Genomic DNA, 42,638 nt, shown 5'->3' with positions numbered 1-42,638 from the left:
ATCAGACAGATCCCGACGAGGACATCGTTCGAGTCAGTAGTTCTGAGGGTCATGATGATCGATGGGACGGTCAGTTCCTACTCTGCCAGCCAGTCCCAGACCAGCCACCATCAATACTCACAGTAGTCCTGGGAGGTCAGTTGGTCTTCGTGACGGTGACGTCGATCGGGGTCGGGTTGGTGAAGATGTCGAAGACGGGGCAATGAGCGTCCACGGTCTCCTGCAGCTTCTGGTAGTCCTCGTTGCTGTCGGGTCCGGCGATGTTGACGCTCACGCGGACGGACGAGAATCCGGGGCGCACGGTCTCATCGGCGCCGAAGAGTCCCCGCACATCCAGGTCGCCTTCAGCGCTGACATCGAGTTCGTCGATGGTCAGTCCGAGGTTCTGGGCGTAGAGGCGGTAGACGACGACCTGGCAGGAGAGGAGTGCGCCGAGGGCGTATTCGACGGGGTTCGGGGCGGCGTCGTCCCCGGCCAGCGGGGTCGGTTCGTCGACGGTGAAGGTGTGGCGGCCGGCGGTGATCAGTGAGGACACCGAACCGCAGGCGGTGCCCGAGGCCGAGAAAGTCAGCTGCCCGTTCTTCGCCGAGGCGGCCAGTCGTTCGTTCCATGCGTTTCCGGCGGTGGTCAGTCGCGTAGCGCGTTCTTCGTCGCTGATGGCGATGGTGGTGTCGAACTCGGTGGTGGTTGCAGTCATGATGGTGGGCTCCTGATCGAATCGGCGAGCATGCGGTCGAGATCGTGCTGGTCGGTGCTGATCTCAGACTAAGAATGTTCGCCAGGCAGCGCCCTCCGCAGCGTCGATTGCCGTCCTCTGGCGTCATGAGCAGGACTTAGATCGTCATCAGCCGACGCACGGTAGCCTGGAAGGCAGACGAACCCACCGGCTCCCCCACCACGCGGAAGGCGACGATGACGACCTCTGACCGGACAGCCACCGCAGCGAACTCAACTGGCTCCCCGACTTCAATCACCCGCGCGGACTGCGAACAGCGCGATGCGAACGATCCTCTACGTGCTTGCCGCGAGGAGTTTCTGCTCCCGAAAGGCACGATCTACCTCGACGGGAACTCTCTCGGCCCCCGGACTAAGGGCTCGGCCGAACGCGCCCAGGAAGTCATCACCGACGAATGGGGCACCGGCCTCATCGGGTCATGGAACACCGCCGGTTGGTGGGACCTGCCGGCAAAGTTGGGTGAGAAGGTCTCCGGGATAGTCGGCGGCGGGGCCGGGTCCACCGTCGTCACCGACACCACGTCGATCAATCTGTTCAAGGCCGCCTCGGCGGCGCTGAAGATGCAGGCCGAGGACTCTCCGGACCGGCGGGTCCTCCTCACCCAGCGGGAGAACTTTCCCTCCGATATCTACATGCTTCAGGGATTGGCCGAGCAGCTCGGAGACGGCTACGAAGTCCGCCTCGTCGACGATGAGGAAGTCACCGCAGGGTTCCCGACCACGATGTCCGACGAGGTGGCCCTCGTCGTCCTCACCCATGTGAACTACCGGACGGGGAGGCTCTTCGATATGGGCACGACCACCTCGGCGATCCATTCCGGCGGAGCCATGGTCATCTGGGATCTGTGCCATTCGGCCGGTGCTCTGCCCATCGATCTGGCCGGAACCGGTGCGGACATGGCGATCGGCTGCACGTACAAGTTCCTCAATGGCGGACCTGGCTCTCCCGCGTTCATCTGGGTCGCCGAGGCGCTGCAGAACCGGTTCAGCCAGCCTCTGTCGGGGTGGTGGTCGCATGCGCAGCCCTTCGATATGGCCCCGGACTACCGGCCCGCCGAAGGCATCCGCCGCTACCTCACCGGAACGCAGGGAATCCTGTCGATGTCCGTGGCAGAGCTCGGCCTCGACATCCACTCGCGGTCGGACATGGAACAGGTCCGGGAGAAGTCCCTGGCCTTGTCGGACCTATTCATCGACCTCGTCGATGAGCGTCTGGCCGATCACCCGGTCGAGGTCGTCACCCCACGTGAGCACGCCCATCGCGGGTCCCAGGTCTCGATCCGGCATCCGGAGGGGTTTGCGGTGATGAGCGCGCTCTTCGAACGCGGAATCATCGGCGACTACCGTGAGCCGGAGGTGCTGCGGTTCGGATTGACCCCGCTCTACATCGGGTTCACCGAGGTGTGGGACACCGTCGAGGCCCTGCGCGACATCCTCGACAACCGACTTTGGGACACCCCGGCGCACAAGGTCCGCGGCGCCGTCACCTAATTGCTGCCCGACGGCGGCGCAGCAACCTGGCGCCAGGTATCTGGGCCGCCGTCACCTGCGTTGGGACGTGGCCGATCAGGTGTCCGGAGCAGCAGAGGTTTCGATGACCTCGGCATTGACGCCGAAGTACGGTTCACCCGCCTCATTTCGCGGGCGGCTGACTGCAAGCGTCTTGAGCAGATTGCTGCCCCGCTCCCCAGTGATCGGGTCTAGATCGAGGATGGCACACCGCGCAATCGGACTCCCGATCCGCACACGCAGCGCGCCGACGTCCGGCACGTTCACCGTCACGTCCCGGCCTCGCCAGGTCTCTTCGATGAAGGGTTCGTCCGTGTCGAGGACGAGGGTGGCACGAAAGCGGGCGGCCTCATCAAGCAGCTCGTGGTGACCGGACCGGTCGGCGAGTTCCCTCATCGAAGCAGTCGTGACGATCGACAAGCCAGCTCCGTAGACCACATCTCCACGAAGTGCGCGGGCCAGCCGAACCGGCTTTCCCAGAAACTCTGAGGCGAGCGCCGAATGCTGACCGTCAGTGAGTTCGAGGTCGACCGGTCGCTTCCAGTAATAGCAGGTCAGGCGCTCGCCTGAGCCTACTGGCCTCCCAGAGGCAGAGCGCCCGTCGGGCAGCGTGATCGTCAGTGTGTCGTCGACGAGTGAGGTGGTCATGCGGATGAGCCGTGGATTCTGCACGGTCTTGAGCACCTGCTGTCGCTCGACATCGACGAAGCAGAACTCACGGTCTCCGACCGGTCCGTGCGCGTCGACGACTGCTCTCGGTCGGGCCTCATGCCGTGTGCCTTTGACGTGGGCGAAGCCGAGCGACCGCACACCGAATTCCCGCGCAGAAGCAGGTGACGGCGGCCCAGATACCTGGCGCCAGGTTGCTGCGCCGCCGTCAGGTAGCAATTGGGGCATGGGGGTTGCGCCTTCCTGTGATGGCGTAGGTGCCGATGGCCACAGCTCCGATGGCCAGGACCGTGCCGCCGATGATGACGGCTCCGGGGATCGTGGCGATCGTGCCGAGCACTCCCACGGTGACTCCGGAGAAGGTCTGCATGCCGGGGCCGAACGTCGCATAGGAGCCGATGACGCGTCCGCGGATCTCCGACGGCGCCTCGAGTTGGATGATGGCCATCTCGGTCGACTCGGCAGTGATCTTCGAAACCCCGGCGATCACCAACAGGATGACCGCCACCCACAGGTGCGAGGTCAGGGCGAAGAGCAGCGCACTCAGGCCCATCGCCGCGGCGGCCAGTGCTGCGGCAGCCGGGACGGCCTTGATCCACCCGGTCGCCTCGAGCCCGAAGCCCCCGAGTACTCCGCCTGCACCCATGGCGAAGAGCAGCACGCCATAGGTGAAGTCGCTGTCCCCGCCGACCGGGTTGAGGATGTCGCCGAACACCGGCATCGCCGTCTGCAGCACCGCCCCGATCGTCGTCGACGCGAGCGCGGCCAGCAGCAGCATTCCGACGATCGCGCGATTATGGCGGACGTCGATGAGCACCCGCAGCGACTGGCTGAGAGTCGTCCGCGCGGTGCGCACACCTCCGCTGCGCAGATGTCCGGTGAAGGGTGTGCGGATGAGGAAGATCGTCAGCGGCAGATAGAAGACGATGTTGATGAAGATGCCCCACGTGGCACCGACTCCGAGCAGCAGAGCGGAACCGACGACGGGACCGAAGAGGATGCCGAGGCTGCGGAACGTCGCATTGAGCCGGACCGCGCTCGGCAGCTCCTTCCGATCGACGAAGTCATGCAGCATCATCTGTTCGGCCGGGCCCCACAGACAACCGGCCAGGCCATGGATGACGAGCAGCACGCAGGCCTGCCACAGCTGCAGGGAGTCGGTGAGGAAGAGGATCCCCCAGCACAGGGACACGACCATGAACATGATCTGCCCGATCTGGATGAGGCGGCGGCAGTCGAATCGTTCGGCCAGGGATCCCGCATAGACGGACAGCAGAAGGAAGGGCAGCCAATGGCTGATGAGCTGGAACCCGACGAGCGCCGGCGACTCGAACTTCTGCCACAGCACCCAGTAGGTGATGACGTGCTCGATATTGTCGCCCATCATCGCCGTACCCGATCCGATCAGGTAGGGCGCGGTCTTCCAGCTGCGCAGGACGCTGAAACGGCGCGGACCGGCGGCACTGCTGTCGCCCGCTTTGCCCGCGGCCGCACTGCCCGCGCCAACTTTGCCGACGCCCACCTCGTCGCCGTTGTCCTCGGAGGAATCGCTCACTCGCCTATTCTCACACCGGCGGAGCGGACCGGCACCGACCTCTTGTCTGCTGGGACCGAGGCGAGGACAATAATCCTTGATCAAGGAGGAACCTATGTCCACAGCTCAACCGCCGGCGTCCGCCCGCCCGAACTCCGCCCTTATCGTCATCGACGTCCAAAACGGCGTCATGCAAGCCAGTTGGAACTCCGAATCGGTCATCTCCACGATCTCCGATCTCGTCGACCGTGCCCGGAACACCGGCACCGAGGTGGTCTGGGTCCGGCACAGCTCCGGTGAGCTGCCGATCAATTCCCCGCAATGGCAGATCGTCGACACGCTCTCCCCCGCTGAGGGCGAAGCGATCATCGAGAAGACCCTCGGCAATACATTCGAGGACACGGACTTCGAGGAGGTGCTCGCCGGAAAGGACGTCGGCCACCTCGTCGTCACCGGTGCCCAATCGGATGCCTGCGTGCGCTCGACGATCCACGGCGGCTTCGCCCGCGGCTACGATGTCACGCTGGTCTCCGACGCGCACACCACCGAAGACCTCACCGAATGGGGTGCGCCCCCGCCGGAGCAGGTCGTGTCCCACACGAACCTGTATTGGCAGTTCGAATCCGGTCCCGGCCGGCAGGCTCGCGTTCAGGAATCGAGCGAGGTCGACTTCACCAAAGCCTGATGGTTCCAGCTCCTGCAACCCCGCAAGTCTGCCATCATTAGGGCATGAGTGAAGACATCCGCAGCATCGAACTGACCCGCATCGCCGAGAACCACTACCGCGCCACCGCCCCGAGCGGAGCAAGCATCGAATTCGGCCGCGGCGAAGGCCTCATGACCCCCGTCGAACTGCTCCTGGCCGCCGTCGCTGGCTGCTCGTCGATCGACGTCGACACCGTGACCAGCCGTCACACCGAACCCACGAAGTTCGACGTCTCTGCGACCGCGGACAAGATCGACGAAGACGGCGCTTCCAGGGTGGACAACGTCCACCTCGATTTCGACCTCGCGTTCCCCGACGACGAGGAGGGCCGAAAGGCCGATGCCCGCATCGAACGCCTCGTCGGGCTCTCCCATGACAAGTACTGCACGGTCTCCCGCACCGTCGAACACCCCACGAAGGTCGACTTCAGCATCCGTCGCGACTGACGTCGCGAATCGTCACGGCAGATCCTTCGCCGAGGCGGACCGCCGTTCCGTAAGGACGTGACCCTCAGCTGTCGGCGAGCCGCTTCTTCTCGACCTCGACGTCGAAATCGGCGGCGGGCCACTGCGGGTCGATGTCCTTGAGGACGTCGAGCAGCAATCGCTGCACAGCCAAGCGGGCGTACCATTTCCGGTTCGCGGGCACGACGAACCACGGCGCCGCCTCGGTGGAGGTGCGGTCGAAGACGGCCTGGTAGGCGTCCATATAATCCGGCCACAGGAGGCGTTCCTCGACGTCTCCCGGGTTGTATTTCCAGTACTTGTCCGGCCGGTCGAGTCGTTCGGCCAGACGCTCTTTCTGCTCGTCCGGAGAGATGTGGAGCATGACCTTGACGATGCGCACGCCCGCCGCGACCAGTTCAGCTTCGAAGTCGCTGATGGCGGTATAGCGGCGCTCGATCTCGGCCCCGTCGGCGAGTTTGCGAACGCGGCCGATGAGCACATCCTCGTAGTGTGAGCGGTCGAAGACTCCGATCATGCCGGGCCCGGGCACGCGCGGACGGATGCGCCAAAGGAAGTCGTGGGCGAGTTCCTCCTCAGTCGGTTTCTTGAAGGCGGCGAGCTCGACGCCCTGCGGATCGACGGCGCCGACGACGTGTCGGACGATTCCGCCCTTGCCGGCGGTGTCCATGGCTTGCAGGACCAGGAGGACAGCGGGGCCGGAGTCCTCGTCATGATGAGCAGCGAAGAGGCGCTCCTGCAGGTCGTTGAGTTCAGCGGACAGCGCCTCGAGATCCTTCTTCCCGCTCTTCTTGTCCCCGTCGTAGCCGGGAGTGGATTCGGGATCGACCTCGCCGAGGCGGAATCCCTCCCCGGCACGGAGAAGTGGGGCGGGATCGGTCGTCCAGTTGCTCGTCGGCTCACTCATGCGTTCATCTTTCCAGGTGGGAATGGCCGCGTCTATACCGACAACTCACCGCCGAGGCGGCTGAGGTCCGTCGATGCCCGGCAGCGGGTTCTCGTTCGTCAGTCCGCGCCGATGCCTGTCCGCAAGGTACCTCTGGTAGGCCACATCGCGTTCGGCGGCGGTCATCTGGACCTTCGGCTTGTCGATGACATTCCGCAGTGCCGCGAGAACGGTCAGCACCGCCAGGCCGGTCAGCGTCACAGCCACCCAGATCATCGTGGTGAGCAGGCTCGGCGGATTGTCGAAGACTCTCACACCGGCGAAGCCGATGAGGAAGACGAATCCGATAAACGGCAGCAGCAGCCACAGCGCGACCTTGAAGCCGCCGATCATCATCGGCATCACCACACACATACTCCACGCCATTCCGCCGATGAAGAAGAGCAGGACGAGGAAGAAGCTCGCCGGATCGGCGTTGAGTTCCGCCGCCACCGTTCCGGGAACGGCCCGCACGCCGAGGAAGAACGGCCAGACCAGCGCCACCAACGTGACGATCACTGCGGAAGCGACGACGCTGAGAAGAATCAGCGGGACGAGACCCTCACGCCGGAACCCGTCGTCCTTGCGCTTGTGCTCCATGAACAGGAAGGGAAAGAGAAGCGCAATTACACCAGCAATGATTCCTGCCCAGAGGCCATCTGCCTCAATTCTGTCGGCCATGTTCCGCTGGTACATCAGCCCCGTCGAGGCGAACCAGATGAAGAAGGTGAAGAACAGTGCCCCAAACAACGAGACCCCGAGCACGCGCAGAAAGTCGCGTGTCCACGTCGGGACCGGTTCTTCCTCGTGCAACGGAAGCGGCCCCGGTGGCGGTGGCCCGGGCGGTGTCTCACTCATGATTTCATCCTCGCACAAGCACGAGCGACTGATACCGGTATCGATGTTTCAAATCCGCCACCGCGAACCTCAACCGGTCAAGCACCATCCCTCAAGCCACACCCTCAGTCCGGTTTCCGGAACACCGACGGCAGCTTCTTCTTCACTCGCCGTCCGGTGTCCCGGTACGACCATTGCCGCATCGGCTGCGGCACCCGCCACTGCAGCTTCCAGGCGAACATGCGGAACCCGAAGGCGGCGGCCGCGATGATGAGTGAGGCGATGGCACCCAACAGTCCGGTCACCTCGGCGATGATCGTCAGCCCCGAACCGAACAGGGCGGGGATGAGGTAGAGGTCGGTGCCGCGGAAGATCGCCGGATCCTCACTGGCCACGGCATCGCGCATGAGTCCGCCGCCGCACGCGGTCAGCGCACCCATGAGCAGCGCCGCCGGATAGTTCGTCCCGGCGGCGAGCGCGATCGTCGTGCCGGTGACGCTGAAGAGGCCGAGGCCCATCGCGTCGAAGGCGACGATCCAGATCCGTGCCCGGGAGATGTGGGAGCCGATGATGTAGATGAGCAGTGTCGCAATCACCGGCGGGGCGAGGTAGATCGGTTGGCCGATGGCGTTGGGCACCCGGTCGAGGAGCACATCGCGGATCATGCCTCCGCCGATGCCCGTCATCGTGCCCAGCACCAACCCGCCGGTGATGTCGAAATTGCGTCGCGCGGCCAGCAGCACTCCGGAGACTGCGAAGACGAAAGTGCCGGTGAGGTCGAGGGCGAGGAACAGGAACTCCTGCAGGTCCATCTCCACCTCGGCTCCTCTCGTCGCTCCGTGCCCGGCCCGGTGCCGAGCGTCCTACCAGCCACTGTAATCCGGTTCGGCGCAACGGCATCCGTTCCGCTTCGCCGAGGCGGCCACCTGGGCGTTCGTGACACATTCGACCGCTGAGGCGGCCGTGCAGTTGGCGCAGATCGCCGCCGAGGTGGGTGGAAAGTTCAGCTGAGCTGGAAGTCGTCCGGGTTCTTGTAGGGTTCGATCTCGATGGACGCGGTGCCCTTGCCCATGAGCAGCTTGGAGATCGGACAGCGAGCGTGAGCGCGTGCGGCGTACTTCTCGGCGTCCTCGTCCGAGACTCCTTCGATGGAGATGAATGCCTTCGGGGCGAAGTAGAAGCCGTTGCCGGAAGGCTCCTGATGCAGTTCGACCTCGACACGCACCAACGAAAGAGCTTCGATGTCGTTGACGGAGAGGACGACCTTGAGGGTTTCGCCGAGGCAGGTCGCCCAGGCCATGCCGAGGAACTGCTCAGGGTTGCTGCCCTGGTCGGCGTGGGAGGTCGGGGCTGTGGCGACGGTCTGACCGTCTTCGACGCGCACCTCTCCGGAGGTGCCGCCGATGTTCTCGACCTTGGCGGTGTAGATCGGCGCACTCGGGCTCTTCGGCTCATCCGCGTCTCCGGTCGGAGCCTGCGGCTGGGCGTATCCGGGGTTCTCAGTCATTTCACCATGCTACGACAGGCGCGCAACAAGGTCACTGGCGTTTCAGTGAATGAACGGTGACGAAACCCGGGGATCCATCCACCATCCGGGCGGCTCCGAATGATCACTATGAATTGGAAAACCCGTACAGCCTACCGTTTCCGCGGCGTCGTGGCAGGCATCGTCGCCGCAGTCATGATGTTCGGTCTCGCAGACCTCATCGCGCGTGCCTTCACCCCGAGTGCGGCACCCCTGCTCACCCTCGGTCAGGCGATCATCCCACTGGCTCCCCCGGCGGCGATCAAACCCGTCATCGCCCTGTTCGGCGACAACGACAAACTCGTCCTCGTCCTCTCCACCGGCCTTGGTGCGATCGTCCTCGCCGGTCTCATCGGAGCACTGGCGGTTTCCCACCGGCGTCTGGCCACGACACTGCTGGTCGTCGCCGGGCTCGTCCCCGCCATCGTCATCATCCTGCGCTCGGAGGCGGGTGCCATCGACGTCATTCCCACGCTCATCGGCATTGCAGTGGGTGTCGCGGTCTTCGTCGTGCTGCTGCGCCTCGGAGTACCGGCAACCCTCGCCGAGGCGACCAACAGTCCCGGCGTCGCCCGCGGTTCGCGAACCACGGAACCCTTGAGCCGCCGCCGCTTCTTCGGCCTGGCCGGAGCCATCGGCGACATCGGGGCCGTCACCATCGCCGCTGGTCAGACCGTTGTCTCGCTGACACAGGACGCCGGAGCCGCGATCGCCAAACTGGTTCTGCCCACCCCCGCGAAGAAGGCGGCAGCGATCCCCGCCGCCGCGAGCACCGACGTCGACGGCACTGTCCCCTTCGTCACCGAGGCGAAGGATTTCTACCGCATCGACACGGTGCTCTCACCGCCGGTCATCGACCCGGAACAGTGGTCCCTGCGCATCCACGGCATGGTCGAGAACGAGGTCACCCTGACGATGGACGACGTCCTCGACCTGCCGCTGGAAGAACACCACATCACGCTTACCTGCGTATCCAATCCCGTCGGCGGGGATCTCGTCGGCAATGCGACCTGGCTCGGCTATCCCGTGCGCGAGCTCCTCGCCCGAGCCCGCCCGAGCTCGCAAGCCGATATGGTCCTCTCCCATTCCTTCGACGGATTCACCGCTTCGACGCCGATCGGTGCACTGACCGATGACCGCGCCGCCCTGCTGGCGGTGGGGATGAACGGCGAACCGCTCACCCCGATCCACGGCTTCCCCGCCCGCCTCGTCGTTCCCGGACTCTACGGTTTCGTCTCCGCGACGAAATGGGTGACCGAACTCGAAGTCACCCGCTTCGATGAGAAGACCGCCTACTGGACCGACCGCGGGTGGGATGCCAAGGCCCCCATCCTCGTCGCCTCCCGCATCGAGGTGCCGGGGCCATTGGCCAAGGTCTCTGCCGGGGACATCCGGGTCGGCGGCACCGCCTGGGCACAGCGTTCGGGGATCGAGCGTGTCGAGGTCAAGCTCGACGACGGTGAATGGACGCGGGCCGAGCTCGCCGAGGAAGTCACGATCGACACCTGGCGACAGTGGCGGGCCGAATTCGCCGAGGTGGCCGCGGGGTCACATACCCTCACCGTGCGTGCCACGGACAAGGACGGCACAGTGCAGACAGCGAAACGTCGGGATTCGATCCCGAACTCGGCCACCGGGCACCACCACATCCAATTCCGCGTCGAATGACGGTCCCTCCGGAGCCGCCTCAGCGAAACGATTCTCAACATTTCTTCCCCATCCACCCATCCGAACCGGGCACCGCACCGAATACCCAGTACACAGCGAGCAATGGAGATCACTTCACAGCTGTGCGCGAATACGCATCACTGTTGATTAGGAGAAGAACAATGAAGACACTGCTTCGCACACGCACCGCCACCATCCTCTCGGCCGGCGCCATCGGCCTGTTGGCTCTGAGCGGCTGCGGAATGGATTCCGGTTCCGGCGGGGAGGAGTCCGGTTCGGAATCGGGCAGCTCCGAATCCCAGCCCGCTGACTCGGGCGAGTCCGAGATGCCCGATGAGTCCGGCGACTCTTCCATGGCCGACTCCGACCTCGTCGGCAAGGGCTGCTCGGCTTACGCGGAGGCGAACCCGGACGGGGCCGGTTCTGTCGAGGGCATGGGCCAGGATCCTGTCGCCACCGCCGCCTCGAACAACCCGATGCTCACGACCCTGACCAAGGCGGTCTCGGGCAAGCTCAATCCCGATGTCGACCTCGTCGACACCCTCAACGGCGACGAGTTCACCGTCATCGCCCCGATCGACGACGCCTTCGCCGATGTGCCGAAGGACGACCTCGACACCCTGGCCAAGGACTCGGACCAGCTGACGAAGGTCCTGACCTACCACGTCACCCCCGGACAGCTCTCCCCCGATGAGATCGCCGGTGAACACGAGACCGCCGAAGGTTCGAAGGTGAAGATCTCCGGTGAGGGCGAAGACATGAAGTTCGATGATGCCGGACTGGTATGCGGCGGAGTCAAGACCGCCAACGCCACGGTCTACATGGTCGACGCCGTGATGATGCCGGAGAAGTGACCGGAGAGTCCACAGCGAGAGAGCACCACGATGCAGTGGCCGGGAACCGATCAGCAGCAACAGGATCGGCTCCCGGCCGCTTTCGGTTCCTCGCCGGTTCATGCGGCTTCAGGCGAACGTCGATTGACCGTCTCTGCTGCACACGCTCCCACCACTGCACCCACCCCGCTCGACTCGCTCACCTGGGAAAGGTGCGATCGGTTTCTGCATGCATGGCATGATTGGGCAATGAGTTCTGATCACCAGCCGGCGGATTCCGACGATCCCGGCGGTGCCCTGCTGATCCGCATCGCCGACGGTGACCGGTCCGCATTCGAAGAGCTGTTCACCACTCACTCCCGCATCCTCATGGCCGTCATCCTGCGAATCGTCAAGAGCCGAACACTGGCCGAGGAGGTCCTCCAGGACTGCTTCACCGAGGTGCGGACCCGGTGTTCGGGCTTCGACCCGGGGCGCGGCAGCGGACGGGATTGGCTGATCACCCTGTGCCGCAGGCGAGCCATCGACTGTGTGCGCAGCGTCCAGGCTCAACAAGACAGAGACTATGCGGACGGGCTCCGCACCACTGCCGAAGCAGGCGACCAGGTGGAGCAGATCGTCATCGCCCGTGCAGACTCGGACCGTCTCGGCCCTGCGGATCCTCCCGGATGAGCAGGCCGAACCGATCGTCATGGCCTTCTACCAAGGCATGACCCACACCCAGATCTCTGAGAATCTCCAGGTGCCCCTGGGTACCATCAAGTCACGGATCAGGGACGGAATGAAGAAGCTGCGAGAAGAGTTGGAGGCAAGCCGATGAGCGCAGATCGTGACTATCTGGCTGCCGGGCTGGCCCTCGGCGGGCTCAGCGACTCAGAACTCACCGAGGCTCAGGCGCTGGCCGATACCGACGCCGACTTCCGCGCCGAAGTCGCCGCCTATGCCGACGTGCTGGCCGACGCGGCCGAGTCCGATGAACCGGTCGAGGTCAGCTCGGCGACTCGAGAGGCGATTCTGTCGATCCCCGAGAACAATGCACAGGAACCGGCACCGGCGACGTCATCGGCCGCCGAGGCGGAAGGCTCGTCGGTCGCCCCTGCCGTCACCGATGCACCGCCGGCGCGTTCGAGGACGACGTCGGTGTCGAGGGAGGAAGCGAAGATCGCGGACGTGTAGTCGACGGTTTCACGGAGGGTGAGGTCATCGAGCAGACCGCCGGTCTGCATGACCGAGCTGACGAGTCCGAGGGCGACCGCCCGCCGAGGCGGCATGCCGAAGATCTCGACCGATCCCTCATCGGGTCGGCTGAGCCCGAGCAGCATGTCGATCGTCGTCGTCTTGCCGGCCCCGTTGGGTCCGAGGAAAGCGACGACTTCGCCGGGACGGATGGAGAGATCGAGGCCGTCGACGGCCCGCAGGTCGCCGAAGCTCTTGGTCAGATGGGTGAGATTGACCGCAGGCTGGATGTCGGTCGCCGTCTGCGGGTGAGGGGTATGAGTCTGCGGGTGAGGGACTGTGTTGGGCGCTGTCGATGAAGTCATGTTCACAGACTAGAAATCCGCAGTCACCTGCACAGATGCCATTTCTCACCAGTGCCTGCGGTGGGCGCGACACGTAACGACGAGGATTCATCGAGTTAACTCAGGCTTCACATTCCCTCCACTCAACTTGTGAAAATGCTGAGTAAGTTGGGTGGCGATTGCTCGCACTCGTCGCTCACACGCCCGTTCGTGAACTGCCGCCGTCATCTCTCTGACCACGGCGGATTCACGCCCTCAGTGAGCGCCTGTGCCTCTCTACGAAAGGACAGCACATGGCCAAGAAAACACTGCGTCTCGCTGCGGCGACCGGCGCACTCAGCCTCGCACTCTTCGGATACGCCGGCCCCGCCCAGGCTGCGGGAATCGATGAACCCGGCGGCGCCCGTCAACTCGACGGGGACAACACCGACGCCATCCGCGACGCGGTCGAAGACTCCGGCGCGAAGAACGTCATCCTCCTCATCGGCGACGGCATGGGCGATTCGGAGATCACCGCCGCCCGCAACTACGCGAAGGGCGCCCACGGACGGTTCGACGGTCTCGATGAGCTGCCCCTGACCGGGCAGTACACGACGTACGCGGTGGACAAGGACACCGGCAAGCCGGACTACGTCACCGACTCCGCGGCGAGCGCGACCGGCTGGTCCTCGGGCACGAAGACCTACAACGGTGCGCTGGGCGTCGACCGCAAGGGCAACCCGCACAAGACCCTCATCGAAATGGCTCGCGCGAAGGGCATGAAGACCGGCGACGTCTCCACTGCCGAGATCCAGGACGCGACTCCTGCCGCGCAGCTCTCCCACATCAGCCTTCGCGGCTGCTACGGGCCCGAGGAGACGAGCAAGGACTGCTCCGGTGAGGCGCTGGAGAACGGCGGCCTCGGGTCGATCAGCGAGCAGATCCTCAACGCTCGCGCCGATGTCACGCTCGGCGGCGGTTCGACCTCCTTCGAGCAGAAGGCCAAAGCCGGTGACTGGAAGGACAAGACGCTGCGTGAGCAGGCGGAGGACCGCGGCTACCAGCTCGTCGACGATTCCGGCTCACTCGACTCCGTCACCGAGGCGAACCAGGATTCGCCGGTGCTCGGTCTCTTCACGGAGGGCAATTTCCCCGTTCGCTGGGAGGGACCGAAGGCCACTCACGGAGGCGCTACCGAACCCGCAGTGAAGTGCACGAACAACCCGGAGCGCACCTCAGAGGTTCCGAAGCTCGATCAGCTGACGAATAAGGCCGTCGACCTGCTCGACAACGACAAAGGCTTCTTCCTCCAGGTCGAGGGAGCAAGCATCGACAAGCAGGACCACGCGGCCAATCCGTGCGGTCAGATCGGTGAGACCGTCGACCTCGACGAGGCGGTCAAGACAGCCCTCGACTTCGCGAAGAAGGACGGCGAGACCCTCGTCATCACCACCGCCGATCACGCTCACACGAGCCAGATCGTCTCCACCGGCACGGACACTCCGGGACTCACCCGAACGCTGACCACCGCCGACGGCACCGACATGACCATGAACTACGCGACCGCAGACGAAGAGGAGTCGCAGGGTCACACCGGCACACAGATCCGCATCGCCGCCTACGGCCCGGGTGCGGCCAACGTCGTCGGACTGACCGACCAGACGGACATGCACCACACGATCGCCGACGGACTGGGACTCGATCCCGACGCAGAGGTTCCCGGTGACCCGGGCGACGATGCGAACGGCAACGACGATGCAGCCGGAACCGATGACGCAGACGGCTCGGATGATGCGAACGGCTCCAACGGCTCATCCGATGCCGGCGGCAATGACGGTTCGGCGGGCGGTCAGGACTCGAACGGATCCGACGACTCCGACGGCACCTCCGATGCCGCGGGCGGCGGCTCCGGCGCGAACGGCGGTTCCGAGGGAGGCGAAGGAAATGCCTCCTCCGGCGGCGGAAACGAAGGTCCGGGGCTGGCCGGCGGTGGCGGCGGAACCCTGCCGCGCACCGGCGTCGAGATCGGTGCCGCGATATTCTTCGGCGTGGCCGCGATCATCGGCGGATCGGCTCTGGTCCGCATGGCCAAGCGCCGCGGGATCCTCCCCGCCTGAGCCGTGGGTGAGGCTCTACGGCCTCACTGCTCCACCTCAGCTCCACCGCGCCATCTGATTCACTGCGTGTGAGCGCGAACGATGCCGGATGCTTCCAGAGAAGCGTCCGGCATCGTTCGTGCTGCGCACAGGTTCCCGTGGCAGAGTAAGTCCATGGACCCCGTGGATCTGCCTCTGACCACCGACCGTTTGCGTCTGCGCCCCTATGTCGAATCCGACGCCGAGGCACAGCTGCGGATCCTCTCCCGCGAGGACGTCTCCCGGTTCCTCCTCCAGGATTCCTGGACCGCCGAGGTGGCCGAGACCCAGATCGCCAAACGCATTCCGCGGACAGGCCTCGAGACCGAGTCCCGTGCCCTGGCGCTGGTCATCGAGACTGCCGACGGACTCGATTCGCTTGAGGGATCACGGGTCATCGGTGACATCGCGCTCTGGCTCGAAGACGGCAGTGAAGAGAAGGCGGAGATCGGGTGGATCCTCGATCCGGCAGCCGGTGGCCACGGCTTCGCCACGGAGGCGGCCATCGCCGTGCTCAACGTCGCCTTCGACCATTACGGTCTCCATCGGGTGTTCGCGCAGATGGATGCCCGGAACACCGCCTCGGCGAAGCTGGCTCAGAGGATCGGCATGCGTCAGGAAGCCCACCTGCGCAAGGACTGGTGGTCGAAAGGCGAATGGACCGACACCCTCATCTTCGGGATGCTCGCAAGCGACCGCCAGACAGCCTGAGTGATCTCTGACTCATTGCCCCAACCCGCAGAGAATGCCATCCGACCGGTATGAGATTCTGAGACGTGCGTTGGGGGCCGGGACAGAGTACGAGTTCGAAGTGTGGCCTCTTGCAGTCGAGAGAAGAGGACCGAGGACACCGATGGCTCCAGCCGACAGGAACGGCAACGAGGCGCTCCCCGCGAACGATTGCGCCGACGAACGCGCTGACGACCACGGGGAGAACGCAGGCCTGCGGCGCGGCCTAACCGCCCGCCATATCCGATTCATGGCCCTCGGCTCGGCTATCGGCACCGGCCTCTTCATGGGGTCCTCGGAATCAATCCAAGCCGCCGGACCTGCGGTCCTGCTCGCCTACATCATCGGCGGCGCAGCTGTGTTCATGGTCATGCGAGCACTTGGCGAACTCGTCGTCCGCCACCCCGTCTCCGGATCCTTCGGACAGTTCGCCTCCAGCTATATCCACCCCTTCGCCGGGTTCCTCGTCGGTTGGACCTTCGCCTTCGAAATGGTCCTCGTCGCCGTCTTCGACGCCACCGCGATCGGCGTCTACATGGGCTTCTGGTTCCCGGATGTGCCTCGGTGGATCTGGGTGCTCGCCGTCGTCTTCTTCATCGCCGCGATCAACATGATCGGCGTCAAGGTCTTCGGCGAACTGGAATTCTGGTTCGCGCTCATCAAGATCGTCGCGATCATCGCCCTCATCGCCTCCGGCGTGGCCATCATCCTCTTCGGCTTCGGGATCGAACACCATGATCAGATGGGCCCCCAGGCTCTATTCGACCACGGCGGCTTCCTCCCCAATGGAGTCTGGGGGCTGCTGTCGTCGTTCACCATCGTCATGTTCGCCTTCGGCGGTGTCGAAATCATCGGAGTCACCGCTGGCGAGGCACAGAATCCGAAGAAAGTGATCCCGGCCGCCATCAACTCGGTTCCGGTGCGCATCCTCCTCTTCTACGTGCTCACCCTCGGCGTGATCATGTGCATCCTGCCCTGGAATCAGATCACCTCCGAGGTCAGTCCCTTCGTCGCGATCTTCGACTCCGTCGGTTTCAGTGCAGCCGCAGCCGTCCTCCAGGTCGTCCTCATCACTGCGGCGCTGTCGGCCATCAACGCCGATATCTACGGCGCCGGCCGGATGATCCATGGACTGGCTGAACAGGGACAGGCACCCCGTTCGTTCGTCCGCACCTCACGCAGCGGTGTACCCGTGATGACCGTGGTCACGATGATCGTCGCACTCCTGCTCGGAGTCCTCCTCAACTACCTCTACCCCGACCAGGCACTGTTCCTGCTCGGGGCATTGGCCACCTTCGCAACACTGCTGGTTTGGCTGGTCATCCTCGGTGCCCACCTGCGGATGAAACGCGTGATCGCCGGAGAGAATCGTCTGCCCAGCGAATTCCCCGTGCCCTTGTGGCCATTCGGTTCGTGGCTCACGGTGGCGTTCATCCTCTTCGTAGTCGTCATGGTCGGCATCGTCCCCGCTTCACGTCCAGCCCTGTGGGTCGGTCTGCTGTGGGTCATCGCCCTGTGGCTGTGCTACCTCGGCTTCGTCCGCGGCCAGGGCCGCCGACCCTTTGAACTCACCGACCGCACCGAGCCCATGGGCTCAGGATAGAACTGACGATCCGGCTCGCGACGGTCCGCGACGCCGCCGAGTCTCACGGCGTCCGGCGGCGCAGGGTCAGCGATCCGACGATGACGGCGCCGACGATCCAGCAGCCGATGAAGAGCACCCGCAGCCAGATATAGGCGTCATCTTCCGCACCTGTCGACACGGCATCCAGTGCGTCGATTGCGTGTGAGAGCGGCAGCCAGTCGCCGATCACTTCGAGCACATCGGGCAGGTGGTCTCGAGGCAAGAAGATCCCGCCGAGCAGGATCTGCGGGAACACGAACACCGGCATGAACTGCACGACTTGGAATTCGGTTCGGGCAAACGCGCTGGCCAAAAGGCCCAGAGCCGTGCCGAGCAGCGCGTCGGCGATCGCCACGACGAAGAGGAGGACCGTCGATCCTTCGATGTCCAGACCGCACACCAGAGTCGCGTAGCCGACGGCCACGGCCGTCTGCACGACCGCGAGCAGTCCGAAAGCCAAGGTGTAGCCGAGGATGAAATCGCCGCGGCCCAACGGCATCGACAGCAGCCGCTCCAAGGTGCCGCTGCGGCGTTCACGCAGGGTCGCGATGCTCGTGACGAGGAACATGACGATGAACGGGAAGAGCGCGAGCATCGCCGGCCCGATGTCGGCGAATACCTCTGTCTCGTCGAAGATCCACGCGACCAGTCCGATGAGCAGGCTGGGCACGACGAGCAGCAATGCGATCGTGCGCGGATCGTTGCGGATCTGGGTGAGCACCCGCCATCTGCGTGAGAACGAGCGTGGCTCGCAGATCGGCCTCGGTGCGGTCGACGCCGCTGTCTGCGATCCTTCCCGCCACTGCTCCTTTGAGCTCGCGCAGGAGAAATTGTCTGATCAGACGGCCGGCTGCCGAATCGCTCACAGCGGAACGCAGAACGGTCACCCTGATCGATTTCACGCTTGTCCGCTCCCAGGCACTCAGCACCGTGTGCACGAGAGACTCGCCGAGGCGGTCGTCCGAGACGTCCAAAGCCGAGCGGATGATGCGGTCCGGCCGCACGGGAAGCTTGACCACCTCGGCGCAGAGGCCGGCGAGCGTCACTGCCGCTTTCCTTAGGTGGGCGCCCCCTCCGGCGGGGTCCCGGCTTCACATCCGCCATGCTCCCCGGAGTATCGTGAGGCCCAGTTGCCAAAGGTCTGCACAACGGTCCTCCGAACCGCGCAAAGGTCTGGGAAACGGGCCTCTGTTTGGTCAGAACCACCTCCGCGGGGGTCCTAGCGTGGATGTAGCAGCAGTCGTATGAAAGGTTTTTCGGTTCACATGTTCAGGCAGTCGTCGAAGTTGGCCAATGTCCTCTATGACATCCGGGGGCCCGTCCTCGAAGAGGCCCAGGCGATGGAAGCCGCCGGGCACACGATCCTCAAGCTCAACATCGGCAACCCTGCCCCCTTCGGCTTCGAAGCCCCCGAGGCGATCGTCCAGGACATCTCCGCGAACCTGCCCGTTACGCAGGGCTACTCCGACTCCCGGGGAATCCTCTCCGCCCGCCGCGCCGTCGTCCAGTACTACGAGGCCCACGGCATCCACAATCTCGGCACCGACGAGGTCTTCCTCGGCAACGGTGTCAGCGAGCTCATCACGCTCAGCCTGCAGGCGCTGTGCAATCCCGGCGACGAGATCCTCGTGCCCGGACCGGACTACCCGCTGTGGACCGCCTCGGTGGCGCTGTCCGGCGGCACCCCCGTCCACTACCGCTGCGCGGAAGAAGACGCCTGGCAGCCGGACCTGGACGACCTCGAGTCCCGGATCACCGAACGCACCCGCGGAATCGTCGTCATCAACCCGAACAACCCGACCGGTGCGGTGTACTCGAAGGAGACGCTGCAGAAGATCGCGGACATCGCCCGCCGCCACGGCCTCATCGTCTTCTCCGACGAGATCTACGAGAAGATCACCTACAACGGCGTCGAACTCGTCAACATGGCCACCCTCACCGGCGACGACGTTCTGTGCCTGACCTTCTCCGGACTCTCGAAGGCCTACCGGGTCGCCGGCTACCGTTCCGGCTGGCTGGCGATCACCGGACCGCTGGACGAGGCGCACAGCTACCTCGAGGGCATCAAGCTCCTCGCGAATATGCGCATGTGCTCGAACGTTCCGGCCCAGCACGCCATCCAAGCGGCTCTGGGCGGGAAGCAGTCGATCGACGACCTCGTCCTGCCGACCGGCCGCCTCGGCGCGCAGATGCAGGTCGCCTACGAAGGGCTCAATTCGATCGACGGCGTCTCGGCTCACCGGGCCGACGGTGCGCTGTACATGTTCGCGAAGCTCGATGTCGAGAAGTTCGGCATCACCGATGACGAGCAGTTCGCCCTCGACCTGCTGCGCGAACAGAAGATCCTCGTCTCCCACGGCACGGCGTTCAATTGGTCCAAGCCCGACCATTTCCGACTCGTCACCCTGCCGTCGGTCGAGGTGCTCACCGAGGCGATCGAACGCCTCGACACGTTCCTCTCCGGCTACCGGCAGGTCGCTCCCACGACGTGCGAGCTGCCCGTGGTGCGCGAGACCGAGCACGCGGGAGCACCTGCAGCCGGCTGACGGCCACGACCGCTCAGGCGAAGCACCCGTCCGATGCCGGGTGCGGCGGAGGCACCGAGCCCCTGCGACACTGGTCTTATGACAGAGATCGATGATGAGTCGGGGACCGTGTCCGCCACCGCCGTGGCCGACATCGTCAGAGCCCTCTCCCGCGGGATAGATCTCAACCGGTCGGCCCTATCCGACGGCCTCGAGGACCACCCCGACCTCATCGACTCCTTCTCCGATCTCTCGGCGACCATGACCCGGTGGAAGCAGAAAGATCGCGAGCGTTCGGCCCTTCTGGAGAGCGCCTCGGAGCTCATCCGTGTGCGAGACACCGAGAAGCTGCTGCAGAAGCTCGTCGACCGTGCCCGAACACTCATCGGATGCGATATCGCCTACCTCTCCCAGTACTATCCAGAGACCGACGACCTGCGTGTTCAGGCAAGTCGCGGAGCGATCTCGGCGAATCTCAAAGAACTGCGAGTGCCTCCCGGCGTCGGACTGGCAGGACAGGTCGTGCGTGATCGCGCCGCACAGTGGACGTCGAACTACGATCTGACCCGACTGCCTCACGAAAGACGCGTCGACTCCGCGGTGAAGGCCGAGCGCATGGAATCACTCCTCGGAGTGCCGATGGTCGTCGACGGCGAAGTCCTCGGCGCCCTCTTCGCGGCCAACCGCTACCCACATGACTTCACCACAGACGAGATCATCCTGCTGTCGGCTCTCGCGGACCACGCTTCCGTGGTTCTGAAGACGGCGCAGCTGATGGGAGACCTCGCAGAGGCGGCCCAAGCCTCCGCGGAAGCCGAGGAGACGGCAGCCGCGCAGGCCAGCACCCTCCAACGACTCGTCGAGGTCGAGGAGCAGCTGACGCAGCTCGTCCTGCAGGGACAAGGAGTCCCCGCAGTTCTCGACGCCATCTCCGAACTGCTCGAGGCCGATGTGATCGTCGTCGACAGCGGACGTCTCGGCTCTCCGCGCTTCCCCGCCGATGAGTCGTTCTTCAAGGGCATCACGGTGGACGTTGCCGACGTCCGAACGGCACTGAGTCACAGTCGGGCGACAGGCCGAAGCGCGCAGGTCGCAGGTGCTCAGCACCTATACGTCGCCTCGGTAGCGTCCCACCGCCGACAGCACAGCGCACTCTTCGTGCGTTTCAACGACGAACCGGCGGACGGCGACGCGAACATCGTCGCCCAGGCGGCGCAGACGCTCGCGCTCATCCGAATGAACGAACAAGCCCGGGCCGATGCCGAGAACCGAGTCCGTGGAGAGCTCGCAGTCGACATCATTGCCGGCACTCGTGATCTCAGTGAGCTCGAGGCCCGTTCACGAGCCGGCAGCTTCAGTCTCTCCGGACCCTGGAGACTCATGACGGTTCAGGGCGACATCGAAAACGATGACCGCATCGCCGCTCGCCTGGTCCGCGTCGAGCCGCGCATTCTCATGACGCAGCGATCCCCCGGGATCACGGTGCTCCTCCCCAGCGCCGTGATCCGCGACAGGCCTACCTTGGATACCCTGTTCGAAGAGTCGGGCGCCCTCGAAAGTTCGCTGGTGATCATCTCCGACACCGATTACGACAGGAAGCAGCTGCGCACTGCCGAGGACGAAATGTGGTCGTGCATCCGCATCCTCAATTCCCTCGGCATCAGAGAAGGAATCTTTCCCATGGAGGATTTCGCGCCTTACACCGCAATGTTCGGCACCGCGCCGGAGCAGACGGAGAGATTCATGCAACGAATGCTCGAGCCGCTGCGCCGATGGGACCGAACCCATTCCGCCGAGCTGCTCTCGACGCTGCGGGAGTATTTTGAGTCCGGCATGAGCATCCGCAGAACCGCGACTCAAATGTCAGTGCATGTCAACACCGTCAAGCAACGGCTGGAGAGAGCCGATCTCGTGCTCGGTCAGGAGTGGAGAACACCAGAGCGGGCGTTCCGCCTCCAGGTCGCGCTCCGCCTCGACAAGTTGAAGCCATCCTTCTAAGCCTCTATGTCTGGAATAGCCAAAGCTGAGCGATATTCACATCCGAAAAAGACATGGCGGATTCACGCGTGCATTGTTTGACTGATCTCTGCGGAGGAACTCCGACCGACAGCCTATGTCGGCCAATGACGACCTGACTGGAGATACACGATGGCAGTGAACAGCCGAATTGCCGACTTCCGAAACATGTCGGTCGGTGATCGCAGGAAAGCCGTCGCAGCCTCGACTGGGCTCGACGCCCAACTGTTCAGCCAGCTCGATGCGGACGCTTTCGGTCCCGAAGACGCCGCCAACCTCAGCGAGAACATCTTCGGCGTGTTCTCGCTTCCTCTCGGCGCAGCCACCAACTTCACGATCAACGGCACCGACGTGCTCGTCCCCATGGCGACCGAAGAGGCGTCGGTCATCGCCGCCGCCAGCAACGCAGCACGAATGGCACGTCCGCACGGCGGTTTCTTCACAAGCTCGACCGAGCCCGTCATGCAGGCACAGATTCAGCTCATCAACGTGGCGGACCCGCAGGCCGCGCGCACGCGTGTTCTCGAACGCCAAGCAGAGATCATCGACCTGGCCAATGCGCAGGACCCCAAGCTTGTCGAGGTCGGTGGCGGAGTCAAGGGCCTCGAGGTCCGCCTCGTCGAGGCGAGGACGACGACGTATGTTCTCGTCCACCTGCTCGTCGATGTCCGAGACGCAATGGGGGCGAATGCGGTCAACACGATGGCTGAGGCGGTCTCCGGAACCGTGGCGGCGATCGCCGGAGGAGACGCACTGCTGCGCATCCTCACCAACAAGGCGGACCGTCGACTGTCTCGGGCTCGGGCCGTCTTCGACAGGGAGCTGCTCGGCGGAGACCAGGTCATCGACAACATCCTCCATGCCTACGAACTCGCCGCAGCCGATCCCTATCGAGCGGCCACTCACAACAAGGGCATCATGAACGGCATCTCAGCGGTTGTCCTCGCCACCGGGAACGATACGCGTGCGGTCGAGGCCGGAGCGCACTCCCATGCGCTCGTCGACGGCCGCTATTCTTCCCTCTCGACGTTTGAGAGGAATGCCGACGGCGACCTCGTCGGCACCCTCGAGATGCCCATGCCGGTCGGCCTCGTCGGGGGCGCCACCAAGGTCCATCCCGCCGCGCGCGCGGCGCTGCAGATCGCCGAGGTGGCGACCGCACAGGATCTCGCCGAGATGATCGTCGCGGCCGGCTTGGCGCAGAACCTCGCGGCACTGCGAGTTCTCGCCACCGAGGGTGTGCAGCGCGGACACATGTCACTTCACGCGAAGAACCTCGCGGCCTCTGCCGGAGCGAACACCGAGGAGACCGCGATCATCGTGGACCGCCTGGTCGAAGAGAAGGCATTTCGGTTCGACAGGGTCCAGTCAATCCTCGACGAACTCCGCTCCGGTGTGGCGCGATGACGGCACAGCTTCCACAGCAGTTCGCTTCGTCGAACCTGCCGACCGAGGTCAGTGTCTGCGAGGTCAGCGCTCGAGATGGTCTGCAGTCGCAAGCACGCACGCTTCCTGTCTCAACCCGGCTCGAACTGATCCGGCGGCTCTCCGATGCCGGCCTGAAGACCATCGAAGCCGGAAGCTTCGTCTCTCCGCGGGCCGTTCCCCAGATGGCCGACACACGATCGGTGCTCGCAGGCCTCGACCTGAACTCCGAAATCGCGTTCCCCGTCCTCGTCCCGAATCGAAGGGGTCTCGATGATGCCGTTGCGGCGGGAACGAAAGACGCCTCGGTCTTCATCAGCGTCACCGAATCGTTCGCCCAGGCCAACCTCGGCGGTTCCCTCAAACACACCACAGACCGCAGCATCGAGGTGGCACGCGCAGCAACCGCGGCGGGGATGCGGGTGCGGGGCTATCTGTCGATGGTCTTCGGGGACCCCTGGGAAGGCGCGGTCGATCCTGAGCGCGTCGCCAAGGCTGCGCGTCGCCTCGTCGATGCCGGCTGCCTGACGATATCGCTCGGCGATACCATCGGAACCGCGACTCCCGGTCATGTGACCGCTGTTCTTGATAGCCTGGTCGGCGCCGGGATTCCGATCGATCGGATCGCCCTGCACACCCACAACACCTATGGCCAGGCGCTTGCGAATGTCTACTCCGCGCTTCAAGCAGGTGTCAGTCAGTTCGACGCATCGGCAGGAGGGATCGGTGGCTGCCCCTTCGCCCGCACCGCCACGGGAAATCTGGCCACCGAAGATCTCCTCTGGATGCTCCAGGGTCTGGGCATCTCCACCGGCGTCGACATCGACGCCGTGGCGACGGTCAGCCAGTGGCTGGGCGAGCAGCTCGGCATTCCGCTTCCATCCGCAACATCATCGGCCATACTCGGCCGGTAGTTCCATCGTTCACGTTCCCGACAGCCGTCGGCCGACAGAAGGCAGGCAATGATGCCGCAATTGCTCGAGGTGTGGAATGACACCGTCGACCCCAGACATCTCATCGGCGGTATCGCCATAGCCGTCGGGACAGCAGTCCCGGCCTACCTCATCGCCGATCATCTCTTCGCCGCCGGAGGCGATGAAGCGCTGGGTCACTCCTATGCGCTCCTCGTCGGCATCGTCGGCTGCATCGTCGGCGCCGTGATCTCCGGGCTTCTGTTCAAACCCAAGAGAGTGATCACCACCTCGGCGGCCGACACCCGCAACCAGCAGGAGATCATCGACGAGGTCGTCGAGGAATACGGGGATCTCGGCGACCCCCGCGACCTCGGGCCGGGGGTTCAGGCAGAAGTCCGAGCCCTCGGTCTCTTCGACGCCCTCGTCGACAACCATGAGGCGCGCATCCGTGAGAAGGGCGGGCACCAGTGACCGCGGAACTCATCGAACCAGTCCTGTGGGCCGTCGGGATGGCGCTTCTCTCCGGGGTGCTCTTCACCGGAATCGGACTGATCTCGGGCACGGACGAGACGGCGATCGTGGCACCGTTGGCTCTGCTTGTCATCCTCATCGGGGTGCCTCCTGCCGGGGTGCTCGCGTTCTTCCTCGCCGCGATCATTGCCAAACACATCTCCCACGCCGTACCGACGACTCTCCTCGGAATCCCCGGTGACACCACAGCGGTGCCGATGCTGCGTGAGGCGCAGCTGCTGAGGTCGCTCGGAATCCCGCATATCGCACTGCAGAAGGCGATCTCCGGTGGAGTCGTCTCAGTTGCCATTGCCATTCCGCTGTCGATCGTGTTCGCCCTCGTACTCACTCCTTTCGCCGAGGCGATCGGCGCTGCCGCTCCCTGGATCTTCATCGCCGCGGCCGTCCTCGTCGCCTACACCTCGAAGGGCAGACTCGCTGCGGTTGCGGGGCTCGTCCCGTTCGTCCTGCTCATCGTCGGCCTGCAGGCCTTCATCATGGAGCAGAAGGAAGCGACCTTCACCACTTCGTTCTTCCTCGGCATCGCCACCGGGCCGCTCATCTTCGACCTGTTCGCTGCGCTCTCCCCCGCCGGACGCCGCTCGATGCAGCAGTCGGGCAAGCGGGAGTTCAATCTTGCTCCCGACGTCCGGCCCGCAGGGGGATCGAGGATGCCGAACCCCTTCAAGGTGCTGACCGGGAAACAATTGGCATACACCAGCGGTTCGGCGGCGATCACCAGCGCGACCTTCGTCTTCTCCCCCGTGGCCATGGCGGTGCTCATGGGCGAGATCGTCGGGAGCCGGGTCAAGAACGGGTATGAACGACTCACCACCGTCATCACTGTCCGCAACGGAACCACAGAGTCGACCTATATCGCCGAGACTCTCATCCCGCTCATCGCGATCGGCTTGCCGCTGTCACCGATGGCGGCCGGTCCTGCAGGGCCGCTGTTCAACGCTCCCCCCGTCTACACCCTCGATGCCGAAGCGGGAACGACGAACAATCTCCACGACCTGCTCACGACTGGTCAGTTCGCTCTCTTCTCCGTCATCGCGGCGATCATCGCCGTCGCCATCGCCTACCCTTTCGTGATGACGAACGCTCACCGAGCGGCGACCTGGGTGATGAAGTCGGTCTCCCACGAAGCGATCATCGCCGGCTTCGCCGCGCTAATCTGCGTTATCTGCCTCTATGAAGGCGGACTGCTGGCGCTCGGAGTGACGATCACCGTCGGACTCGTCGGGGGACTGTTCAACCGGATGATCGGCATGCACGCCGGCGTCCAGTTCATGGGCTACTACGTCGCGGTGCTCACGGTGCCCGCACTTCTTGCGCTGTGAGACGCATTCTGACCGCCACTCTGAAACCGCGGCTCACCGCCACTGCCGCGTGACGGTGCGGACGTCGGCGACCACCTCGGCGATGGCGGAATTGTGCGCATCGACGATCGGATCGTGACGCGCGCGCCCCTGTGGTCGCGAGGACCGGGAGACGAGCAGGACGTCACGGCGGCAGTCGCTGAGCGGCATCGGGATGACCGTGATGTCCGGGTCGGTCGACAGTGATGATTCGGGGATCATCGCCACCGCCAAACCGGCCGAGATCATCCGGTTGATGGCCGCATAGTCATCCATCCGCATCCCCACGCGGGGTTCGAACCCAGCACTCAGACAGAAGGAGCGGACCACCTCGTCGATGGCGTCACCGGGGTCGATGCTGAATGCCCAGGTCTGGGACACCAACGCCGTGAGGTCCGGTCGGCCATGGTCGTCCGCGCCGATCGGCCCGATCGAGCGCGGCACGCACAGGTACAGCCGTTCCGAATACAGGTGGGCGGCGGTCAACGTCGCCGGGATCCACGTCCGATCGAGATCGGTCGATACGAGCAGCGCGAGATCGAGGTCCCCGGACTCGAGTCGGGAGACGAGCTTCGCGTGCTCGTCCATCGTCACATCCAGGGCCGCGGTGAGCACGTCGGTCCGCTCGCCGGCGACCGCCTCGTCACGGGTCTGCCACCTCGGGCGGTCCTGCAGCTGATCGTGGAGGCGCGGGATGACTCGAGCGCCGACGGTGGGCACGGCCCCGATGCGAACAGGCACGGCCTGAGATTCCCGCCAGAGGGCCACCTCGGCGCCGAGGCGCTGGCACAACCCGAGGATCTCCACGGCTCGGGCCACCACGAGGCTGCCCACGGTCGTCGGCTGTGATCCGCGCGGAATGCGATCGAGCAGAGTCGCGCCGAGAACCCGCTCGAGATTGCGCAGATGATGATTCACCGTCGGCTGGCTCCACTGCAGCGCGGCAGCGGCAGCGGCGACGGAGCCGGTGTCGGCGACGGCACGCAGAGCGGTGAGCCCGCGGGTGTCCAGAGGTTCCATTGATCTCCCCCATTGAGTTCAATACTGACTATAGAGCAACAGAGGAAAGTTGCTATTCTCCCGTACCCGCTCGCCTCCTTAATCTGGACGCATGACCGTGCACCAGGACTCCCCCATGCCCCCGGCCCCGCACTCCTCCTCGGGGTCGCCGATGCATCCTGCCCTCACGCAGTCACGCGCGCCCTATGCCGAAGCTCTGGCGCACGCGGCCGACCGCAACTCGCTGTTCCTGTCCACCCCCGGACACGGAGGCACGACCGAGGGCATCTCCGCAGGTCAAGCCGAATTCTTCGGCGAGCACACCCTCTCCCTGGACATCCCCCCGCTCTTCGACGGAATCGACCTCGGCGTCGACACCCCGAAGGACGAAGCCCTGCAATTGGCCGCCGAGGCCTGGGGAGCCCGCCGCACCTGGTTCCTCACCAACGGCTCGTCGCAGGGCAATCGCATGGCCGCCCTGGCCATCGGCACCCTCGGGCCCGGCGTCGTCGCCCAGCGCAGCGCGCATTCGAGCTTCATCGACGGCCTCGTGCTGGCAGGGCTCAACCCCGGCTTCGTCTACCCCAACGTCGACGAGATCAACGGCATCGCCCACGGCGTCACCCCAGACGCCCTGCGCCACGCCATCCGCAATCACCCCGAGCCCGTGACCGCCGTCTACCTCGTGACCCCGAGCTACTTCGGTGCCGTCGCCGACGTCGAAGCCCTCGCCGAGACGGCCCACGAAGCAGGTGCGGCACTGATCATCGACGCCGCCTGGGGTGCCCACTTCGGCTTCCACCCTGACCTGCCGGCCTCCCCCGTCACCCAGGGTGCCGACATCGTCATCATGAGCACCCACAAACTCGCGGGCTCGCTCACCCAGTCCGCGCTGCTCCACCTCGGCGACACCGAATTCGCCGATCGCCTCGAACCGGCGCTGGCCCGGGCCTTCATGATGACCTCCTCGACGAGCGAGAATGCCCATCTCATGGCTTCGATCGACCTCGCCCGCCGCGCCCTCATGACGTCGACCGAGGCGATCACGAACTCGCTGGAGAACATCCGCCACATCCGTGCGCAGATCGAAGCCACCGACCGCTACCACCTGCTGTCCGGCGAGTTCCTCGGTCATGCCGACGTCGTCGACATCGACCCGTTCCGCCTGCCCATCGACATCACCGCCACCGGGCTCGACGGTCACACGGTGCGCAAACGCCTGGCCGCGGAATTCGACATCTTCCCCGAGATGTCGACGGCAACCACCCTCGTCGCCCTCATCGGCATCGGAAAATCCCCGGACATCGGCCGCCTCATCGACGCCCTGGAGACCCTGCGCCTCGAAACCGCGGGCTCCGCCACGCCGACGAGCCCGGCCGGCGCTCTCCCGCCGCTGCCCACGGCCGGCCGGTTGGCGATGACCCCGCGGGAGGCGTATTTCGCCGATTCCGAACTCGTCACCGCCGCCGAGGCGGTCGGACGAGTGAGCGTGAGCTCGCTGGCCGCGTACCCACCCGGCATCCCCAATGTCCTGCCCGGCGAGGAGATCACCGCCGATACCGTCGACTTCCTCCAGGCCGTGGCAGCGAGCCCGTCCGGCCACGTCCGCGGCGCCGTCGATCCCGGCCTCGAGACCTATCGGGTCGTCAGGAACTGATCGGCGCGCAGTCACCGCCCCGGCAGGCCCAGGCAGTCTTTTGGCACTGTCTACTCTGAACTGCTCACGTTCCTCCCTGTGCAGTTGAGAAGAAGGTGTACCGATTCGCCGCAGCGGGCTTCAGCCGGCGGCTGTGGCCGGGACGCGTTTGAAGAAGTAGAGGTTCGCCGTGACGAGGTCGGCCGCCTTGGCGGAGTCCCCCGACTCGATGAGGTCGACGATCCTCGGCAGCTCGCGAGCGGACTCGACCGCGATGGCCCCGATCTGATCCTGGCGTCGGTAGAGGCGCGACTGATCGCGCAGGCGCAGGCTGATCGCGGCGGCTCGCCCGCCGAGGCCGTGCTCGAGCAGAGCCTCATGGAACCTGCGGTCCTGCGTATAGAACTCGGCGGGTTCGCCGGCCTCGGTCGCGGCCACGGTCGCCTCGGCGAGTTCGCGCAGTCGGACGATCGCCTCGGATTTGGTCGTTGCCTCGCCGGTCTCGGTCACCGACCCGTCCGTCACCGCCTGTACGCTGTCAGCATTCAGGACACGACCGACGATGTCATCGCTGCCGGCCTCTGCCAGACTGCGGGCGGCGGGGACAGCGAGAAGAACGCGGATGGCGATGATCTCCTCGAGGTCCGCCTCGGTGATGTTGACCAGACGGAAGCCGCGATTGGGCACGGCCTCGACGGTCCCTCGGTCACGAGCGCCATCATCGCCTCGCGCACCGGGCTGAGTGAGATGCCGAGCTGCTTGGCCAGGCCCGCGGCCGAATAGATCTTATCCTCGGTGTCGCCACGCTGTGCGGCGGCCGGCTTCCAGCCGGAACAGGCCCATCAGCCTCGGGAGTGGGAGACGGGTGCGTCGTTGGTCTCCGCGGGACTCGGAGTTGCGCTCATTCCTCGCCTGGCACGCCTGACGGACGGCTTCGATGTGGTGCGTGTGCCGCTGCGCGGTGATCCGGTGCCGTCGCGGAAGATCCTCTCGGGCGTCCGCCGTGGTTCGGGCGCTCAGCCGATCAGCGCCTCGGCATTAGAGGTCCTCCGGGAGGCTGCTGAAACGGCGGCCCACCAGGAGGCCTGACCATCCGGACCTGCGGTCGCATTCGACGCCGCTTCCGCGCGACGACGGTGGTGAGGACGATCCCGGCGATCAGCACCAGAACGGAAACCACGGCCACAACGAAACCGGTGATGAAGAAGCCGGAGGCGACATCGTCGAAGGCGTCGACGTTGCCACCGCCGCCGAGGAGGAACAGGAACATCGGGATGACGAGGATGCACAACCCCACCCCGAGGCCGAGAACTCCGGCGATGATGAGGAGGATTCCCCACACTACCGACGGTTTCTTCGCAGGCACGCCTTGCGGCGGGACCCCTCCGGGCTGGATCATCTGCGGGTGATGCGTCATCCGGGCCTCCTTCTTCTCCCCCGATCCTATCGGGGACTCGAAACCACGCCATGACCTGCGCGTAGAGTTGAAGCACATACTTCGAAAGACGGGCACCACGATGGACGATATGACCTCCGACGATCGGTCCAACCAGGTCGACAACGAAACTCAGCCTTCCGCACCCGAGGGCACGGCCGCCTCGGCGCGAGGTGGGACGCTCAAACGGACGATCGGCCTGAGCGAGCTCGTCTTCTTCGGACTCGTCTTCATCGGTCCCGCAGCCGCAGTCGGCGTGTTTGGCACCCTCGATGCTCGCTCGGGCGGGGCCGTGGCACTCGTCTACATCGTCGCGACGATCGTCATGGCCTTCACCGCAGTCAGCTATATGCGCATGTCACGGGAGGTCCCCCGCGCAGGCACAGTGTTCGCCTACGCCTCGGCGGGAATCGGAAAACCGGCCGGCTTCGTCGCCGGTTGGATGATCCTCCTCGACTATCTCTTCATCCCCTCGGTCGCCTATCTGTTCACCGGGATCGCCCTGAACTCGATCTTCCCCGCACTGCCCGTCTGGGTGTTCGTGGCCGTCGCCGTCATCCTCACCACCGGGCTCAATCTCGCCGGGGTCAAGGTCGCCTCCCGCGTGATCACCGGGGTCGTCCTCGCCGAGGTGGCCGTCCTTGCCCTGGTCCTCGTCCTCGGCATCGCCTACCTCGTCCAGCAGGGCCCGACGCGGGGATGGCTGACCCCGCTGACCGGGGTCGATGCGTTCTCCGTGACCGCGGTGCTCGCTGCCGTGTCCGTGGCCGTCCTGTCGTATCTCGGCTTCGATTCGCTGGCGACGTTCTCCGAGGAGGCCAAGGGCGGGCCGCGGATCGTCGGCCGGGCCACGCTGATCTGCCTCGTGCTCGCAGGTGTCTTCTTCGTCGCGCAGACCTGGGTGGGCAGTCTGCTCTCACCGCTGACCCCGGCGGAGCTGCAGGCCGATCCCGCGCTCGAGGGCGCCGCCTACTACGACGCCGTCGACTCGACTCTCGGCCCGTGGCTGCACTGGCTGCTCGCCTTGGCCAAGGCCGTGGGCGCGGCGTTCTCCGCGATGATCGGTCAGGCCGCAGGCTCCCGCATCCTCATGGACATGGGACGGTCCCGTCAGGTGCCGAAATTCCTCGCCGAGGTGGCCCCGAAGACCGGTGTGCCGTGGAAGGGAATCCTCGTGGCCGCGGGCGGCAACGTCATCGTGGCCGGGTGGGCGGCGACCCGTGCCGACGGGCTCGACCAGCTGACCTCGATCGTCAACGTCGGGGCGCTGACGGCGTTCATCTTCCTTCAGGCCTCGGTGGTCGGATACTTCCTCGTGAAGAAGCAGGGCAGCGAGACTCCCAACTGGTTCAATCACGGCGTCATTCCGGTCATCGGCGCCGCTCTGCTCATCGCCGTGCTCGTCAGCGCAAATCCTCTGGCCCTGGTCATCGGCGCGATCTGGCTCGTCATCGGCATTGCGGTGTTCGCGGTGAACAACCGGCGGCGAATCCACGGATGAGCCGCTCAGGTGGCCCTTCGTCTATCCATCAAGGCATGAGAAGGGCGGGCCGCCTCGGCGATGGAGTCATCGGTCATACTGGCGGGATCTCAGTCCTGCAGGCGGGTCGTTCCTTCGTGGCCGCCGGAGGTGTTGAGCTGTTTGGCGTAGCAGCTTTCGGGGCCGAGGCCATGCGATGAGCACCAGGACAGAGCATCATCGGGGTCGTCGTAGCCGATGCCGACGACGGTGACCCAGAAGTTGTCCTCTTTGAAGCTGCTGAAATCGCCGGACCAGATGAGCTTCACGCGGGGGAACTGTTCACGCAGTCCTTCGAATTCTTCGAGGATCGCTTCTTCGTCCCAGGTCTTTCCCTCGGCTTCGAGGCCGACCTTCTTCGAACTCAGCTGCGGCACCCATTTGCCGTTGAGTTCGCTCTTCGCTGTCTGTCCGTCGGTGTCGGCGAGCTGTTCGAGTGCCTTCTTCGGGTCGTCGGGAAGCGCCGATTCGGTCTCGGTGGGTTCGGATGATCTGCTGGCCGCAGCCGCACCGTCATCGCTGGCGGCGTTCGTCGGCTCATCCGTGGAGGCGACGGTGGCGGGGTCCTCGGAGTCCTTCGAGAAGAACGTCGCCGCGCCCCATCCGATGCCCCCTGCGAGGACGATGCCGACGATGACGAGGAGCGCGATCAGCCCGCCGCGCTTCTTCGGTGGTGCAGGCGGTCCGGCCTGCTGATACGGTCCCGCACCATACCCGTAGGGCTGCTGATGAGGAGGCTGACCGTTGCGATGAGGCGGGCCGCTCTGCGAGTGCGGGGTCTGGATATAGGGACGCTGCGGCTGAGGTGACTGAGAAGGCGGCGGAGGCGTGCCCCAACCATTGCCCGACTGAGGCCCTGACTGCGGACTCGGAGGGGGTCCCGGCTGGGATCCGGGCTGCGAGGACCATTGGCTTCCCGACCGGTCGTTGACGTCCCATTCGTTCTCATCCCCGCGCCCGGGAGGGTTCGTACTCATCCATAACTCCAGATCGATCACGCCGTGTTTCAGAAAAAGTCCCAATATAGAACTTCTCTTGCATTAACAGCCTAATATAAGTTGTGAACTACACATGCTTGATCTGCTCAGTTGATTGTTTTGAATGACATTGCGGAGCTGTCGGGCAACTGCACTTGAGGACTGGGTATGCACGACGAATCCGACGAGACGAAACCGACCGCCGCCGAGGATCCGAAGGATCAGACCGCCGAGGACCAGGAGAGTCCCGAAGACGAGGTTCCGGAAGCCGCCGAGACCTCGGATGATCCTGCAGCTCAGGGTGATGAGGCCACCGAGGAGACCGCTCGCTGGGCGCCGCCGGAAGACGGCACGCCCACCACCGAGCAGACAGTCGACCCGTACCAACAAGACCCCTACCAGCAGGTGCCTTATCAGCAAGGTCCTCACCAGCAAGGTCACTACCAATCCGGTCCTGTGTCCTACCCCGCGCCACCGGGGTACCCGGCGAATGCCCCGAAGTCGAAATTCGCCTCGGCGCTGGCTAAGGGAGCGACGTGGAGAACGGCCCTGATCCCGCCGGGGATCGCCCTCCTCGGCGGCATCATCGTCTCCATCATCCTCACCGTCATCCTCACGTCGATGTCGGAGTTCGACTCGCTGACCGAGGAGACCGGCCTCAACCTCGACAGCCTCAACTACGCCCTGCCGTTCATCCTCATGGCTCTGTCGCTGTTCGGTTCGGCGGCGCTGCGCCTGGACATCAACGCCCCTGACAGCTTCAACGCCCAACTGGGCATCTTCACGACCGGCGCGCCTCTGGTGGTCACCATCGTCACCGTGGGCCTGCTGTGGTGGATGACGAAATTGAGCGAACGCCGCTCCCCCGCAGCCAACCGGGTGTCCACGTGGATCCGCATCGGGGTCGCGACCCTGGCGATGACGCTCGTGCTCTTCCTCCTCCAGATCATCTTCGCCGCCCGCGCCTCCGCCTTCGAGGAGGAAGGATCGTTCACCTTCACCTTCTCGGCGGTCACCGCCCGATCATTCTTCCTGCCGCTGCTCGTCATCCTCGTCACGAGCACCGCCGGTCGTGTCGCCGGGCATTTCAAGGGTACCGAGGCGATCGGTGCACCATTCCTGCGCTGGGCTGTTCCGCCTCTGCTGGTGACCTGGATCCACCTCGCCCTCACCGTGGCCGTGTTCTCGATCGTCGCGCTCTTCGTCCTACCACTGTCCGTCGAGATGCCGGGCCAGCTGGTGCCGCTGACGTTCGTCAATATGGGCCTCATCCTCACGTCGCTGACCCACCTCGGGGGAATCAGCGCGACCGCCCAGGGCGACCTGGGCGCCTATTCGGACACCTTCTCCGAGAGCCTCACCATGTTCAGCCGCGAGGCTCCCGGGCCGCTGTGGCTGGGTCTGCTCGTCGTCGTGGCCGCCGTACTGATCGCAACGATCGTCGCCACCGTCACCCGGCGTCCGGCCTGGACCGTGATCGAGCAGGACAAGCAGCAGTGGTCGAGCGCGTGGAAGCTGCCGGTGGCGTTCTGCCTCGTCTGGGGTCTGCTGTCGCTGCTGGCCATCCCCGCGAACCTTTCGATGTCCGGATCCGCCGAGGCGGCCATGTTCTTCGGCGGTTCCGGTGCGGCCCGTGCGGGGATCGGCCCCCTGGCCTGGACATTCCTCATCTTCGCCCTCTGGGGCGGGATCATCGAGGTGCTTTCACGCACCCTCGGCCCACGTCTGGCCCTGACCTTCCCGGCCGTGGCACGGATCGCCGCCGGACGGACCGTGCACCCGCACTGGGGTCCGTATCTGGGCATGAGCGAACCGCAGTTCGCGTTCGTCCACCCCGATCTGGCTCACGCCGCAGCTCCGACGCCACCGCCGGTTGCTCCCGGACCCGGCGAAGTCGGACCACACGGGGCGGGTGGGTTCGGACCGCAGGGGCCCGCCGGCCATCAGGGGCCGCCCGCACCGCCGGACGCGTTCGGCTCGCAGGGCCAGTCGCAGAGCCAGCCTGGCGGCCAACCGGCCGGTGCGCCGCAGGGCCCACAACAATTCCCCGCGCCGGTCGGTCCGCAGCAGCATCCGACCCCGTCCGACCAACTGCCTTATGCCTGGCCGCAGGGATCAGCCGGACAGCAGTCGTACTCGGCTCCGCAGGGAATGTACGCCGCGCAGCCGTACGCGGGCCATGCCAAACCCTTCGACAAGAAGAAGACGACGCTCGTATCGGTCGTCGCCGGTGGTGCCGTCCTCGTCCTCGTGGCCGCACTCATCGTCGTCACCCAGCTCAACGGGCACATGTTCGGTCCCGAAGCGACGGTGGAGAAGTACTTCTCGGAGCTCTCCGACGGTGACGCCGAAGGCGCACTCGAGGTCGCCGACGTCGACGCCCCACAGGAGTCACGAACCCTGCTGACCAACGACGTCCTCGGCGGCTCCAAGGCGCTGCCCGACGATGTCACCGTCGAGGATGCCGAGATCTCCGGAGACACGGCGACGGTCGCGGTCACCTATGACGTCGGCGGCTCCAAGGGCAACAGCACGCTGACCCTGCACAGAGCCGGGAAGAAGGCGCTGTTCTTCGACGACTGGGCACTCAAGAGTCCCGACCTGCTCACTCTCACCGTCGATACTCCCGGTCTCAAGAAGGTCAAGGTCAACGGAATCGACGTCGACAGCGACGGGTCGACACTGTCCCTGCCGGCCTTCCCCGGTCTCTACACGATCGACCTGGCCGAGAAGTCCGATCTCATCACCGCAGACGCGGTCGAGGTGCGGGCGTTCCTCGGCGATGACGCGAACATGGAGGGTGAGGACACGCCGCTGCTCGCCGCGCATCCCTCGGACGCGTTCCGCAGCGAGGTCGATAAGCAGGTCAAGACGCTCATCGACAGCTGCGCGAAGAAGACGGTCGCCCAGCCCGACGGGTGTCCGTTCGGATCCTCTCTGGCCGACAGCTATGATGCCACAGGCCTCACCTGGTCGATCTCGTCGTATCCGACGGTGACCGTCGCCGATGACTCCATGGGCGCCGACCAGTATTCGAACCCCGAGGACGCGACCGGTCCGAACGGCGGTCCGGCGTGGCTGATCTCCTCCGACACCTCCGGTGAGGCGCTCGTGACCGGCAGCTACGACATGTTCGACGAGTCCGAACCCTTCGATGACACCGTGACCTTCGACCTCAACGGCACGGCCGAGATCGTCGACGGCAAGATCGTCATCACCGTCAACGACGACCCCTGGGACTGGTGACCGAGGCCGCGTGACCCGGCTCGGGGCACGCCGTTCAGTCGACGAAGATCGCCGAGGCGGGACTGCTGATCCGTTCGACGAGTCCCAGTCCTTCGTCGACGTAGGCGGCGCGTTCATCGCCGGGGACCATCGCCCCACCGGTGAGCCACACGAGGTGGACCCCGGTCGAGGACTGAGCGGCCGTCTCGCCCTTCCGCCACGGAATGGTCAGCCCGGCGGTCGCCGAGGGTTCGACATCGATGCCCTCGGTCTCATGGAGCACACCGACGCCTGCCCGGATGACCTCGTCGGGAACCGCGGCGAAACCGGAGATGAGCGGCCCGATCGTCGGTCCGATGAAGCGTGACGGGCGGGCAACCGCGAGTCCGTCGGCAGCGGTGGCTCCGGACAGCCCGATGTCCTGGACGGAGATGCCGCTGTGCTGACCGGTGCGCACTCCGAGGAACATCGCCGGCGCCTGGCTCGGTTCGACGAAGACGCAGCGCACCGCAGCGCCGAAGACCCGCTTGAGCCCGAAGGTCACTCCCCCGGGCCCGCCTCCGATTCCACACGGCAGATAGACGGTGAGCGGATTCTGCTCGTCGATGCTCACACCGGCGGCCGCGAACTGGCGCTCCAGCCGCAGAGCAGCCACCGAGTATCCGGCGAAGAGACTCACGGAGTCCTCGTCATCGACGAAGTGCGTGTTCTCGGCAGCCTCGGCCGAGGCACGGCCGGCTTCGACGGCTTCGACGAAGTCGCCTGCATGTTCGATGACGTCGACCCCGTGGTCGCGCAGCATCGTCTTCTTCCATTCCCGGGCGTCGGCTGACATATGCACCGAGGCGGCGAAGCCGAGGCGAGCGCTCAGGATCCCGATCGACAGCCCGAGGTTGCCCGTCGAACCGACGACGATGCGGTGGTTCGCGGCGATCTCACGAAACTCACGAATCGAATAGGCGGCGGGGTCAAGAGCGTCGAGTCCGTGCTCGGCGGCGACAGCCTCGGCGACAGCCTCGGCGAATTCGAGCACCTCATGGAAGCCGCCGCGGGCCTTGATCGACCCGCTCACCGGCAGGGAGTCGTCGCGTTTGAGCCACAGCTGTCCGCCCAGCTCGGATCCGAACAGACCGTCGAGGCGATGCTGCGCCGCAGGCGCCGGAACCAGCGCCGATTCGATCAGTCCGCCGCTGGTGTCTGGAAACGCCGATGCGAGCTCGGCCGGAACGGTCGCCGTCTCCGGGAAGGTCTCGGCGAACCAGGGGGCGAAGCGGTCGAACCGGGCCGCCGCGGAATCCATCACGTCCCCGAGGTCGGGCAGGGCCGCCTCGGTGCGGGTGGAGCGGAGCCACGTGGTCGGGGCACCCGATGCCAGGGATCGGATGATCTCGTCGATGCCGAGTTCGTCAGGCAGGTCGGTCATGCACCGATCGTAGCCCGGCGGGGTGCGAGCCTCAGCTGTTGACGATCTTCTTCGCGGATTCGAGGACGTCGGCGAGTTCGTTCAGCCATTTCGCATAACCGTCATAGGTGTAGGCGCGTTTGTCGTCCCAGGTGCCGAGCTGGTCCTCCTTGACTGCGGGCAGGCTCGTGTACACCGGGTTGTCCTCATAGTCGGTCGAGGCGTCGTGGACGAGGACGACGTCGGCCGGGTAGTCCGACATCTTCTCCCAGGAGACTTCTGCCCAACTGCTCTCTCCCGCGGCATCGGGGCCGACGAGGGTGAGCCCGTCCTCGCTGAGCATCTCGGCGATGCCCAAGGAGTTCGAGGTGTAGTTGATCTCTGCGGTGAAGTTCGCCAGCAGCACTGTCAGCTGGTCCTGCTTCTTCGCCACGCTGCGGATGCGTGCCCGAGCGTCGTCGAAGGCCTTCCGCTTGTCGGCGATGGCGCCGGTGTCTGTGTCCTTGCCCAACGCCTCGGCGATGGCCGCGTACTGAGCGAACATCGCGTCGGGGCCCTGCCCGCCGAGTTTGACCGGGACGAATGGAACGAGTTCGCTGACCTGGCCTTTCATTTTCTCGTCCCACCAGGTCCACCCGTCGCCTGCTTCATTGCCGTAGGCGACGAGGATGTCCGGCTCAGCGACGGCAAGGGCCTCGATATCGAGTTCCATATCGGTGCCGACGACTTCGACGCCTTCCGAGTCGAAGGACTTGCCCGGGGATTCGTTCTGTCCGAACCCGAAGACAGCGACCGGCGTGATTCCATACTGCGCGAGACCGGCTGCCGAATAGAAGTCCGCGGCGATGCGCTTCGCCGGACGGTCGAGTTCGATCGTCAGCCCGTCATAGCCTTCCGGCGAATACGTGAAGTTCGGGACGCTGCCCGCAGTTCGGGAAGCGCCGTCACTCGCATCGCCATCGGCTTCGCCGCGGCAGCCGACGAGGGCGAACGGGGCGAGAACGGACAGGGCAAGGAGCTGACGACGACGCATCGAGAGCCTTTCGGTGGGCGTCCCACGGGGACGGAACTGGTGCGCCTGTAGTGACGCAGGGACCACCGCAGCACTATTTGGAAAGGCTAGCCTTACTAAATTAGAGTAGAGTAGCGTTGCGGATGTTGACATATCCACGACAGCTGCACACACGAACACAACGCGTCCCCGCGGGGACGCCCTCACGGCCACATGGTCCTGGGGATGCGAAGGAGAATCAGTGTCACGAGCCCCCATCGGTGCCTTCGAAGCAGAGGTCCTCGCCGTCGAAGACCTCAGCCCGTCCTTCCGTCGGGTGACTTTCGGGGGTGCGGGACTCGAGGAATTCGGCCCGAACACCCACCCTCGTGATCTGCGGATCAAACTCGTCATCCCTCCTCAGCGTGCCGCCTCGCCGCAGTTCGATCTGCCGGCATTCCTCACCGAGCAGGAAGCCGCTGGAGTGTCCTGGTACCAGGCCTGGCTGCAGGTCAGCCCCGAGGTGCGCGGCGCGATGCGCACCTACACCGTGCGCGAATGGGACGATGCCGAGCGCAGACTCGTCATCGACATGGTCCTCCACACCGATGAGCATGGTCACTCGGGCCCGGCGGCCGAGTGGGCCGAAACCGCCGAGGTGGGGCACCGCCTCCACATCATCGGCCCCTCCCGCGCCCCGGAGACTCCGTGCGCCGGAATCGAGTTCGCCCCTGGAGATGCCCACCAGATCCTGCTCGCCGGCGACGAGACCGCTGTGCCCGCCATCGCCTCGATCCTCGATTCGCTCAGGGACAGCCAAGCCCGAGGCAAGGCCGTTCTCGAGGTCCCGAGCGCCGAGGACATCATCGATATCACCGCGCCCACCGGCTTCGAGATCGAATGGCTGCCGCGCGGGGAGGCCGACTTCGGTCAGCTGCTCGAACCTGCCGTCCGCGAGGCGGTGCGTTCGGAGACCCGGATCCCCGTCGGGGCCGGAGCGGCAGGGTCGGCCGGCGGGCCGGATGGTCAGGTCCGGGAACTCGACGATGTCAACATCGACGAAGAGATCCTCTGGGATGTTCCCGCGGCCCTCACCGAGGCGGCTCAAGGCAGTTCGAGTGCGACGGAGAAGGACGACCGCCCTTTCTATGCCTGGATCGCCGGAGAGGCCGGACCGGTCAAGCGTCTGCGCCGTTACCTCGTCCAGGAAGTCGGGGTCGACCGCAAGCAGATCGCATTCATGGGCTACTGGCGTCAGGGCAAGGCCGAGGGCTGAGCCTTCAGACTCAGCTCGACTGAGCCCTCAGACCCTGCCGGGCTGATCCGGCGAGCGTCGCAGAGCCCGAATGATCTGCGGCCCGATCGCGGCGGCCGCCCCGGCCAGGCAGAGCACACCGCCCATTGCGGCCAGCGGAGGCGGGACCTCTCCGAGAACGACCCAGGCCATCACCACGACGATGGCGGGGACGAGGAGACTCGAAGAGCTGAGCAGACCTGCCGGCAGATGCTTGAGCGCAAATCCCCAGAGGTTGAAGGCGATAGCGGTCGGTACGACCCCCAGGTAGATGATCTGCAGCGTCATCTCGATGGGTGCCGTGGCCACTTCGTCGATGAGGCCGGGGGCGAAGACGAGACTGACGAGCGCACCGATGAGGATTCCCATCCAGGTCACGGTCACCGAATCCTCCCGGGACAGGAAGTGCTTCTGCAGCAGCACGCAGGCAGCGTAGAGCGCTGCGGCGACGAGGCTGAGGACGAGGCCGCCGACGGTGAAGAAGCCGGTGAAGCTGGCGGTCGTGATCAGCCCGATTCCGAGCAGGGAGACGATGATGCCGATGAGCAGGCGCTTCGGCAGGCCTTCTCCGAAGACGAGGCCGGCGAAGACGGCGATGATCAGCGGTGCGATATTGACGATCATCGAGGCGGTTCCGGCATCGATCGACCGTTCCGCGGCGTTGAGGACGACGACGTAGGCAGAGAACCAGGCGACTCCCCACAGGACGAGAATCAGCCAGACGACCTTGCCGGAGGGGAATCGGGGCGGCGGAAGAGCATCCACACGGAGAGCACCACGGCCGCGGACGCGCCGCGCAGCAGCGCCATCGGACCGGGTGAGAAGAACTCGCCGGCATCGCGGATGACGACGAATGATGACGCCCAGAACGTCATGGTGAGCAGGGCAGCGATCCAGGGCAGGACGCGGGGAGAAGTCGTCTGGCGAGGATTCGGACTCGCGACTCGAGGACTGAGGGCTGATCTGTTCATAGGAACGATTATTCGTCGCATGATCGTGAAAGAAAAGCGCACACTATTGCACAACTGTCCGTGATGTGCGTACGGTTCGACTGTGTACAACGTTGCCCACCTGAAGTCGTTCAAATCGGTCGCACTCACCGGGTCCGTCCGGTCCGCCGCACAGCATCTCAGTCTCTCACCGTCTGCGGTCAGCCATCACCTCAAGATTCTCGAACAGGAGACCGGTCTGACTCTGTTTCAGCGACAGGGACGCGGCCTGTGCCTGACCGACACCGGTTCGGCGATCATGTCCGACGTCGACTCCGTGCTCGAGAGCTCGGGGCGATTGGGCCAACGCATCTCGGACCTGCATGAGAATCGGATCGGACGCCTGTCGATCGGGTACTTCGGCACGGCCGGCACCCAGTGGATGCCCGAACTCGTCTCCTACCTCGAGAACCGCCATCCCGATGTCGCCGTGCAGCTCAACCTGGCAGAAGGCCCCTGGAACGAATTCCACTCCGATGTCCAGGTCGTGATCGCAGCTTCCGAGGATCCCGTGTTCCCATCGCAGGTGGAGAGCCACTTCCTCACCGAGGATCCGTATGTGGTCGCAGTGCCCGACGATCACCCCCTGGCTTCGCGTCCGGAGGTCAGCCTCGACGAGCTGGAGAATCATCCTTGGATCGACAACGACACCGGCGACGGTCCGTGCCGGACGATCCTCTCCGACGCCTGCGCACGCGCAGGGGTCGCGGTGCACTTCAAGCACGAGGCTCACAGCTTCGCCACGGCCCTGCACATGGTCAGTCGGGGATTGGGCCTGACGATCCTCCCGCGGCTCGGTGTCGACCCCCTGCCTCCCGGGGTGGCCATCATCCCGCTGGCAGCGCCCGAACCGGTCCGCTTCATCCACGCGATCAGCGATCCGGGCCACCCACAGCAGGCACTCATCGAGGATGCGGTCACAGCCCTGCGCGAGCTCGCCACCGGCTGACGATGGAAAGACCGCTGGCCTCTGACCTCGTAGCTCGCCACTGACTTCAGAGCGCGTTCTACCTTCGGCACAGTACGAATCACCGATATTGCGAATCTGCGACCATGGGAAGGGTTTGTGAAGTTGTGCGTGATCTGCGCCAGGTGCTCACGTCGAGCGCTTGGTCGAGCATTGGCTGATCTACGGGATTTTGACTTCGTGGACGGTGCGTTGGGGATAGTCTCGCCGGTGGAGTTCGAAGAGAAGTTCTTGGTCAAGAAGAGTGGGGGCCAGGTCGAAAGGAAGCGTCGACGCAGGCTACGTGACATGGTTTGCGTATCCACAACCCGCGGCGAGCTCCAGTACTGATAGCCGTCATCGGAAAATCATTGCGACCGTATTCCATGATGTGTGATGCGAAAGCGGGCTGAACCTACAAATTAGTGATATCGCCGGATTGGGCACAATAAGAACTCTTAAAAGTGTGCTTTGAATCCTCCACATGGGTGGAGCCGAGGGATCCTCGAGCCGCTCGGCGAGGCACAGGTTTCGTGGCAACGCATCTTGCCATCTCTGTCTGTCGTCGATCACAATGCAACTCTTGATATCGAAACGATAACAGTCCGACTCATGAGGCACTGATCAAGCAAGGCGAGTCCCCTCAAAGAAAGCTCGACGTGGTGGCGTATGACGAAGCTTTTACAATCCATCGATTTCTTAACATGGCTCCCAGCGGGCAGTCGCGCATATAGCGTGGTCGATGTCATATCCCCGAACAAGAAAGACATGTTCATGACTACCAAGCGAGTTCTCGCCGCATCCGTCGCAGCTGTCGCGCACTCTCCCTCACTGTCGGCACAGTTGATATTTCAGCGGCCGCACCACCCATCAATACAGGCTCATCGTAATTGAGAGTGTAGAACCGGTCTGAAGCCACCGGACTCGAGCAGACACCTCGCGATGTAATGCGTGAGGTTGCGGAATCCCAGCGCGGACCCGCGTAGATGCTCGAGTCTGCCGTTGATCGCTTCAGTGGGACCGTTCGACGTTCCCGGTCGGGTGAAGAACGCGAGCACATCAGCAGCTCGACGCTTCAACGT

40 protein-coding genes and 1 pseudogene are annotated in these 42,638 nt (G+C 64.9%); 22 read left to right on the top strand and 19 right to left on the bottom strand.

The annotated features are described in order from the left end of the window. Nucleotides 1-136: 136 nt before the first annotated feature. Nucleotides 137-697: an OsmC family protein gene (locus BI49514_RS14335; protein WP_101547148.1), complete on the bottom strand. Its 561-nt coding sequence runs from the start codon at nt 695-697 to the stop codon at nt 137-139. Nucleotides 698-912: 215 nt separating this feature from the next. On the opposite strand from BI49514_RS14335, the gene kynU reads away from it, so the two are divergent. After that, complete coding sequence (kynU, locus tag BI49514_RS14330; RefSeq protein ID WP_101547147.1) at nt 913-2,226, top strand: kynureninase; 1,314 nt, start codon at nt 913-915, stop codon at nt 2,224-2,226. Between the two features lie 75 nt (nt 2,227-2,301). Here kynU and BI49514_RS14325 read toward each other — a convergent pair whose 3' ends face one another. Both BI49514_RS14325 and BI49514_RS14320 read right to left on the bottom strand, forming a co-directional pair. Then, the gene (locus BI49514_RS14325; protein ID WP_101547146.1) at nt 2,302-3,141 is read right to left on the bottom strand and encodes an MOSC domain-containing protein; all 840 of its coding nucleotides are present in this window, start codon (nt 3,139-3,141) and stop codon (nt 2,302-2,304) included. Then, entirely contained in the window at nt 3,122-4,468 is a 1,347-nt protein-coding gene (locus BI49514_RS14320; protein ID WP_244195261.1) for an MFS transporter, read from the bottom strand. Before BI49514_RS14320 ends, BI49514_RS14325 begins: the two co-directional genes overlap by 20 nt. Nucleotides 4,469-4,562: 94 nt before the next feature. Between BI49514_RS14320 and BI49514_RS14315 the strand changes: the two genes are divergently transcribed. Continuing rightward, nucleotides 4,563-5,132, top strand: a complete 570-nt coding sequence (locus BI49514_RS14315; RefSeq protein WP_101547145.1) for a cysteine hydrolase family protein — start codon at nt 4,563-4,565, stop codon at nt 5,130-5,132. A 44-nt stretch (nt 5,133-5,176) separates the two neighbouring features. Further along, nucleotides 5,177-5,599 carry an OsmC family protein gene (locus tag BI49514_RS14310; protein ID WP_101547144.1) on the top strand — a complete coding sequence of 141 codons (423 nt, stop codon included), beginning with the start codon at nt 5,177-5,179 and terminating at the stop codon, nt 5,597-5,599. A gap of 64 nt (nt 5,600-5,663) precedes the next feature. Here the strand turns inward: BI49514_RS14310 and BI49514_RS14305 are convergent, their stop codons facing one another. The 4 genes from BI49514_RS14305 to BI49514_RS14290 all read right to left on the bottom strand — a co-directional run bounded on the left by BI49514_RS14305 (nt 5,664) and on the right by BI49514_RS14290 (nt 8,886). Next, nucleotides 5,664-6,524, bottom strand: a complete 861-nt coding sequence (locus BI49514_RS14305; protein WP_101547143.1) for a polyphosphate kinase 2 family protein — start codon at nt 6,522-6,524, stop codon at nt 5,664-5,666. Nucleotides 6,525-6,569: 45 nt separating this feature from the next. After that, a complete protein-coding gene (locus tag BI49514_RS14300; protein ID WP_145996231.1) occupies nt 6,570-7,400 on the bottom strand; it encodes a hypothetical protein in 831 nt (276 codons plus the stop codon). A 104-nt stretch (nt 7,401-7,504) separates the two neighbouring features. Further along, complete coding sequence (locus BI49514_RS14295) at nt 7,505-8,191, bottom strand: trimeric intracellular cation channel family protein (protein WP_101547154.1); 687 nt, start codon at nt 8,189-8,191, stop codon at nt 7,505-7,507. A gap of 191 nt (nt 8,192-8,382) precedes the next feature. Next, the gene (locus tag BI49514_RS14290; RefSeq protein ID WP_101547141.1) at nt 8,383-8,886 is read right to left on the bottom strand and encodes an OsmC family protein; all 504 of its coding nucleotides are present in this window, start codon (nt 8,884-8,886) and stop codon (nt 8,383-8,385) included. A gap of 108 nt (nt 8,887-8,994) precedes the next feature. Between BI49514_RS14290 and BI49514_RS14285 the strand changes: the two genes are divergently transcribed. The 4 genes from BI49514_RS14285 to BI49514_RS17215 all read left to right on the top strand — a co-directional run bounded on the left by BI49514_RS14285 (nt 8,995) and on the right by BI49514_RS17215 (nt 12,225). Continuing rightward, a complete protein-coding gene (locus BI49514_RS14285; protein WP_101547140.1) occupies nt 8,995-10,572 on the top strand; it encodes a molybdopterin-dependent oxidoreductase in 1,578 nt (525 codons plus the stop codon). Nucleotides 10,573-10,733: 161 nt separating this feature from the next. Next, complete coding sequence (locus tag BI49514_RS14280; protein ID WP_101547139.1) at nt 10,734-11,426, top strand: fasciclin domain-containing protein; 693 nt, start codon at nt 10,734-10,736, stop codon at nt 11,424-11,426. 228 nt (nt 11,427-11,654) lie between these two features. Further along, nucleotides 11,655-12,077, top strand: a complete 423-nt coding sequence (locus tag BI49514_RS14275) for a sigma factor (protein ID WP_244195262.1) — start codon at nt 11,655-11,657, stop codon at nt 12,075-12,077. Then, a complete protein-coding gene (locus tag BI49514_RS17215) occupies nt 11,971-12,225 on the top strand; it encodes a sigma factor-like helix-turn-helix DNA-binding protein (RefSeq protein WP_338063780.1) in 255 nt (84 codons plus the stop codon). Before BI49514_RS14275 ends, BI49514_RS17215 begins: the two co-directional genes overlap by 107 nt. Before the next feature lie 118 nt (nt 12,226-12,343). Here BI49514_RS17215 and BI49514_RS17210 read toward each other — a convergent pair whose 3' ends face one another. Beyond that, the gene (locus BI49514_RS17210) at nt 12,344-12,946 is read right to left on the bottom strand and encodes an ATP-binding cassette domain-containing protein (RefSeq protein ID WP_338063779.1); all 603 of its coding nucleotides are present in this window, start codon (nt 12,944-12,946) and stop codon (nt 12,344-12,346) included. Between the two features lie 272 nt (nt 12,947-13,218). Between BI49514_RS17210 and phoA the strand changes: the two genes are divergently transcribed. The 3 genes from phoA (at nt 13,219) to BI49514_RS14250 (ending at nt 17,371) form a co-directional block, all read left to right on the top strand. Next, nucleotides 13,219-15,021 carry an alkaline phosphatase gene (phoA, locus tag BI49514_RS14260; RefSeq protein ID WP_101547138.1) on the top strand — a complete coding sequence of 601 codons (1,803 nt, stop codon included), beginning with the start codon at nt 13,219-13,221 and terminating at the stop codon, nt 15,019-15,021. A 153-nt stretch (nt 15,022-15,174) separates the two neighbouring features. Further along, nucleotides 15,175-15,750 (top strand): GNAT family N-acetyltransferase, encoded by a 576-nt coding sequence (locus BI49514_RS14255; RefSeq protein ID WP_101547137.1) that lies wholly within the window; start codon nt 15,175-15,177, stop codon nt 15,748-15,750. 142 nt (nt 15,751-15,892) lie between these two features. Then, nucleotides 15,893-17,371 (top strand): amino acid permease, encoded by a 1,479-nt coding sequence (locus tag BI49514_RS14250; RefSeq protein WP_101547136.1) that lies wholly within the window; start codon nt 15,893-15,895, stop codon nt 17,369-17,371. A gap of 43 nt (nt 17,372-17,414) precedes the next feature. On the opposite strand, the gene BI49514_RS14245 is transcribed toward BI49514_RS14250, so the two are convergent. Together BI49514_RS14245 and BI49514_RS17335 are read right to left on the bottom strand one after the other, a co-directional pair. Continuing rightward, on the bottom strand, nt 17,415-18,113 hold the full coding sequence (locus BI49514_RS14245; RefSeq protein WP_244195263.1) for an ABC transporter permease: 699 nt from the start codon (nt 18,111-18,113) through the stop codon (nt 17,415-17,417). Nucleotides 18,114-18,171: 58 nt separating this feature from the next. Further along, nucleotides 18,172-18,294, bottom strand: a pseudogene (locus BI49514_RS17335) (hypothetical protein); the annotation flags it as partial. A 363-nt stretch (nt 18,295-18,657) separates the two neighbouring features. On the opposite strand from BI49514_RS17335, the gene BI49514_RS14240 reads away from it, so the two are divergent. The 6 genes from BI49514_RS14240 (at nt 18,658) to BI49514_RS14215 (ending at nt 26,125) form a co-directional block, all read left to right on the top strand. Continuing rightward, complete coding sequence (locus tag BI49514_RS14240; RefSeq protein ID WP_101547134.1) at nt 18,658-19,938, top strand: pyridoxal phosphate-dependent aminotransferase; 1,281 nt, start codon at nt 18,658-18,660, stop codon at nt 19,936-19,938. Nucleotides 19,939-20,016: 78 nt separating this feature from the next. Then, nucleotides 20,017-21,915: a helix-turn-helix domain-containing protein gene (locus BI49514_RS14235; RefSeq protein ID WP_167443992.1), complete on the top strand. Its 1,899-nt coding sequence runs from the start codon at nt 20,017-20,019 to the stop codon at nt 21,913-21,915. Nucleotides 21,916-22,065: 150 nt separating this feature from the next. Then, nucleotides 22,066-23,340 carry a hydroxymethylglutaryl-CoA reductase, degradative gene (locus BI49514_RS14230; protein WP_101547132.1) on the top strand — a complete coding sequence of 425 codons (1,275 nt, stop codon included), beginning with the start codon at nt 22,066-22,068 and terminating at the stop codon, nt 23,338-23,340. Then, on the top strand, nt 23,337-24,272 hold the full coding sequence (locus tag BI49514_RS14225; protein WP_101547131.1) for a hydroxymethylglutaryl-CoA lyase: 936 nt from the start codon (nt 23,337-23,339) through the stop codon (nt 24,270-24,272). The genes BI49514_RS14230 and BI49514_RS14225 overlap by 4 nt, the downstream gene beginning before the upstream one ends. Nucleotides 24,273-24,320: 48 nt before the next feature. Continuing rightward, nucleotides 24,321-24,743, top strand: coding sequence for a hypothetical protein (locus BI49514_RS14220; protein ID WP_145996230.1), 423 nt, complete (start codon nt 24,321-24,323; stop codon nt 24,741-24,743). Then, the gene (locus BI49514_RS14215) at nt 24,740-26,125 is read left to right on the top strand and encodes a tripartite tricarboxylate transporter permease (RefSeq protein WP_101547129.1); all 1,386 of its coding nucleotides are present in this window, start codon (nt 24,740-24,742) and stop codon (nt 26,123-26,125) included. Before BI49514_RS14220 ends, BI49514_RS14215 begins: the two co-directional genes overlap by 4 nt. A 33-nt stretch (nt 26,126-26,158) precedes the next feature. Here the strand turns inward: BI49514_RS14215 and BI49514_RS14210 are convergent, their stop codons facing one another. Beyond that, nucleotides 26,159-27,163, bottom strand: a complete 1,005-nt coding sequence (locus BI49514_RS14210; RefSeq protein ID WP_101547128.1) for a LysR family transcriptional regulator — start codon at nt 27,161-27,163, stop codon at nt 26,159-26,161. 91 nt (nt 27,164-27,254) lie between these two features. Here BI49514_RS14210 and BI49514_RS14205 point away from each other — a divergent pair, with 91 nt between their 5' ends. Beyond that, on the top strand, nt 27,255-28,799 hold the full coding sequence (locus BI49514_RS14205; RefSeq protein ID WP_338063778.1) for an aminotransferase class I/II-fold pyridoxal phosphate-dependent enzyme: 1,545 nt from the start codon (nt 27,255-27,257) through the stop codon (nt 28,797-28,799). Nucleotides 28,800-28,919: 120 nt separating this feature from the next. On the opposite strand, the gene BI49514_RS14200 is transcribed toward BI49514_RS14205, so the two are convergent. Then, a complete protein-coding gene (locus tag BI49514_RS14200) occupies nt 28,920-29,465 on the bottom strand; it encodes an FCD domain-containing protein (RefSeq protein ID WP_101547127.1) in 546 nt (181 codons plus the stop codon). A gap of 108 nt (nt 29,466-29,573) precedes the next feature. On the opposite strand from BI49514_RS14200, the gene BI49514_RS14195 reads away from it, so the two are divergent. Next, on the top strand, nt 29,574-29,867 hold the full coding sequence (locus BI49514_RS14195) for a LysR substrate-binding domain-containing protein (protein ID WP_244195264.1): 294 nt from the start codon (nt 29,574-29,576) through the stop codon (nt 29,865-29,867). Here BI49514_RS14195 and BI49514_RS14190 read toward each other — a convergent pair. Beyond that, a complete protein-coding gene (locus tag BI49514_RS14190; protein WP_101547125.1) occupies nt 29,803-30,195 on the bottom strand; it encodes a hypothetical protein in 393 nt (130 codons plus the stop codon). The genes BI49514_RS14195 and BI49514_RS14190 overlap by 65 nt on opposite strands. Nucleotides 30,196-30,304: 109 nt before the next feature. Between BI49514_RS14190 and BI49514_RS14185 the strand changes: the two genes are divergently transcribed. Then, complete coding sequence (locus BI49514_RS14185) at nt 30,305-31,714, top strand: APC family permease (RefSeq protein ID WP_101547152.1); 1,410 nt, start codon at nt 30,305-30,307, stop codon at nt 31,712-31,714. 89 nt (nt 31,715-31,803) lie between these two features. Here the strand turns inward: BI49514_RS14185 and BI49514_RS17115 are convergent, their stop codons facing one another. After that, nucleotides 31,804-32,709, bottom strand: coding sequence for a flagellar basal body-associated FliL family protein (locus BI49514_RS17115; RefSeq protein WP_244195265.1), 906 nt, complete (start codon nt 32,707-32,709; stop codon nt 31,804-31,806). A 168-nt stretch (nt 32,710-32,877) separates the two neighbouring features. Here BI49514_RS17115 and BI49514_RS14175 point away from each other — a divergent pair, with 168 nt between their 5' ends. Further along, complete coding sequence (locus BI49514_RS14175) at nt 32,878-35,955, top strand: hypothetical protein (RefSeq protein WP_244195266.1); 3,078 nt, start codon at nt 32,878-32,880, stop codon at nt 35,953-35,955. Between the two features lie 34 nt (nt 35,956-35,989). Here BI49514_RS14175 and BI49514_RS14170 read toward each other — a convergent pair whose 3' ends face one another. Together BI49514_RS14170 and BI49514_RS14165 are read right to left on the bottom strand one after the other, a co-directional pair. Then, complete coding sequence (locus BI49514_RS14170; RefSeq protein ID WP_101547124.1) at nt 35,990-37,357, bottom strand: D-serine ammonia-lyase; 1,368 nt, start codon at nt 37,355-37,357, stop codon at nt 35,990-35,992. 31 nt (nt 37,358-37,388) lie between these two features. Further along, nucleotides 37,389-38,369 carry an ABC transporter substrate-binding protein gene (locus BI49514_RS14165; RefSeq protein ID WP_167443993.1) on the bottom strand — a complete coding sequence of 327 codons (981 nt, stop codon included), beginning with the start codon at nt 38,367-38,369 and terminating at the stop codon, nt 37,389-37,391. Nucleotides 38,370-38,589: 220 nt separating this feature from the next. Here BI49514_RS14165 and BI49514_RS14160 point away from each other — a divergent pair, with 220 nt between their 5' ends. Further along, the gene (locus tag BI49514_RS14160; protein WP_101547123.1) at nt 38,590-39,603 is read left to right on the top strand and encodes a siderophore-interacting protein; all 1,014 of its coding nucleotides are present in this window, start codon (nt 38,590-38,592) and stop codon (nt 39,601-39,603) included. 27 nt (nt 39,604-39,630) lie between these two features. Here the strand turns inward: BI49514_RS14160 and BI49514_RS14155 are convergent, their stop codons facing one another. Both BI49514_RS14155 and BI49514_RS17110 read right to left on the bottom strand, forming a co-directional pair. Further along, nucleotides 39,631-40,386: a DMT family transporter gene (locus BI49514_RS14155; protein WP_244195267.1), complete on the bottom strand. Its 756-nt coding sequence runs from the start codon at nt 40,384-40,386 to the stop codon at nt 39,631-39,633. Then, nucleotides 40,335-40,592, bottom strand: a complete 258-nt coding sequence (locus tag BI49514_RS17110) for a DMT family transporter (RefSeq protein ID WP_244195268.1) — start codon at nt 40,590-40,592, stop codon at nt 40,335-40,337. The genes BI49514_RS14155 and BI49514_RS17110 overlap by 52 nt, the downstream gene beginning before the upstream one ends. Before the next feature lie 82 nt (nt 40,593-40,674). On the opposite strand from BI49514_RS17110, the gene BI49514_RS14150 reads away from it, so the two are divergent. After that, the gene (locus BI49514_RS14150) at nt 40,675-41,559 is read left to right on the top strand and encodes a LysR family transcriptional regulator (protein ID WP_101547122.1); all 885 of its coding nucleotides are present in this window, start codon (nt 40,675-40,677) and stop codon (nt 41,557-41,559) included. Nucleotides 41,560-42,437: 878 nt separating this feature from the next. Here BI49514_RS14150 and BI49514_RS14145 read toward each other — a convergent pair. Next, a partial coding sequence (locus BI49514_RS14145; RefSeq protein WP_145996179.1) for a transposase occupies nt 42,438-42,638 on the bottom strand: 201 nt, incomplete at its 5' end.

The organism is Brevibacterium iodinum ATCC 49514 (genome assembly GCF_900169265.1).
In the GTDB taxonomy this organism is placed as follows: Bacteria; Actinomycetota; Actinomycetes; order Actinomycetales; family Brevibacteriaceae; genus Brevibacterium; species Brevibacterium iodinum.
This window is presented reverse-complemented; position numbering and strand designations above follow the sequence as displayed.

Coding starts and splice junctions, on each gene's coding strand:
- BI49514_RS14335 (WP_101547148.1), bottom strand. CDS start 697: ATGACTGCAACCACCACCGAGTTCGACACCACCATCGCCATCAGCGAC.
- kynU (WP_101547147.1), top strand. CDS start 913: ATGACGACCTCTGACCGGACAGCCACCGCAGCGAACTCAACTGGCTCC.
- BI49514_RS14325 (WP_101547146.1), bottom strand. CDS start 3,141: ATGCCCCAATTGCTACCTGACGGCGGCGCAGCAACCTGGCGCCAGGTA.
- BI49514_RS14315 (WP_101547145.1), top strand. CDS start 4,563: ATGTCCACAGCTCAACCGCCGGCGTCCGCCCGCCCGAACTCCGCCCTT.
- BI49514_RS14310 (WP_101547144.1), top strand. CDS start 5,177: ATGAGTGAAGACATCCGCAGCATCGAACTGACCCGCATCGCCGAGAAC.
- BI49514_RS14305 (WP_101547143.1), bottom strand. CDS start 6,524: ATGAGTGAGCCGACGAGCAACTGGACGACCGATCCCGCCCCACTTCTC.
- BI49514_RS14300 (WP_145996231.1), bottom strand. CDS start 7,400: ATGAGTGAGACACCGCCCGGGCCACCGCCACCGGGGCCGCTTCCGTTG.
- BI49514_RS14295 (WP_101547154.1), bottom strand. CDS start 8,191: ATGGACCTGCAGGAGTTCCTGTTCCTCGCCCTCGACCTCACCGGCACT.
- BI49514_RS14290 (WP_101547141.1), bottom strand. CDS start 8,886: ATGACTGAGAACCCCGGATACGCCCAGCCGCAGGCTCCGACCGGAGAC.
- BI49514_RS14285 (WP_101547140.1), top strand. CDS start 8,995: ATGAATTGGAAAACCCGTACAGCCTACCGTTTCCGCGGCGTCGTGGCA.
- BI49514_RS14280 (WP_101547139.1), top strand. CDS start 10,734: ATGAAGACACTGCTTCGCACACGCACCGCCACCATCCTCTCGGCCGGC.
- BI49514_RS14275 (WP_244195262.1), top strand. CDS start 11,655: ATGAGTTCTGATCACCAGCCGGCGGATTCCGACGATCCCGGCGGTGCC.
- BI49514_RS17215 (WP_338063780.1), top strand. CDS start 11,971: ATGCGGACGGGCTCCGCACCACTGCCGAAGCAGGCGACCAGGTGGAGC.
- BI49514_RS17210 (WP_338063779.1), bottom strand. CDS start 12,946: ATGACTTCATCGACAGCGCCCAACACAGTCCCTCACCCGCAGACTCAT.
- phoA (WP_101547138.1), top strand. CDS start 13,219: ATGGCCAAGAAAACACTGCGTCTCGCTGCGGCGACCGGCGCACTCAGC.
- BI49514_RS14255 (WP_101547137.1), top strand. CDS start 15,175: ATGGACCCCGTGGATCTGCCTCTGACCACCGACCGTTTGCGTCTGCGC.
- BI49514_RS14250 (WP_101547136.1), top strand. CDS start 15,893: ATGGCTCCAGCCGACAGGAACGGCAACGAGGCGCTCCCCGCGAACGAT.
- BI49514_RS14240 (WP_101547134.1), top strand. CDS start 18,658: ATGTTCAGGCAGTCGTCGAAGTTGGCCAATGTCCTCTATGACATCCGG.
- BI49514_RS14235 (WP_167443992.1), top strand. CDS start 20,017: ATGACAGAGATCGATGATGAGTCGGGGACCGTGTCCGCCACCGCCGTG.
- BI49514_RS14230 (WP_101547132.1), top strand. CDS start 22,066: ATGGCAGTGAACAGCCGAATTGCCGACTTCCGAAACATGTCGGTCGGT.
- BI49514_RS14225 (WP_101547131.1), top strand. CDS start 23,337: ATGACGGCACAGCTTCCACAGCAGTTCGCTTCGTCGAACCTGCCGACC.
- BI49514_RS14220 (WP_145996230.1), top strand. CDS start 24,321: ATGATGCCGCAATTGCTCGAGGTGTGGAATGACACCGTCGACCCCAGA.
- BI49514_RS14210 (WP_101547128.1), bottom strand. CDS start 27,163: ATGGAACCTCTGGACACCCGCGGGCTCACCGCTCTGCGTGCCGTCGCC.
- BI49514_RS14205 (WP_338063778.1), top strand. CDS start 27,255: ATGACCGTGCACCAGGACTCCCCCATGCCCCCGGCCCCGCACTCCTCC.
- BI49514_RS14190 (WP_101547125.1), bottom strand. CDS start 30,195: ATGACGCATCACCCGCAGATGATCCAGCCCGGAGGGGTCCCGCCGCAA.
- BI49514_RS14185 (WP_101547152.1), top strand. CDS start 30,305: ATGACCTCCGACGATCGGTCCAACCAGGTCGACAACGAAACTCAGCCT.
- BI49514_RS17115 (WP_244195265.1), bottom strand. CDS start 32,709: ATGAGTACGAACCCTCCCGGGCGCGGGGATGAGAACGAATGGGACGTC.
- BI49514_RS14175 (WP_244195266.1), top strand. CDS start 32,878: ATGCACGACGAATCCGACGAGACGAAACCGACCGCCGCCGAGGATCCG.
- BI49514_RS14170 (WP_101547124.1), bottom strand. CDS start 37,357: ATGACCGACCTGCCTGACGAACTCGGCATCGACGAGATCATCCGATCC.
- BI49514_RS14165 (WP_167443993.1), bottom strand. CDS start 38,369: ATGCGTCGTCGTCAGCTCCTTGCCCTGTCCGTTCTCGCCCCGTTCGCC.
- BI49514_RS17110 (WP_244195268.1), bottom strand. CDS start 40,592: ATGAACAGATCAGCCCTCAGTCCTCGAGTCGCGAGTCCGAATCCTCGC.